The sequence below is a fragment of the Streptomyces sp. NPDC086080 genome, from assembly GCF_044540255.1.
GTDB lineage: Bacteria > Actinomycetota > Actinomycetes > Streptomycetales > Streptomycetaceae > Streptomyces.
On sequence record NZ_JBITRU010000009.1, the window covers coordinates 1 to 56091 of the forward strand.

50 protein-coding genes and 7 pseudogenes (1 of these 57 only partly in view) are annotated in these 56091 nt (G+C 70.2%); 20 read left to right on the forward strand and 37 right to left on the reverse strand.

Translation table 11 applies throughout. The features are described from left to right. Positions 1-129 precede the first annotated feature (129 nt). Entirely contained in the window at positions 130-1173 is a 1044-nt protein-coding gene (locus ACIF9R_RS13550) for a saccharopine dehydrogenase family protein (protein ID WP_399978566.1), read from the reverse strand. A 127-nt stretch (positions 1174-1300) separates the two neighbouring features. Here ACIF9R_RS13550 and ACIF9R_RS13555 point away from each other — a divergent pair, with 127 nt between their 5' ends. Then, positions 1301-2236: a helix-turn-helix domain-containing protein gene (locus ACIF9R_RS13555; RefSeq protein WP_399978569.1), complete on the forward strand. Its 936-nt coding sequence runs from the start codon at positions 1301-1303 to the stop codon at positions 2234-2236. Between the two features lie 439 nt (positions 2237-2675). Here ACIF9R_RS13555 and ACIF9R_RS13560 read toward each other — a convergent pair whose 3' ends face one another. Both ACIF9R_RS13560 and istB read right to left on the reverse strand, forming a co-directional pair. Then, entirely contained in the window at positions 2676-3272 is a 597-nt protein-coding gene (locus ACIF9R_RS13560; protein ID WP_399978571.1) for a hypothetical protein, read from the reverse strand. A gap of 26 nt (positions 3273-3298) precedes the next feature. Then, positions 3299-3946, reverse strand: a pseudogene (istB, locus tag ACIF9R_RS13565) (IS21-like element helper ATPase IstB); the annotation flags it as partial. Between the two features lie 250 nt (positions 3947-4196). On the opposite strand from istB, the gene ACIF9R_RS13570 reads away from it, so the two are divergent. After that, the gene (locus ACIF9R_RS13570) at positions 4197-5006 is read left to right on the forward strand and encodes a transposase (protein WP_399978574.1); all 810 of its coding nucleotides are present in this window, start codon (positions 4197-4199) and stop codon (positions 5004-5006) included. Positions 5007-5205: 199 nt separating this feature from the next. Beyond that, positions 5206-6063, forward strand: coding sequence for a MerR family transcriptional regulator (locus tag ACIF9R_RS13575; RefSeq protein WP_399978577.1), 858 nt, complete (start codon positions 5206-5208; stop codon positions 6061-6063). A 213-nt stretch (positions 6064-6276) separates the two neighbouring features. Here ACIF9R_RS13575 and ACIF9R_RS13580 read toward each other — a convergent pair whose 3' ends face one another. Beyond that, on the reverse strand, positions 6277-6714 hold the full coding sequence (locus tag ACIF9R_RS13580; protein ID WP_399978579.1) for a DUF6336 family protein: 438 nt from the start codon (positions 6712-6714) through the stop codon (positions 6277-6279). A gap of 271 nt (positions 6715-6985) precedes the next feature. Between ACIF9R_RS13580 and ACIF9R_RS13585 the strand changes: the two are divergent. Next, positions 6986-7725: pseudogene (locus tag ACIF9R_RS13585) on the forward strand (class I SAM-dependent methyltransferase). A gap of 373 nt (positions 7726-8098) precedes the next feature. On the opposite strand, the gene ACIF9R_RS13590 reads toward ACIF9R_RS13585, so the two are convergent. Next, complete coding sequence (locus tag ACIF9R_RS13590; protein WP_399978582.1) at positions 8099-8698, reverse strand: TetR family transcriptional regulator; 600 nt, start codon at positions 8696-8698, stop codon at positions 8099-8101. A gap of 169 nt (positions 8699-8867) precedes the next feature. On the opposite strand from ACIF9R_RS13590, the gene ACIF9R_RS13595 reads away from it, so the two are divergent. Then, complete coding sequence (locus tag ACIF9R_RS13595) at positions 8868-10343, forward strand: FAD-dependent monooxygenase (protein ID WP_399978585.1); 1476 nt, start codon at positions 8868-8870, stop codon at positions 10341-10343. Between the two features lie 256 nt (positions 10344-10599). On the opposite strand, the pseudogene ACIF9R_RS13600 reads toward ACIF9R_RS13595, so the two are convergent. Continuing rightward, positions 10600-10710, reverse strand: a pseudogene (locus ACIF9R_RS13600) (IS630 family transposase); the annotation flags it as partial. A gap of 540 nt (positions 10711-11250) precedes the next feature. Between ACIF9R_RS13600 and ACIF9R_RS13605 the strand changes: the two are divergent. After that, on the forward strand, positions 11251-12774 hold the full coding sequence (locus ACIF9R_RS13605) for a glycoside hydrolase family 43 protein (protein WP_399979092.1): 1524 nt from the start codon (positions 11251-11253) through the stop codon (positions 12772-12774). Between the two features lie 391 nt (positions 12775-13165). On the opposite strand, the gene tpg is transcribed toward ACIF9R_RS13605, so the two are convergent. The 4 genes and pseudogenes from tpg to ACIF9R_RS13625 form a co-directional block, all read right to left on the reverse strand. After that, positions 13166-13723: a telomere-protecting terminal protein Tpg gene (gene tpg, locus ACIF9R_RS13610; protein WP_399978588.1), complete on the reverse strand. Its 558-nt coding sequence runs from the start codon at positions 13721-13723 to the stop codon at positions 13166-13168. A gap of 12 nt (positions 13724-13735) precedes the next feature. Continuing rightward, on the reverse strand, positions 13736-15967 hold the full coding sequence (tap, locus tag ACIF9R_RS13615) for a telomere-associated protein Tap (RefSeq protein ID WP_399978591.1): 2232 nt from the start codon (positions 15965-15967) through the stop codon (positions 13736-13738). A gap of 223 nt (positions 15968-16190) precedes the next feature. After that, positions 16191-16566, reverse strand: a pseudogene (locus ACIF9R_RS13620) (DUF6069 family protein). 62 nt (positions 16567-16628) lie between these two features. After that, positions 16629-17060: pseudogene (locus ACIF9R_RS13625) on the reverse strand (TetR family transcriptional regulator); the annotation flags it as partial. 176 nt (positions 17061-17236) lie between these two features. On the opposite strand from ACIF9R_RS13625, the gene ACIF9R_RS13630 reads away from it, so the two are divergent. Next, a complete protein-coding gene (locus ACIF9R_RS13630; RefSeq protein ID WP_399978594.1) occupies positions 17237-18037 on the forward strand; it encodes a sigma 54 modulation/S30EA ribosomal C-terminal domain-containing protein in 801 nt (266 codons plus the stop codon). A gap of 72 nt (positions 18038-18109) precedes the next feature. Here ACIF9R_RS13630 and ACIF9R_RS13635 read toward each other — a convergent pair whose 3' ends face one another. Then, entirely contained in the window at positions 18110-19444 is a 1335-nt protein-coding gene (locus tag ACIF9R_RS13635; RefSeq protein ID WP_399978597.1) for a phosphoribosyltransferase family protein, read from the reverse strand. Between the two features lie 349 nt (positions 19445-19793). On the opposite strand from ACIF9R_RS13635, the gene ACIF9R_RS13640 reads away from it, so the two are divergent. Further along, the gene (locus tag ACIF9R_RS13640) at positions 19794-20897 is read left to right on the forward strand and encodes a hypothetical protein (RefSeq protein ID WP_399978600.1); all 1104 of its coding nucleotides are present in this window, start codon (positions 19794-19796) and stop codon (positions 20895-20897) included. Between the two features lie 369 nt (positions 20898-21266). Here ACIF9R_RS13640 and ACIF9R_RS13645 read toward each other — a convergent pair whose 3' ends face one another. The 10 genes from ACIF9R_RS13645 to ACIF9R_RS13690 all read right to left on the reverse strand — a co-directional run bounded on the left by ACIF9R_RS13645 (position 21267) and on the right by ACIF9R_RS13690 (position 30461). Next, complete coding sequence (locus tag ACIF9R_RS13645; protein ID WP_399978603.1) at positions 21267-21686, reverse strand: avidin/streptavidin family protein; 420 nt, start codon at positions 21684-21686, stop codon at positions 21267-21269. A 221-nt stretch (positions 21687-21907) separates the two neighbouring features. Beyond that, a complete protein-coding gene (locus tag ACIF9R_RS13650; RefSeq protein WP_399978606.1) occupies positions 21908-23332 on the reverse strand; it encodes an RtcB family protein in 1425 nt (474 codons plus the stop codon). Between the two features lie 56 nt (positions 23333-23388). After that, positions 23389-23826, reverse strand: coding sequence for an archease (locus ACIF9R_RS13655; RefSeq protein WP_399978609.1), 438 nt, complete (start codon positions 23824-23826; stop codon positions 23389-23391). A 215-nt stretch (positions 23827-24041) separates the two neighbouring features. Continuing rightward, positions 24042-24500, reverse strand: coding sequence for an Hsp20/alpha crystallin family protein (locus ACIF9R_RS13660; protein ID WP_399978612.1), 459 nt, complete (start codon positions 24498-24500; stop codon positions 24042-24044). 189 nt (positions 24501-24689) lie between these two features. Continuing rightward, positions 24690-25334: a protein-L-isoaspartate(D-aspartate) O-methyltransferase gene (locus ACIF9R_RS13665; protein WP_399978614.1), complete on the reverse strand. Its 645-nt coding sequence runs from the start codon at positions 25332-25334 to the stop codon at positions 24690-24692. Between the two features lie 416 nt (positions 25335-25750). Beyond that, positions 25751-27271 (reverse strand): MFS transporter, encoded by a 1521-nt coding sequence (locus ACIF9R_RS13670; protein ID WP_399978617.1) that lies wholly within the window; start codon positions 27269-27271, stop codon positions 25751-25753. Between the two features lie 139 nt (positions 27272-27410). Further along, the gene (nadE, locus tag ACIF9R_RS13675; RefSeq protein WP_399978619.1) at positions 27411-28241 is read right to left on the reverse strand and encodes an ammonia-dependent NAD(+) synthetase; all 831 of its coding nucleotides are present in this window, start codon (positions 28239-28241) and stop codon (positions 27411-27413) included. A gap of 124 nt (positions 28242-28365) precedes the next feature. Then, positions 28366-28923 carry a pyridoxamine 5'-phosphate oxidase family protein gene (locus tag ACIF9R_RS13680; protein ID WP_399978622.1) on the reverse strand — a complete coding sequence of 186 codons (558 nt, stop codon included), beginning with the start codon at positions 28921-28923 and terminating at the stop codon, positions 28366-28368. Positions 28924-29067: 144 nt separating this feature from the next. Continuing rightward, positions 29068-29850 carry a hypothetical protein gene (locus ACIF9R_RS13685; protein WP_399978625.1) on the reverse strand — a complete coding sequence of 261 codons (783 nt, stop codon included), beginning with the start codon at positions 29848-29850 and terminating at the stop codon, positions 29068-29070. Continuing rightward, positions 29847-30461, reverse strand: coding sequence for an ABC transporter ATP-binding protein (locus ACIF9R_RS13690; protein ID WP_399979094.1), 615 nt, complete (start codon positions 30459-30461; stop codon positions 29847-29849). Before ACIF9R_RS13690 ends, ACIF9R_RS13685 begins: the two co-directional genes overlap by 4 nt. A gap of 487 nt (positions 30462-30948) precedes the next feature. Between ACIF9R_RS13690 and ACIF9R_RS13695 the strand changes: the two genes are divergently transcribed. Then, entirely contained in the window at positions 30949-32124 is a 1176-nt protein-coding gene (locus ACIF9R_RS13695; RefSeq protein WP_399978628.1) for a PP2C family protein-serine/threonine phosphatase, read from the forward strand. 176 nt (positions 32125-32300) lie between these two features. Next, positions 32301-32864: a dihydrofolate reductase family protein gene (locus ACIF9R_RS13700; RefSeq protein ID WP_399978630.1), complete on the forward strand. Its 564-nt coding sequence runs from the start codon at positions 32301-32303 to the stop codon at positions 32862-32864. A gap of 55 nt (positions 32865-32919) precedes the next feature. Here the strand turns inward: ACIF9R_RS13700 and ACIF9R_RS13705 are convergent, their stop codons facing one another. The 3 genes from ACIF9R_RS13705 to ACIF9R_RS13715 form a co-directional block, all read right to left on the reverse strand. Then, complete coding sequence (locus ACIF9R_RS13705; RefSeq protein ID WP_399978633.1) at positions 32920-34461, reverse strand: fused MFS/spermidine synthase; 1542 nt, start codon at positions 34459-34461, stop codon at positions 32920-32922. A 152-nt stretch (positions 34462-34613) separates the two neighbouring features. Next, positions 34614-34901 (reverse strand): ArsR/SmtB family transcription factor, encoded by a 288-nt coding sequence (locus ACIF9R_RS13710; protein ID WP_399978636.1) that lies wholly within the window; start codon positions 34899-34901, stop codon positions 34614-34616. A gap of 131 nt (positions 34902-35032) precedes the next feature. Next, positions 35033-35134, reverse strand: a complete 102-nt coding sequence (locus ACIF9R_RS13715; RefSeq protein ID WP_399979097.1) for a hypothetical protein — start codon at positions 35132-35134, stop codon at positions 35033-35035. A 335-nt stretch (positions 35135-35469) separates the two neighbouring features. On the opposite strand from ACIF9R_RS13715, the gene ACIF9R_RS13720 reads away from it, so the two are divergent. After that, a complete protein-coding gene (locus ACIF9R_RS13720) occupies positions 35470-36081 on the forward strand; it encodes a BTAD domain-containing putative transcriptional regulator (RefSeq protein ID WP_399978639.1) in 612 nt (203 codons plus the stop codon). After that, positions 36029-36229 carry a BTAD domain-containing putative transcriptional regulator gene (locus ACIF9R_RS13725; protein WP_399978642.1) on the forward strand — a complete coding sequence of 67 codons (201 nt, stop codon included), beginning with the start codon at positions 36029-36031 and terminating at the stop codon, positions 36227-36229. Before ACIF9R_RS13720 ends, ACIF9R_RS13725 begins: the two co-directional genes overlap by 53 nt. A gap of 50 nt (positions 36230-36279) precedes the next feature. On the opposite strand, the gene ACIF9R_RS13730 is transcribed toward ACIF9R_RS13725, so the two are convergent. Both ACIF9R_RS13730 and ACIF9R_RS13735 read right to left on the reverse strand, forming a co-directional pair. Continuing rightward, complete coding sequence (locus tag ACIF9R_RS13730) at positions 36280-36582, reverse strand: peptidoglycan-binding protein (protein WP_399978645.1); 303 nt, start codon at positions 36580-36582, stop codon at positions 36280-36282. A 332-nt stretch (positions 36583-36914) separates the two neighbouring features. After that, positions 36915-37190: a hypothetical protein gene (locus ACIF9R_RS13735; protein WP_399978647.1), complete on the reverse strand. Its 276-nt coding sequence runs from the start codon at positions 37188-37190 to the stop codon at positions 36915-36917. A gap of 788 nt (positions 37191-37978) precedes the next feature. Here ACIF9R_RS13735 and ACIF9R_RS13740 point away from each other — a divergent pair. After that, entirely contained in the window at positions 37979-39094 is a 1116-nt protein-coding gene (locus ACIF9R_RS13740) for a hypothetical protein (protein WP_399978650.1), read from the forward strand. A 5-nt stretch (positions 39095-39099) separates the two neighbouring features. On the opposite strand, the gene ACIF9R_RS13745 is transcribed toward ACIF9R_RS13740, so the two are convergent. After that, positions 39100-40554 (reverse strand): hypothetical protein, encoded by a 1455-nt coding sequence (locus ACIF9R_RS13745; RefSeq protein ID WP_399978653.1) that lies wholly within the window; start codon positions 40552-40554, stop codon positions 39100-39102. A gap of 190 nt (positions 40555-40744) precedes the next feature. Here ACIF9R_RS13745 and ACIF9R_RS13750 point away from each other — a divergent pair, with 190 nt between their 5' ends. The 3 genes from ACIF9R_RS13750 (at position 40745) to ACIF9R_RS13760 (ending at position 43465) form a co-directional block, all read left to right on the forward strand. Beyond that, positions 40745-41593 (forward strand): DUF427 domain-containing protein, encoded by an 849-nt coding sequence (locus tag ACIF9R_RS13750; RefSeq protein ID WP_399978656.1) that lies wholly within the window; start codon positions 40745-40747, stop codon positions 41591-41593. Positions 41594-41698: 105 nt separating this feature from the next. Next, the gene (locus tag ACIF9R_RS13755; RefSeq protein WP_399978658.1) at positions 41699-42907 is read left to right on the forward strand and encodes a DUF2235 domain-containing protein; all 1209 of its coding nucleotides are present in this window, start codon (positions 41699-41701) and stop codon (positions 42905-42907) included. 57 nt (positions 42908-42964) lie between these two features. After that, positions 42965-43465, forward strand: coding sequence for an N-acetyltransferase (locus tag ACIF9R_RS13760; RefSeq protein WP_399978660.1), 501 nt, complete (start codon positions 42965-42967; stop codon positions 43463-43465). Between the two features lie 123 nt (positions 43466-43588). On the opposite strand, the gene ACIF9R_RS13765 is transcribed toward ACIF9R_RS13760, so the two are convergent. The 3 genes from ACIF9R_RS13765 to ACIF9R_RS13775 all read right to left on the reverse strand — a co-directional run bounded on the left by ACIF9R_RS13765 (position 43589) and on the right by ACIF9R_RS13775 (position 46456). Further along, positions 43589-44062 (reverse strand): SRPBCC family protein, encoded by a 474-nt coding sequence (locus ACIF9R_RS13765; protein WP_399978663.1) that lies wholly within the window; start codon positions 44060-44062, stop codon positions 43589-43591. A gap of 193 nt (positions 44063-44255) precedes the next feature. After that, positions 44256-45344, reverse strand: coding sequence for a sulfite oxidase (locus tag ACIF9R_RS13770; RefSeq protein WP_399978666.1), 1089 nt, complete (start codon positions 45342-45344; stop codon positions 44256-44258). 140 nt (positions 45345-45484) lie between these two features. Further along, on the reverse strand, positions 45485-46456 hold the full coding sequence (locus ACIF9R_RS13775; protein WP_399978668.1) for a helix-turn-helix transcriptional regulator: 972 nt from the start codon (positions 46454-46456) through the stop codon (positions 45485-45487). 134 nt (positions 46457-46590) lie between these two features. Here ACIF9R_RS13775 and ACIF9R_RS13780 point away from each other — a divergent pair, with 134 nt between their 5' ends. After that, positions 46591-46986, forward strand: a complete 396-nt coding sequence (locus ACIF9R_RS13780) for a RidA family protein (protein WP_399979100.1) — start codon at positions 46591-46593, stop codon at positions 46984-46986. A gap of 117 nt (positions 46987-47103) precedes the next feature. On the opposite strand, the gene ACIF9R_RS13785 is transcribed toward ACIF9R_RS13780, so the two are convergent. The 3 genes from ACIF9R_RS13785 to ACIF9R_RS13795 are packed head-to-tail and all read right to left on the reverse strand — an operon-like array spanning position 47104 to position 48083. Continuing rightward, entirely contained in the window at positions 47104-47454 is a 351-nt protein-coding gene (locus ACIF9R_RS13785; RefSeq protein WP_399978671.1) for a DUF2254 family protein, read from the reverse strand. A gap of 58 nt (positions 47455-47512) precedes the next feature. Then, complete coding sequence (locus tag ACIF9R_RS13790) at positions 47513-47812, reverse strand: hypothetical protein (RefSeq protein WP_399978674.1); 300 nt, start codon at positions 47810-47812, stop codon at positions 47513-47515. A 37-nt stretch (positions 47813-47849) separates the two neighbouring features. Beyond that, complete coding sequence (locus ACIF9R_RS13795) at positions 47850-48083, reverse strand: hypothetical protein (RefSeq protein ID WP_399978676.1); 234 nt, start codon at positions 48081-48083, stop codon at positions 47850-47852. A gap of 437 nt (positions 48084-48520) precedes the next feature. On the opposite strand from ACIF9R_RS13795, the pseudogene ACIF9R_RS13800 reads away from it, so the two are divergent. Continuing rightward, a pseudogene (locus ACIF9R_RS13800) lies at positions 48521-48643 on the forward strand (IS6 family transposase); the annotation flags it as partial. Positions 48644-48686: 43 nt separating this feature from the next. Here the strand turns inward: ACIF9R_RS13800 and ACIF9R_RS13805 are convergent. Together ACIF9R_RS13805 and ACIF9R_RS13810 are read right to left on the reverse strand one after the other, a co-directional pair. After that, positions 48687-49055, reverse strand: a complete 369-nt coding sequence (locus ACIF9R_RS13805) for a transglycosylase family protein (protein ID WP_399978679.1) — start codon at positions 49053-49055, stop codon at positions 48687-48689. 198 nt (positions 49056-49253) lie between these two features. Continuing rightward, on the reverse strand, positions 49254-50537 hold the full coding sequence (locus ACIF9R_RS13810) for an MFS transporter (RefSeq protein WP_399978682.1): 1284 nt from the start codon (positions 50535-50537) through the stop codon (positions 49254-49256). A gap of 136 nt (positions 50538-50673) precedes the next feature. Here ACIF9R_RS13810 and ACIF9R_RS13815 point away from each other — a divergent pair, with 136 nt between their 5' ends. Further along, positions 50674-51609: a LysR family transcriptional regulator gene (locus ACIF9R_RS13815; RefSeq protein WP_399978684.1), complete on the forward strand. Its 936-nt coding sequence runs from the start codon at positions 50674-50676 to the stop codon at positions 51607-51609. A gap of 19 nt (positions 51610-51628) precedes the next feature. Here the strand turns inward: ACIF9R_RS13815 and ACIF9R_RS13820 are convergent. Then, positions 51629-52032: pseudogene (locus tag ACIF9R_RS13820) on the reverse strand (YbhB/YbcL family Raf kinase inhibitor-like protein). A gap of 287 nt (positions 52033-52319) precedes the next feature. Here ACIF9R_RS13820 and ACIF9R_RS13825 point away from each other — a divergent pair. Next, a complete protein-coding gene (locus ACIF9R_RS13825; protein WP_399978687.1) occupies positions 52320-52994 on the forward strand; it encodes a GntR family transcriptional regulator in 675 nt (224 codons plus the stop codon). 121 nt (positions 52995-53115) lie between these two features. On the opposite strand, the gene ACIF9R_RS13830 is transcribed toward ACIF9R_RS13825, so the two are convergent. Then, positions 53116-56091, reverse strand: the 3' portion of a protein-coding gene (locus tag ACIF9R_RS13830; protein WP_399978690.1) for a phosphocholine-specific phospholipase C. The gene runs 462 nt beyond the window's last position; the window shows 2976 of its 3438 coding nt (coding positions 463-3438); its start codon lies beyond the right edge, outside the window; its stop codon occupies positions 53116-53118.

Below are 56091 nucleotides of genomic sequence, written 5' to 3' on the forward strand. Positions count from 1 at the left end.
GCGACACGCGGTCCACGGCCTCGATCAGGTGACCTGTCGTCGCATTCATCAGATGACTCCTTCGGGAAGGATCACACCTAATTCATGACACTCCCGGCACGTGCCCGACGGCAGGGCGGTTGGGCTGGGTCAGGCGTTCTGCTTCTGCGGGTGCAGGTGGAGTGTGATGTTCGGGTCGAGCGCGTGGAGGAAGTCGGGGGCGTCGAAGATCTCACCGGCGGAGACGACGCCGACGGCCTTGGTGCGGCCAGTCAGGACGCGCTCGAGGGCCTCGGTGACGAGAGGTGCGGTGACGGCGTAGATGTCCTGGCCACTGGCCGTGACCCGGCGTTCGGTTCCGCCGGAGCGGACGACGACGTCGACGAGGAAGGTCTGATTCGAGCGTCCGTGCTCGTCGGCGGCGGTCGGGGGCGGCGTGTGAGGGGCGGCGACGTCTCGGGCTGCCTCGGCGCTCATGTAGGTCGTCACATCGGGGATGGAGAGGTGCTGGGGGACGGTGACGACGTCCGCCATCGTGAACTCCCCGATCACCGGCCGGGGTCCCATCGGTTCCGGAAAGGTCCACTCCAGGGTGGGCGCGGCATCGGTGCGGCGTTCCCACTGTCCGCCGCTGTAGCGCAGGCGGTGGTCGCCGCGCCGCTCGCGGGAGACCGCGCCCGAGAGCCGGGTACCGGTAGTGGGGTGCCAGTTGCTGAGCGCGTAGGCGATGTGTGCCTCGTCGGCTTCGGTCCAGTCACCCATCGTTGCGGTGGTCAGCAGGTCGCCGAGACCGCCGAAGAAGGCCATGGCCGGGACGATCACCGCTCCCGCGTCCCGGGCCCGCTCGCGGTAGCGGGCGAACGTGTCGAGGTTGGCCTCGAGTTCGGCGGCCACGTCCAGGTAGGGGATCTTCGCGCGGAGCGCGGCCTCGATGACAGGGCCGGTGGTTGATGCGAAGGGGCCGGCGCAGTTGATGACCGCCGCCGTGTCCGCCAGGGCCCGCTCCAGCGAAGCCGGGTCCTCGGCCGACGCCATCCGGGCCTCCAGCCCGCAGTTGTGGGCCATCTTTTCCAAGGTCTGTGTGTTGCGCCCGGACAGCACCGGGGCGAACCCGCGCGCTGCCAGCTCCGCGACCACGAACCGCCCGGTGTGACCGTAGGCGCCGAACACCGTCACCGGCTGACCTGACCCCATGAAACTCTCCCGTGTACTCGAACGCCCGCTGCGAGGCCGATCCGCTGCGGCCCGACATCCACATCCTGTCCCTCCGGCAGCGCCCCGCACGAGCGTCGGAAACGACATGTCACGTACAGTTTCGGACATGCCTGCTGTTGCACTGGCCGTCACCGACGGCATGCTCCACTACGAACTGTCCGTGGCCGTCGAGGTCTTCGGAGCCGACCTGTCCCACGTCGTGGACCCCTGGTACGACTTCTCCCTCTGCGGGAGCGGTCCGGTACACGTCGACCGCTTCCGCCTGGAACCCGACCACGGACTCGGCCACCTCGCGCACGCAGACACGGTGATCGTCCCCGGATGGGCCGACACCGACCTCGACCCGCCCGCCCAGCTGGTCGAGGCGGTGCGTGCGGCCCACGCGGCCGGTGCCCGCGTGGTCTCACTGTGCACGGGCGCCTTCGTCCTGGGCGCGGCAGGACTGCTCGACGGCAGGCGCGCCACCACACACTGGGCCCACACGCGGGAACTGGCCCGGCGCCACCCGGCGGCCACCGTCGATCCGGACGTCCTCTACGTCGACAACGGCGACGTCCTCACCTCCGCGGGCAAAGCCGCCGCCATGGACCTGTGCCTGCACCTGGTCCGCCTCGACCACGGCTCGGCCAACGCCAACAAGATCGCCCGACGCCTGGTCACCCCACCCCACCGCGACGGCGGCCAGGCCCAGTTCATCGCCACCCCCCTCCCCGACCCGGGCAACCACCCCCTGGGCGAGCTCGTCCCCTGGGCACTGGAGCGGCTGGACCAGCCGCTGACCGTGGAAGACCTGGCCCGTCAGGCCCGCATGAGCTCACGACACCTCGGCCGCCACTTCAAGCACCTCACCGGCACCACACCACTGCAATGGCTCCACACCCAGCGCATTCGCCACGCACAGGAACTGCTGGAGACCACCGACGCCACCGTAGACGCCATCGCCGCGGCCACTGGCATGGGCACCGCCACCACCCTGCGCCGCCACTTCCACCGCAGCGTCGGCGTCCCACCCGACACCTACCGCCGCACCTTCCGCCCGTGAAGAACGGTGCTGCGGCTGGTCGCAGCGTTGCCCGACCCTGAAGTTCCGGCCCCGCGGGCGGTCGGCGTCGATGAATACGTGACCCGCGAAGGGCATCACTACGGGGACTGTCCTGGTCGACGTCGACAGCCGGCGTCCGGTGGACCTGTTGCCCGACCGTGAAGCGTCCAGCCCGGCGGCTTGGCTCGCGAAACGGCAGGGGTCGAGGTGGTTTGCCGGATCGGGCCCCGTTCTCCGCCGAAGGTGCCACGGCCGGGGCACCGCAGGCGGTGCAGGTCGCGGACAGGTGGCATCTTTGGCACAACCTGAGCGAGGCCGCAGAGCGGTGCGTCGCAGACCACCGCGGATGCTTGCAGGTCTTGGTGTCCGCGTACTTCTATGAGTGCTCCACCAAGTACGGAGATACGTGCACCGGCAGGAAGGCTGTGAGCCAGTCACGTCATCCCGCGGGCTTGGCGATGGCAGGGCGGTGAACCTCCAGGATGACTGCGGTGCCGGCCACGGTTCGGTCCTCGTGCATGGTGATCTGCTGGCCGGGCTGGACGTGCGTCCAATGAGAGGGAGTGAGGGGCACGAGACGAACCGTGGCTCGGCCGCCGGGCTCCAGAATGGGCATGCTCTCCACCCAGAGGAAGGCGATGCTGACCGCACGTCCACCGGTGGGTGAGAGGTGTCCGATGTCCCACATGGGTCGCAGAACACCGGCGCCGGAGATCGGCGTTGTGCGACGAGCCTCGGTGGCAGGACGGAGCGTCAGATCCGCCCGGATCACGCCGTTGCGGATCTCGGAGCACCGCCAATGGCACCAAGCCGCGCTCCGCTCAAGCCGGAGCTGCTCAGCCGCTTCGGCGAGCTTCTCCCAGAACGCCGGAGGGAGCGAGCGACCGTCCCCGAGCTCCTCCAGCAGGCCCAGGGCGATCTCCCATTCGTCGTGGACGAGGTAGTCCCAGATGTCTCGCACCGTGATGTCGTTCTCGGTGGCGGTCTCTTCCGGGACCAGCAGGGAAGCTGATTCGAGCAGCTCAGGGACGTCCATGCGCTCATTGTCGACCACATGAACTATTAGGCTGCGCTTTCCTGGTCTCGCTCGATGGCTGCGAGCCGGTTCTTGAGGCGGTAGCTGGGGCCGTTGATGGAGATCACGTCGCAGTGGTGCAGGAGGCGGTCGAGGATGGCGGTGGCCAAGACCTCATCGCCGAACACCTGTCCCCATTCGCTGAAGGTCTTGTTCGAGGTCAGGATGATCGAGCCCTTTTCGTAGCGCTTTGAGATCACCTGGAAGACCAGGTTGGCTTCCGCGCGTTCGAGGGGCTGGTAGCCCACCTCGTCGACCACGAGAACAGCTGGCCGCAGGTAGCTGCCGAGCTTGCTGGTCAGCCGCCCGGCGGCCTCGGCGGCCTTGAGGTTGCGGACCATGTCGTCGAGGCTGGTGAAGTAGATCGAGTAGCCGGCCCGGCAGGCGGCGACCGCGAGCGCGACGGCGATATGCGTCTTGCCCACTCCCGGCGGCCCGAGCAGGGCAGCGTTGGCCTTGGCCTCGACGAACGACAACGTGGCGAGGTCCTTGACCTTGCGGGGATCGAGCTCGGGCTGGAACGAGAAGTCGTAGTCGTCCAGTGTCTTGTGGTGCGGCAGCTTCGAGATCCGCAGACCGGTGCGGAAGCGGCGGTCCTCCCGGACGGCGAGTTCTTCGGAGAGGACCAGGTCGATGTGAACCGCCGACTTGTATGGGGTAGCGGGACGCGGTCGGGTTGGCCGCTCGTAGCGTGCCGTAGGACGCCGGGCCGGGTGACTCGTGAACCGTCTGCCGCTCTTCGGTGCTGGCTCTCCCGGGGTATGTCGCCGGTCCGGTGTCCGTCCGCGGTCTGACTCAACAGAGGCGTGTCCCGACCGGTTGGTTCCGGAAGTCGGCGTGTCGGCCGTGGATGCCCTGTCGTCCGACCGTGAGGAACACTGTCCCGTGATACTGCTCGGTGTTGACCCCCACAAGTCCACCCACACCGCCACCGCCGTCGAGCCGGAATCAAACCAGCAGGTCGGGACGATGCGGATCGAGGCGAGCCTGACGGACTACCAGCGGCTGCTGGCCTGGGCCAAGCGGTGGCCGCAGCGGAAGTGGGCTGTGGAGAACGCCAACGGATTGGGCCGGCATCTCGCTCAGTGGCTCATCGCCCGCGGCGAGAGCGTCGTCGACGTGCCTGCCGCAGCGACCAGTCGGGTACGCGAACTCTCCCGCGGTGGACGGCGCAAGAACGACCAGATCGACGCCGCGGCCGCGGCCACCGTCGCCTATCTGCAGGGGGACGGACGGGATGTCGAGCCCGAGGATCACACCACGGCGCTGGCTCTTCTGGACGAACGGCGTGTGAACCTGGCCCAGGCCCGGGTCCGCACGGTTAACCAGCTTCACGCGCTGCTGCGTGATCTGCTGCCCGGCGGCGCCCCGACCCAGCTGTCCGCGGACCTGGCCGCCAAACTGCTGCGGTCCGTCCGTCCCGCTGGCGACGTCGAGACCGTCCGCAAGGACATCGCCTGGGATCTGGTCGCCGAGATCCGGAAACGGGACAAGCAGCTCACGGACAATGCTGCCCGGATGCAGAGCCTTGTGGAGGCATCGGGCAGCGCGCTGATGGACACCCCGGGCATCGGGCCAGTCATGGCCGCCCGGCTGATCGGCCGCACCCGACGGGCAGCCGGCCGCGGCCGGCTTCGGAAACTGCCCGACGGCCGGTTCACCACGCCCCTGTGGCCAGGGATTCTGCCGCCCTGATGGCACTCATTGATAGATTCCCCGCCCTTGCTCTGTCCCCAAGTCTGCTTGTCCGGGACGTTTTCTCTGCCCGTGCAGCGATCCGTACGACCCTTGATGGTGCGGGGGCGCGGGGCGCGCCTACGGCAGCGGGTTTGCATGTGCCGTAGCGGCATGTGGTCCAGTAGGCGGCGAGCACGACATTGAGAGGTTCCCGCGTATGCCCCTTCCTGCGATTCCCCGCCGGGTCAAGATCGGCGATGCCGCCGCGTTCGCCGGGACCACACCCCGCGCCATCCGCCACTACCACGCCATCGGGCTCCTCGCCGAACCGGAACGCGGCAGCGACGACCGCCGCCGCTACGTATACGACGACATGGTCCGCTTGCTGTGGATCCGCAAGATGGCTGATGCGGGTATCCCTCTGGACGACATCCGGGCCGGCTTTGAGGGCGCCACCGGCATCGAGCAGTCCCTGGCCAGGCTGGAGGAATCCCTCGTCTCCAAGGCGGCCGCCATCGAGGCCCAGCGGGCCGCCGTGCACCGCCTCCGCGAGGTGGGCAGCCCTCTGGGCCTGCTCTCACCGCTGGTCAGTGGCCGCCTGCATGATCTGCCGCCCGGGTCCCTGCGCCCGGCCGATCTCGATACCCTTCTGGTCACGGAGCGTATCTTCGGCTCCCTGGGCGCCGCCGCCCAGGCCAACCGGTTCATCGTCCTGGCCACCCACCCCGAGCTGCGGGCCGAGGAGGACCGCCTGGCCGAGGCCGAGGCGGCCTTGGACGACACCATGTCCCCCGACGACCCCCGCATCGAAGACCTGGCTGCCCAGCGGTGTACTCATGAGACGGCCTTGGGAGCCACCATCGACAGATCCGGCCTGGACGAGGCCCTCGACGTCCTCCTGGACCAGGAGGACGAGAACGCCGGCGAGGCGGAGGGCGAGGCGAGGATGAGCCCGATGGAGGCCATCGGCAAGATGCCGTACGACTTCTCCCCGGCCCGCGTCCGGTACGAGGAACGTGTCATCGAACTGCTTCACTCGGCCGATCGGGACGGTGACACCCCACGGACCTGCTGACTGGAATCGGCGCTCTGGGCGGGCCCGACAGGAGCAGCCCTCAATGGTGCAGCATGTACGTAACCACGGTGGCTCCGGCGGCCGTTGGGCACTGTGTGAAGAGAGCCGAAGAGCACGTTGAGGGCGCCTGCCCGCTTGTCTGCCAATGCCGTCTGCCGCTGTCGACGCCGCACCGTCAACCACCTCGCCCGTCTGCTGCGGCGCCATCTGAGGCTATCCGGTCCCGGTGGCGGATACTGCCGCCCGGGAAGATCGCGGTGATCGTCCTGGCCGTACTGCGTACGACCAGTGCCTGGCCGACATGGCCCGGCGGCAACAACATCTTCGAGTCCACCGTCCGCCGTCGGCGAGGACCGGGGCCGCGACGGTCGCCGGCCCCGCCTGGCTTGTGACCGTGTGCCAGTCGCGACAGCGCCGGATGTCTCCCCCGCAGGCCGACCAGAGGACGAGCCCGATGAGGATCCCCACTACAGCGGTGAAAGCGGCGAACAATCCGACGGCACCGAGGAACGTCGTCCGGTCGTGGTGGTCGCCGACGAACAGGGAGGCCACCCCGAGCAGGGACACGGCAGCCAGGCCATACAGGGCCCCACGCACCGCGACGTCCCGGATCCGGAGCAGGGGTCGGGTGATGGCGTCCTCGGTGCGCATACGCGGCACCGTAGCCCAGCCCCATTGCCGCCAGCCGACCGCTTCCCGCAGTGCCGGCTTGACCTTCGACTTACGCAAAGCCCAACGATGGCGCGGTGCCACCCACCGAATCCAGGCGGTCGCTTGCCGATCCAACCCCGCCGTCCGGGCTCAACGGTCCGGTTATCTGGGCGGGGTTGGCGATCAGACGGCTCAGAATGTCGACGAGAGACGAGAACTGACCACACTGCGAGCTCTTTCCAGTGACAGCGGGAAGGGCATACTGCGGGGTGTGGCGACTTACAACAGCATCGGTGCGACCTACGCTGCCACCCGGCGATCGGACCCCCGCATCGCCGCCAGGATCCGTCAAGCCCTCGGTGGTGCCGCCACCGTGATCAATGTGGGGGCCGGCACCGGCTCCTACGAACCGCCGGAAACGGTGTTGGCTGTCGAACCCAGCGCAGTGATGATCGCCCAGCGGCCGGCCGAATCCGCGCGGGCTCTGGAAGCGTCCGCGGAGTCGATCCCTCTTGCTGACGACTCGGCTGATGCGGTGATGGCCCTCCTGACCGTCCACCACTGGAGCGACCTGGAAGCCGGCATCGGGGAACTCCACCGCATCGCCCGGCAACGGATCGTCATCTTCACCTTCGACCCCGGCATCAACCACAGGTTCTGGCTGCTGGACGAGTACCTGCCGGAGGCGGCCGAGTTCGACGAGACACGGGCGGTCGCGATCGACCGCTTGGTCACGCTGCTGGAGGCGCCCGCATCGAGACGGTCCCCGTCCCGTACGACTGCACCGACGGATTCCTCGCCGCTTTCTGGCGCCGGCCCGAGGCCTACCTCGATCCGCAGGTCCGGGCCGGCATCTCGGTGTTCGCCCAGATCAGCGACGACGTCATCCAGCCTGGCTTGGCCCGGCTGTCCGCCGACCTGTCCTCCGGCCGGTGGCACCGGCGCCATGCCGACCTGCTCGACCGGGAGACACTCGATGTCGGCTACCGGCTTCTCGTCGCCGACTTGTAGAACCGCGCCCGTGTCGAGCACCGCATCGTCTCCCAGGCCGTCGTCCTCGCCACTGGCGTCACCCGGGACGTCGGACGCGAGGTCGTCGGTGTCGTCTCGATAGGGTCGGGGAGACGGTCGCCGCCACGACCCGCACCGTCTTCGCCCGGCCCACCGCGGACGGGACGGGGTTCGCAACCGGCTCGACGGCGTGGCCGACATGCTCGACCGCCAGTCCCACCGAGGGGCACCGGTCGTGCCAGGAGCCGGCGCAGCGTCTCATTGGTATTCCCCGAGCACCGGTGTCGTAGGGAGTGATCGCCCAGGAGACGGGCAGCAGGGTGCCGTCATCGCGGACGAACGACCCCCTGAGGATAGGAGTGGTCGGCAAGCCTCAGGGACTCGGCGCAGTCAGGTACCGCTGGATCGTCGGGGCCAGCCATGCCACGATCTCCGCCCGTGCCAGCCCCACCGCCGGCGGCATCCGCAGCACGTACCGCGTGAGCGCCAGCCCCAGCAGCTGCGACGCCATGAGTGCCGCCCGTGCCGGTACCTGCTCGGGGTCGGGGCACACCTGCCGGGCGACCGGCAGCAGTTGGTCCCGCAGGATGCCTTGCATGCGCTCCGCCCCGGCCTGGTTGGTCGCGCCGACCCGCAGCAGGGCGGTGAGGACCTCGTTGTTCTCCCACATGTCGAGGAAGTGCTCGACCAGGATCCGCCCCGCGTCCTGGCGGCGCTCCGCCCCGCTCACGTCCGGCAGTCGCAGGTCGATGGCGACGGCCGCCGCGAAGAGGCCCTCCTTGTTGCCGTAGTACCGCATCACCATCGACGGATCGATGTTCGCGTCCTTGGCGATGGCACGGATGGTGGCTCGCTCGTAGCCGTCGGCCGCGAAGCGCTCGCGGGCCGCCGCGAGGATCGCGCCGCGTGTGGCGTCGGACCGGCGGGAGACACCGGAGCCGGTAACCGTGGAGGTGCTGTCGCCACCGTTCATGCCCACAAGCGTAGGCCAACGGGATCAGGTCAACAAGTGTTCGCCAACATATGTTGGCCAACGGCTGTTGACGTCATCACTGGTCCCTCGATATGTTTATCAACGAGCGTTGGCCAACATTTGTTGGCGAGAGGCGATGGCAGGCAAGCGTCGGCAACAGGAGGCCACCATGAACGGCACCGCCACCCACCGATCCGTGATCGTCGTCGGCTCCGGCCCCACCGGCCTCCTCCTCTCCGGTGACCTCGCCACTGCCGGCGTCCCCGTGACCCTCGTCGAGAAGCGGCCGCGCACGACAAGCAACCTCTCCCGCGCCTTCGGGGTGCACGCCCGCACCCTGGAACAGTTCGACGCCCGCGGCCTCGCCGACGAACTCCTCACCACCGGTGACACCATCACCGGCCTGCGACTCTTCCGCCGCCTCTCCCTCGACTTGAGCACGCTGCCCTCGCATTTCCCGTTCCTGCTCATCACCCCGCAGTACGAGGTCGAGCGGCTCCTGGAGCGGCGGGCCCGGGAAGCCGGGGTCGAGTTCGCGTACGAGAGCGAGGTCGTAGGGCTGCGGCAGGACGACGAGGGAGTCGACCTCGACGTGCGCGGCGCGGACGGGACGGTCGTCACCCGCCGGGCGGCCTATGTCGTCGGCGCCGACGGTCACCGGAGCGCCGTGCGGGAGGCGATCGGCCTGGACTTCCCCGGGGTCTCCGTCATCAAGTCGCTGATCCTGGCCGATGTCCGGCTGGCCGAGAGGCCCGAGGACGTCCTCACCGTCAACGGCCGCGACGACGCCTTCGCGATGATCGCCTCCTTCGGCGACGGCTGGTACCGGGTCATGGGCTGGAACCGCCGCAACGAGGTCTCCGACGACGCCCCGCTCGACCTCGACGAGGTCAAGGAGATCACCCGCCGTGCCCTGGGCGCCGACTACGGCATGCACGACGCGCGCTGGCTCTCCCGTTTCCACAGTGACGAGCGCCAGGCACCCCACTACCGGGTCGGGCGGGTCTTCCTCGCCGGGGACGCCGCGCACATCCACTCCCCGGCCGGCGGGCAGGGCATGAACACCGGCCTCCAGGACGCCGCCAACCTGAGCTGGAAGCTCGCCGCGGTCGTCCACGGCCGGGCGCCCGACGGGCTTCTCGACAGCTACGAGGCCGAACGCCACCCGGTCGGCAGGGCAGTGCTGCGCAGCAGTGGCGGACTGGTCCGGCTGGCCCGCGCGCGGAATCCGCTGCTGCGTGCCGCCCGCGCCCTCGTCTCCGCGGTCGTCGGCATGGCCCCGCCCATCCAGCGCAAGGCCCTGGGACAGATCACCGGGATCGGCTACGCCTACCCCGCCCCCCGCGGCGCCCACCGCCTCACCGGCACCCGCGTCCCGGACGTCGACCTGAAGGACGGACGGCTCTACGAGGCACTGCGCGGTGGCCGCTTCGTGCTGATCACGCCCGGGACATACGAAGGCCCCGGTGTCCGTGAGGGGTGGCTGACGGTGGAGCGCTGGGCGGGTGAGCGCCGGACGACCGTCCTGGTACGGCCCGACGGATACGTGGCCTGGGCGGCGGAGGGTGCGGACGCGGCGGGGATCGAGGAGGCGGTGGCCCGGTATCTGGGCCAGGGGCCTGTGTCGGACATTCGTCGGCAGTAGGCGGCGACTTTGTCGAGAATCTCATCGGCGGTCTTCGTCCACGGCAAGGAGTCCGGAGTGCTCGTGCCGGCCGGCGAGCCAAGGTACGGATGTTGCGTGCGAGCGCCGGCGGCTTCTCGCTCGGTCCGGCCAAGAACTTCTTTACGTCCACGGCCCGGTGCCTGCGGCAAGGAGCCGATCACTGTGCCGGTGGAGACCTCAAGGGCGGGCGCTGGTGCGGGCCCGGGCCCAGTCGTTGACTTCGGCGCTCGGAAACCCCTGACACCAGCGGCAACACCGGCTGGGTGCGGTCGAGGGCCTGGATCTGGGATGTCTCGTCCACGCACGACGCGAGGGCCTGATCCGGAGGGTCCGGGTAGGGACCGACGGCGTTACGGACCACGTCGGTGAACAGCGGAGGGTCGCCGTTCACCGGAACGACACCGTCCACCCCTCGCGACGCACGTCGGCTTCCGTGTACGACACACCGTGGACCTTGAGTCCGGAAGGAGCGAGCAGCGTGATCGCCCCGCCTCGGTTGCCGAGCGCGAAGCCGCCAACTCGATGGTGCCAGGCGCCTCCTCGGCTCCCGTCTGACCGTGCACTCCGAGCAGGCCGGGAGATCACGATCACGGTGGCCTGCCGGGAGACGGAGGACGTGCGTCAGTTGCCTTCGCGGACGATCTCACCGTGGCCGATCCCCCCGAGGCCCGTGACCGGATCCGCGAACTCGCGGCGCGGCCCTTCACCGCTACCTCTGGTCCGGTTGTCGAGAGTGGACCGGGGCATCGGTCCAGGCGCGGACTCGTCGCAGGGTTCTGCTGCTGATCCGCAAAGAAGTTGCGCCTGAACCGCGAGTCGTGATCAAAGCCACCCTAGACTCGCGCCACGGCGCCCGGCAGCTCGAAGGGAAGACGTTTCCGTGCACATGTACGACAACCCCGTGATCAGCGGGTTCCACCCCGATCCGAGCGTGTGCCGGGTCGGTGACGACTACTACCTGGTGTGCTCCAGCTTCGAGTACTTCCCCGGGCTGCCGCTCTTCCACAGCAAGGACCTCGTGCACTGGGAGCAGATCGGCAACGTGCTCGACCGGCCCGGGCAACTGCAGCTGCCCCTCCCCGGCGCCAAGGCGTCCGGAGGCCTCTACGCTCCCACGATCCGCCACCACGACGGCCGCTACTGGGTCATCAACACCAATGTCGGCGGTGGAGGCAACTTCGTCGTGTCGGCCGAGCGGCCCGAGGGGCCGTGGAGCGACCCGGTGTGGATCGACCTGACGGGGATCGACCCCGACCTGGCGTGGGAGGAGGACGGCACCTGCTGGTGCGCCTTCTCCGGCCCCGAAGGGGGCATCAACATGGCCAGGATCGACCCGGTCAGGGGCGAGGTGCTGGAGGGGCCCTTCGCCACCTGGTCGGGCAGCGGCCTCAAGTATCCCGAGGCGCCGCACCTGTACCGCATCGGCGACTGGTGGTACCTGCTGATCGCGGAAGGCGGCACGGAACGCGGCCACAGCGTGTCCATGGCCCGCAGTCGTTCGCCGCGCGGCCCCTGGGAGGGCGCACCCGCCAACCCTCTGCTGTCACACAGCGGTACGTCCCGCTCCGTCCAGAACACCGGCCACGGCGACCTGGTGCAGGCTCCCGACGGCAGCTGGTGGATGGTGCTGCTCGGCGTCCGCCCCCGCGGCTTCACGCCCGACGTGCACGTACTCGGTCGCGAGACGTTCCTGACGCCCGTGGAGTGGGACGAGGACGGCTGGCCCGTCGTCGCGCCCGTTCCCGAGAGCCACGCGGCCCCGGTCGGTGCCTGGCATTCCGTTCCGGCCCCGCCCGCCCGCGACGACTTCGACGGACCCGCTCTCGCGCCGCACTGGATTTCGCCGTTCGTCCGTCCGGAGTGCTCCTGGTCGCTCACCGAGCGCCCCGGCCGGCTGGTCCTCAACGCCACCGGCCCCACCCTCGACCGCCCCGGGTACACCTTCGTCGGTCGCCGCCAGCAGCACCACGACTGCCGCGTCACCGCCCTGATCGACCCGGGTACGGGACGCGGTGGTCTCTGCGTACGCCTGGACGAGGCCCACCACTACGAACTGGAGGCCGGGGACGGGGAGGTCGGCGTCGTCGCCCGGATCGGGCCGCTGCGTCAGACCGTGGCCCGCCGGCCGGTCCCGGCCGGACCTCTGCCCCTCACCGTCACGATCCGGACGTCAGGCCTCGTGCCCGCGTCGCCCGAACTCACCGACGGCGGCGCCACGGGACCCGACACCATCGCCTTCTGGCTCGACGATCCCGACGCTCCGGACGCCCGGCCGCTCGCCGAACTGGACGGTCGCTACCTTTCCACCGAGGTCGCCTGCGGCTTCACCGGCCGTGTGATCGGCATGTACGCCGTTGAGGGCGCGGTCGCCTTCGACTGGTTCGAGTACGCCCCGGCGCCGTTGGTGTGACGCTCGGTGTGCGGACGGGTGCCGCACACCGAGTGGCGCCCGCCCGCAGCCGGCTCGGCCCCGGCTGCGGTGCCTCCCCGGTCTCCGGAGGGCCTCCTCGCCGGTCGAGTGAACCCGTCCCCCATGCCCCCGGCCAGCCGGATCGCGCCCCATACTGTCCCTGGTGGCACCGTCGGTACGAGCCTGCCCACCGTGTCCGGCCAGCCGCGCGCCGACGAAGTCGGCGTCTCCCCCACGGGAATCCGCCCAGGCCCACTGTCGGGCGGTTACCGCACCCCCGCCCCGCTGATCGCCGAAGAACCCTCGAACTCGTCGCGTACGCCCAAGACGTCGGCCATCGCTGCCAGTACGCCTCGTTTGGACCTGACAGGCCCGAATCCTGCGGTGGCTCCTACAGTTCGAATTCCACGTGCTCGACGTCGGTGAAGCGGACCTCTTCCAGGCTCCCGGCGCGGCGGCCGCTGTCCTGGAAGTACACGTCCTTGAGTGCTTCGGCGGCGATCTGCTGGAGTTGCCGGTCGTTGGCGCCGGCTTCCTGGGCGTCGAAGAGCCGGGCCGCATGCTGCGGGGGCAGGGCGACGGTCAGGTGCCGGATACGGGCGTCGTCGGTGGAGCCGATGGGGGCGGTGTAGCCGATGCGGGCGCGGGTGTCGATGACGATGCCGTCCGTGGTCGCCGCCCTCTGGCGGGCCCTGGCCCGGATCTGGGGCTGCCATCGTTTCTTCACCTCACGATCCAGGCGGGCGGCGAGTTCCGGGCGAGGTTTCTTGATCTGGTCCTTCACGTAGCGTTCAACGGTGCGCTGGGAGATGCGCAGCATCTGGGCGACCGGCCTGGTGCCCTTGAGCTGCTTGACCAGGTAACGCATCTGCGCGGGGGCGCTCTTGGGGGCTGGGCGGGTGAAGGTCTGTTGTACGGCGGCGTCCAGGCCGTCACCGAACAGGGTCATCGTCGGCTCTTCCTACTCTCCGCTGTCGATGTCGGTGACGGTGCCGTCCTTGATGTAGCGGGCGAGGTTGAGTTCGGGGGCGTCGAACCGCTCGCGGACCTCCTCGCCCCACAGGACGCTCTGGGTGCCTTCGTGCTTGACCAGGCCGGGGTTGATGCCGAGCTTGAAGCCACCGGGCAGCGGCTTGCCGTCCCGGTAGGGCAGGAAGTCGAGCGGCGAGCGCCCGTCGGCGGCGTAGACGACGCAGTCGGACAGGATCGCGACCGGGTACTGGCCGGTGAACGCCGCATGCCTGACGATCTTGCGGTGGAGGTTGATCCGGGTACGGGAGATGACGGCGGCGCGGATGTCCGGCCGCCACGTCGGACGGGACAGGGCCCGCCACGGCTGCCCGGGCCGCCAGCCTTCGCCGCGCGGGCGTTCGCGCAGTTTGCCCAGGCCGCCCTTGACCGTCGCCTTGATGGCCGAGACGACGATCGCCAGTTCGGGGTCGCGTTGCCGGTAGCCGTCCATCGCCGTCAGGAAGTCGGCCGGTGTCATATCGGTGTGGACGCCGAGGTCGGCCATCGTGGCCAGGTATGCGTCGCGCAGCCGCTGGTACCAGCCGTCCAGATAGCGGCCGCTGTCGTAACGGACGTACGCCTCGACCGGGCGGACGTCGTAGCCGAGCTCCACCGCGTAGGCGACGGTGGGCGTGGCGTACCAGGCGGGGCCCTCGGGGTGTTCCCCCTTGGGTGTGAACGGGCTGGGCAGCAGGCCGGCGTCCAGCTCCGTCCACTTGTCCTTGCCGGTCTTCACCCTGGAGAGGTCGACGTGGGAGAGGTCGACCAGCCACGAACCGGGCAGCTTCGCATCGAAGACCGGCGCCTTGACGTGCGTCGGCTCGCCCAGGCCGACGACGACGCCGTTGGCGCCGGCGGCGAAGGCCATGTTCACGTCGATGCCGACCAGGTGGCGGCGCATGCATTCGTCGTCGGTGAGCGGGCGTGCCCAGTCGTACGCCTCCTCGAAGAGCTTCTCCGCGGGGCCGCGGACGTGGAAGCGCGGCAGGTCCGCCAGGAGAGGGTGCCCGTCGGGGGCCTCGCACGGCGCGCAGTCCACCGGGTCCTTGCCCAGCGAGCCGGGGTTGTGCACGGAGTGCCGCTTACCCGCCGCGTCGGGTTCGGAGGCGCGGGTCGGCGGGTGCAGCGCGGTCATCAACTCAAGGCCGGTCACCGCGGTGGAGCCGCGCGGCGTCATGACACGGGAGGCGTACACGCCCAGGACCCGGGCGAGTTCCGGCGGCGGAAACTGTCCGGCCTCGCCCCAGTGGCGGGCGTCCAAAGCGTGCCAGGACGGGATGCACAACTGCACGCAGTTGCGTTCGGCGCCCTGCGCGGGGCGGTAGATGCGCGCCCATGGCCCGAACCCGCGCTTCGTCAGCTTCCACTCCGCGCGCGCCAGTTGCCTGACGGCCTTGTGGCCCTCCGGGATCCGCCCGGCGAGCCGCTCCTCATCCGTGAGGGTGATGGGGAGACCGTACCGTTCCAGCGCGGCCTCGGTGAGCACCAGCAGCGGGTCGGCGTCCTTCCCCGGGCCGGACAGTCTCGGCTGCCCGAGTCCGGCCTCCTTCAGCGTCCAGTCGACCAGGGCCGCAAGGCTCTTGGCGGGCACGTCCAGGACCAGGCCGCCGGTGCAGTGCGCCAGCACCTGCCCGGCCGCGTCCACGTCGACGACTGCCAGCGGACCATTTTCGAAACGCGCGCCGGTAGCGCCCGCCGGGGGTTCGGCCGGGGCTGCTTTCCGCTCGACCGGGCGGCGCGACGCCGGCGTGCTCCTGACAGTGCGCGCCGGGCGCGGCGCGCCCGGCCCTGCGGGAGCGGAGGAGGTGAGGGCAGGGACGGCTCGGGTGTCATCGTGGGCAGCGGTGACCGCGGCCTCGGGAGCCGGACTTGTGGCCGAAGCCCGTTCCGCGGGCGCGGGCGAGGCGGCAGCGGCGGGCGGGGCGGCAGCGGCGGGCGGGGGGTAGAGCTCCGCGAGCTTGCCCAGCAGACGCGCGTACGCCTCACGCTCCGGGCCGCGCGGCTCGACCGGCTTCCTCACCGACTCCCACCCGGACACCGTCGCCCGGCGCACCTTCAGCGCGGCGGCCACCTCTTCCAGCGTCAGCCCATGGGCCTGACGCAACCGCTTGCGCTCCTGCACCGGCGGCAGCGGGGCACGCGACGCGACCAACGCGTCCACCGCATCGAACAACTCCGACATACAGCCTCCCCACGTGCACCCTACCCCGTTGACCGTACTCGTCCCGCACATTCACCGTACGCATCGCGCACTGCGCATGTGGGAAGGCGTTGATGCTGATGGGTTGTTCCGTATGCCGTCCTCACGGCCCCGGGATCCGTGCGGCTCGCCTCGCTCGACAGCTGCGCCAGCACGGGTTGGTCTCAACGGCGTGTCCTGACACGACGCGCCGGGCAGGGCCGCCTCATACGGCGCGACCCCTTGGCTGCTCGGTGTCGCTCCCGCCGGCGACTCCGGCTCCTGCGCCGGGATGCCGGCCGCCCAGCACCGGGATCAGCGCCGCCGCCACCGACAAGTGCATCAGAGCGAGGCAGGCCCGGGTGGCGGCGTCCATGCCGTCGCCGGTCAACGGCAGCAAGGACACGGCCAGTACGGCGCCGGCCACCCCGGTCCAGACGGCGCGGGCACGCCGCCCCGAACGGCTCCAGGGCGGCCAGCAGTGCCCAGCCGCAGAGCGACGCGAGCAGTGCGACGAACGCCACGGGTACGGCGCCGATGTCGAGCGTCTGCTCCCCGTCGGCGATCCGCAGCCGGTGCCCCAGCAGGGGGTCCGCGACCAGTCACACCAGGACGGGAGCGACCACGGCCACAACCGTGGCCCTCAAGCGCCGTCGCCAGACCCTCACTCGCCCCCCGAGAGCGCCCCGTGCAGGAAGACGTCCACCAGTTCCTGCGCGGTCAGGCCCGGCTCGTCCCCGGTGCGCGGCTGGGTGAAGAGCAGCCCGAAGAAGAGAGCCGCGATCTGCTCCGGCGGTCGGCGCAGCGTGGCCCTGTCCGGCTCCAGCAGCTCCGCGAGGGCCGCGCGGATAAGGGCCGTCGACTCGTCGCGGCCCGCGCCGCGCACCGGACCGGGGTGCTTGCCGCCGCGACGCCCCAGCGAGCCGACGATCGCGCCCATCCTGGACAGGTGCGCCTGGAGCGCCTCGGCCGCCTCCGCGAGCCGGCCGGGCAGCGGCTGGGACACGTCGATCGCGTCGAGCTCGCGGACCGCGTGCTCGGGAGAGAGCGCCTCGGCCACGCAGGCCCGCAACAGCTCGTCCGGCGTGCACCAGACCGTTCGCGACCTACGGACCCTCGGACCGAGCGCCGGGCCCGTCGCCGCATGGCTGCTTCGGCGTGTCCCGCTCAGGGCATGGAGGTTGATCGGCCAGGGACGGGCGCGCCGGCCGTGCGTGCCGGCCCGATGAGCGCAATTGTGGAGGGGAGGCACAACGGCGCAAGGAGGCTGCCATGAAGCGATCGGCACCACAGCAGGCTCCCGAGATCCAGGTGGAGGCCCAGGGACAGATGCCGCCGGGAGTCATCGAGTACGCGCGGGAGAAGGTACGGGCGCTGACCGGCCGGACGCGGGAACCGGTCCTCTTCGCCCGCGTCAAGCTGACCCACATGGCCAACCCCGCCCTGGAGCGGCCGGCGATCGCCCAGGCCAATCTGGACGTCAACGGGCGTCCGGCCCGGGCGCACGTGGCCGCCACGACAGTCATCGAGGCCGTCGACCTGCTGCAGAACCGGCTGGCGGCGGCGCTGGAGCGCCTGGAACAGCACTGGGAGGCCCGGCGGGGCAAGACCCCCCTGCCGGGCCCGCACGAGTGGCGTCACGGCATGGAGCCCACCCACCGTCCCGACTACTTCCCGCGGCCGCCCGAGGAGCGGCAGGTCGTACGGCACAAGTCCTACTCGCTGGCCCGGGAGTCGCCCGACGAGGCGGCCTTCGAACTGGAGACGATGGATTACGGCTTCCACCTCTTCACCGACATCGGCACCGGCGAGGACAGCGTGCTGTACCGGTCGGGCCCGACGGGCTACCGCCTCGCCCAGGTGCACCCACACCCCGAACCGGTCGGCCCGACGGCCGTGCCGCTGACCTTGAGCGAGCTTCCCGCTCCCCGGATGACGGAAGCCGGGGCGAAGGAGCGGCTGGATCTCACGGGGTACCCGTTCGTGTTCTTCGCCGATGCCGCCACCGGGCGGGGAAACGTCCTGTACCACCGTTACGACGGCCATTACGGGTTGATCTCCCCCGTCCAGTAGCTTGCCCGTCACCTGAGGACCGCGCCCGGGCGGGGAAGCCCGGCGCGGGGGCCGACGATGTGCCCCCCGCGCTCAGAATCGGGCTGCCCCGTGGTGTGCCGGGGCCATGTGGTCGGTGAACCAGTCCCGGGCGAGGCGGGTGACCTGTTCCAGGGTTCCGGGTTCCTCGAAGAGGTGGGTGGCGCCGGGGACGACCGCGAGCTCGTTCTCGCAGCGCAGCCGGGACTGTGCGTCGCGGTTGAGACCGAGTACGAGTCGGTCGTGGCCGCCGACGATGAGCAGGGTGGGGGCGGTCACGGCCGGCAGTCGTGGTCCGGCGAGGTCGGGCCTGCCGCCGCGGGAGACGACCGCGGCGATCCGCGCGTCGGGTTCGGCGGCGGCCCAGAGCGCGGCGGCCGCGCCGGTGCTGGCACCGAAGTAGCCGACGGCCGGCCCCTGGGCCTCAGGCTGCCCGCGCAGCCAGCCGGTGGCGTCCGTGAGCCGTCGGGCGAGGAGTTCGGTGTCGAAGACATTGGCCCGGTCCCTCTCCTCCTCCTCGGTGAGAAGGTCGAACAGCAGGGTGCCGAGCCCCGCGCGGTTCAGGCCGGCCGCGACGACCCGATTGCGCGGGCTGTGCCGGCTGCTGCCGCTGCCGTGGGCGAACACCACGATCCCGAGCGCGCCCTCGGGCACTGTCAGCTGTCCCCGCAGCGTCAGCGGGCCCGCCTGTACGTCCGCCTCCCGGTCCTCGGGCGCGGTCCGCCCGGGCGGAGCCCGGCGGGCGCTCACCGGGCGGGCGAACTCCTCCTCCAGGCAGGCGACGACCTCGTCGTCGTCGGTCTGGGAGAAGTCGGCGTAGAACTGCCCGATGGCGTAGAAGCTCCACGGCGTGTGCGGGCAGATCAGCTCGTCGGCGTCCGCACCCAGGCGCGTGGCCCAGTCGTGCGGGGCCACGGGAACCGCGAGCACGACCCGCGCCGCCCCGTGAGCGCGAGCGATCCGACAGGCCGCGCGCGCCGTCGAACCGGTGGCGACCCCGTCGTCGACAATCAGTGCCGTGCGGCCCGCGAGGACTGCCGGCTCCCGTCCGCCCCGGTAGCGCCGTGCACGGCTTTCGAGCACCTCCCGCTCGCGTGCCTCGATCTCGGCCAGCTGGTGCGGGGTGACACGCGCGGCTCGCACCACCTCGTCGTTGATCACGCGGACGCCGCCTTCGCCGATGGCCCCCATGCCCAGCTCCGGCTGGAACGGCACGCCCAGTTTGCGCACCAGGCAGATGTCCAGCGGCACGCTCAGCGCCTTCGCGACCTCCGCGGCGACCGGGACCCCTCCGCGAGGCAGCCCCAGCACCACGACATCGGGACCCTTGAGAGGCATCAGCAGGGAAGCCAGCCGTCGGCCGGCGTCCCGACGATCCAGAAACAGCACGGCCCAACCTCCTCGCCCCTGGGGGACACGGCGGGCGATGCCGTGTGCATGCGCGCCGTACTCCCATCCTCACCCCAGCGGAGAACGAATGCGCACCGCTGTGGGAGGCACTCCTGGTCCCGGGTGTGCCATCCCGCGTGTGGACGGTCCAGGGGATCACGGCGTCACCGCTGCGGGACCAGCTCGGTGCCGGACGCCCCGCCGCTCGTGCAGTGGGTGTGCGCGGCTCGAGGGGCAGGCGCATCCTGGAGGGGGGAACAGCCGCGGCACGCCGACCCGAACGTGTCCTGATACGGCGGCATCCCGGACGAGGTGGCACGTGGCGACGACAGCCCACTCGGGAGTGACCATGAAGCTTTCCTTCCTCGGCCCCCTCTACAAACAGCCCGGTCCTTTCGCGTCCGTCTACCTGGACACGTCCCGCGACGCCGCCATCGAAGATCCCGATGCCGCCGTGCGACTGCGCTGGCGGCATCTTCGGGACGCGCTCATGTCCGAGGGAGCGGACCGGGAGTCCATCACCGCGGTGGCCGGCACGGTGGGCAGCGACACGGACGTACCCGGCACCCATGGCCAGGCCGTGTTCACGGCCCACGGACGCCTGGCCCTGCTGGACGAGCTGCCCGCACCGCCCGCACGGGACACCGCGCACTTCGGAACCCTGCCGGACACCATGCCGCTGATCGTCCAGCACACGCCCGGGATCCCGTACCTGGCGGTGCACGTGCATTACGGCGGCCGTCACTCGACGGACGCCGCCGGCACCGTACGCATCGAGGCCGAGGCAGGCACCTGGCCGCTGACCAAGGTCACGCCGGGCCACCGGCTGGAGGAGGAGATCCCCGTGGCCGACTGGCCCCGCGCTGCCGGAGAGGTCGGCCGGGAGCTGGAAGGTCACGCACGGCGCATCGACGTCGAGACGACGGTCGTCGCCGGAGATGTCTGGGCCCGCGGCATCCTCGTCAACCGGCTGCCGGCCTCACTGCGCGGGCAGGTCACCACGGTGAAGGGTGCCGGCGTGTCCGAGCCCGGGCGGGCGCTCCTGGAGAGGCGGCTCGAAAGCCTCTTCACAGGGCGCATGGCCGCGCACGACCGGGCATTGCTGGACGCCTTTCTCGCCGAGAGGGCCCGCGACGGGGCGTTCGCGGAAGGACTTGCGCCCGTCGTGTCGGCGCTGCAACGCGGCCGGGTCAAGGCCCTGTTCCTCAACGACCACCCCGAGTCGCCGTTCCGCCTGTGGACCGGCCCGGAGCCCGGTCAACTCGCCCTCGCCGAACAGGAACTGCGCGCCTACGGCGTCCAGGACGTTCATGAGGAACGCGCCGACGCGGCTCTGGCCCGCACCCTGGTCGGCACGGGGGCCGAGCTGGTCGTGGTGCCCGAGCGGGAGTTGCGGCTGGTCGAGGGTGTGGGCGTGCTGCTGCGCTACGCCGACCCGGCATCCCGTGCGTGAACCGGCTTTCGGGAAGCGGCGGAACGGCGGTGCTCGCTGCACTCCGGTCCTCATGAATGTCTCGCGAGCCGGTCGGGCCGGGCCCGGTACCGGGCTTGCGATGCGGGTCGCTGAGGGATCTTGAACGGTTGAAGGCCTGGGTGGGTCCGAGGTTCAGCACCCGGTCAACAGCACCGGCGCGCCGGGCTGCGGCGTGCCAGACCTGCAACCCAGGGCCGCCGGTGGTTCCCGGACGCTCTTCGCCGCTTCCGAGACCGGACAACCGGTCGGGCGCGGGTGAACGCCGGGGTCGCCACGGCGTGATGTGTCGCCTGCCGGCGTCCCCGAGCGTGACGCCGTGCCAAGGGATCCGCTCACACTGATCGGCCTTTAGGACGGCATCGGGTGCGAGACCGGTCGGCCGCTGTGAAGAGCACGATGGGCGTCCTCGCTGGTCGGCTTCTGCCGAGTGAACACGTCCTGCCCGACCACGGTGGACTCCCACGCCTCCGCCGTAGCGGAGCGGGTCAGCAGCCAGGTGGTGAAGATGCGGTCCGGGTCGGAAAAGAACTGGCCGCTCCAACTCGTGACGGAGCCCACGTTGCCGTGCTCGTTGCGCCAGGCGACCGTCCAACCGACAGCGATGCCGTGTCCTGGGCTCGTCGGCCCGTCATGGCGTCCGGTCACGAGGTACGTCCCCGGCGTGTGCCCTACAGCGGAGACGTATCGTCCGGTGAGGGTGCCCTCCGGGTCCGACTCGAGGTTCATCTGCGAACCGAACTCGTTGTACCACTGTCCGTCAATGGGCATGATCTTCTCCTTGCCTGCTCTCGCCCGCGACATCGCAATCGGCATCGGTCACTTAATACACTGATTTGTGGTGGTCGGCGCGGTGACGCCGGCCGGTTGAAGCCGTCGGCGCAGCCCTCGGGCGGGGCGGCCAGGGGGCGCAAGGAAAGCACGGTCACGGAGTCGCCTCGTGGGTGGCCTACATCAAAGGTCATCCCGCACCGGGGCGGTTCCCGTCCGTCCTAGCCCTTGAGGACGCCGAGCGGCACCAGGCGGGCGACAAGGCGGCCCAGGTCGTTGTGTTCGCTCGCCCGGACGACGGCGTCGACGTCCTTGTACGCCTCGGGCGCTTCCTCGATCACGCTGCGCCAGGAGGCGGGGCGCACCGCGACCCCCGCACCGACCAGCTCGTCGCGCAGCTGCCGGACGGACATCTCACGGTGGGCGCGGTGCCGGCTCCAGACCCGGCCCGCGCCGTGGCAGCAGGAGTCGAACGCCCGGTTGCCGCTGCTTCCGGTCATGACGTACGAGGCGGTGCCCATCGTGCCGGGCACGAACACCGGCTGGCCGAAGCGGCGCAGAGCGTCCGGCAGGTCGGCGTGGCCCGGTGGCAGGGCCCGGGTGGCGCCCTTCCGGTGGACGCACAGCAGCGCCCGGGCGCTGTCATGGGGGTGAGTCTCCAGTTTGGCCAGGTTGTGCGATACGTCGTAGAGCAGATCCAGGCCCGAGCCGGCAACCCGCTGGAATACCAGGCGGGCTTCGTCGGCCAGCATCTGGCGGTTGGCCCGTGCGTAGTTCGCGGCCGCGGCCATCGCTCCCAGGTAGGCGCGGCCCTCGGGCGAGTCGACGGGTGCGCAGGCGAGTTGCGGGTCCGGTACGTCGATTCCGTGGCGCCGCATCACGGACTCCATGGTCCGCACGTGGTCGGCGCAGATCTGGTGGCCCAGACCGCGTGAGCCGCAGTGGATCATGACGCACACCAGGCCGGGACGCAGCCCGAACGCCCGCGCGCACGCCTCGTCATAGACCGCGTCGACCGCCTGGATCTCCAGGAAGTGGTTGGCCGACCCCAGGCTGCCGACCTGCCCGGCGCCGCGCTCCAGCGCGCGCTCGCCGACCTGGGTGGCATCGGCGTCGCCGACGGCTCCGCCGTCCTCGCACCGCTCCAGGTCACGCGGTACCCCGCGGCCCTGCTCGACCGCGTACCGGGCACCGCCACGCAGGACCTCGTGCAGTTGCTCCCGGCCCGCCAGGGGCCACAGGCCCCCACGCCCGAGCCCGCGCGGCATGAGCCGGTCCAGCCGTTCCATCAGTACCGGCAGCTTCGGCAGCAGGGCGGCGCGGTCCACGTGTGCGGTGAGCAGACGCACCCCGCACGAGATGTCGAAACCGACACCGCCCGGTGAGACGATGCCGCCGCGGGCGACGTCGGTGGCGGCCACGCCGCCGATCGGGAAGCCGTAGCCCCAGTGGATGTCGGGCATGGCGTACGAGGCGCGGACGATACCCGGCAGGGTGGCCACGTTGGCCACCTGCTGCAGGGCCTGGTCGCCGGGCTCGTCCGGCAGCAGTCCCCGTGGGGCGAGGACGATGCCGGGCACCCGCATGGCGCCGCTCTGTTCGATGCGGGATCGCCAGGGTCCGTCCGCCACCAGCCGGATGTCCATGTCGGTTCGGCCTCCCTGTGTGTGTGCGGTTCTGGCGAGGACCGTCGCGACAGGCGTCATACGTCCAGCGTCACCCGGCAAGCCCACCCGCGCGGGTCCTGGGCCAGCCGCAGGCCGTGCAGCGCGACGGCCTTGGGGACGGCCCCGGTCTGCGTGGCCGTCGAGTCGTCGGCCATCCTGAATCGCACGCGCACCCCGTCGGCCTCCGGCATCACCGCGACGTCAACGGGGAGTTCGTGTGCCGCGTCCATGCGGTAGATGACTTCCTCGAGCACGGCGACCAGGAGCCGGCCGTCGTCGTCGGCGGACACCACGCACTCCCGGGCGGCGCCGGTGACGCCCGGGGGATGTTCGGCGAAACCGCCAACCGTGCCCCGCACCGCCTCGGCGATGCACTCCTCGCGTGTCGGCGCCCACGCCTCGACACGCAGATCACCGGTGTGCGGAAGGATCCGATGGCCTCGCGGCGACTGCCCGGGTTTGGCATGGGTCATGGTCGTCCTGGGATTCCTGCCGATCGGCCGGGCCTGCGTTCCACCACGGCCGATCACGGCGGGTACGGTGTTGCCGCAGGGTGCAAGGGCGCGCGGCAGGTCCTGCAACCCCGTCCTCGTACCCCTTTTCAACGGGTCACCCCGGGGGGCGCACGAGTGCGGAGCGAGGGTCCGAGCAGTCCGCACTCCTCGATCGTGACTCGAGTGGTGGTGGTTCAGCCCTCGATCTCGATGTGATGGGGCTTGGCCGCCTGAGCCTTGGGGACGGCGACGGTGAGGATGCCGTCGGCAAGGGTGGCGTGCACGTCCTCGACCCTCACCTCGGTGGGCAGCAGCGCCCGGTACTCGAAGCGTCCGGTGCGGCGCGTGGCGCGGCGCAGCACGCCCTCACGTTCCTGTTCCTTCAGTTCCCCGGTGATGTGCAGTTCCCGTCCGCTGACCTCGATGTTGATGTCCTCGCGCTTGATGCCGGGCAGCTCGCACTCGACCGTGTAGGCCTCGTCGGTCTCGCTCAGGTCGGCCAACGGCGCCCAGGCCATGGGCTCCGTCCAGGACGGTGCGGCGGACTCCAGGAACCGGTTCATCCGCTGGAAGAATTCGTCGAACTCGGCGGCGATCGGAGGGTAGGCCCGCTCCAGCAGATGGCCGGGCCGGTGTCGTACGGGCAGAGTCATGAGGCTCACCTCCGCGGATGTGAACTCGAAAAGCCGTGTGACGTGACTCTCTCGCTCTCCATCATGAGCGGAGACCGCCCGGTCTGCGACTCGCCCTGGCTCGCAGAAGCATCCACGGGAGCCATGAGCCGGCCTGTCCCTCGGACGGCCGGCTGCCTGTCCACATACGTCGGCTCCTTGGCGCAGGGCTCAGGAGGGGAAGCCGTACCGTCCTTGCAGACGGACGAAATGCGCGGGCGCAAGGATTCGCCGGCGCTCCAGGCCCGCCGCAGTGCGCAGAAAGGACACGACCTGCTCCCGGCCTCCCGGCCCGATGGGCTGTACGAGGCGGCCGCCGAGGCGCAGTTGTCCGGCCAGCGGCGCAGGAACCTCCGGGAACGCGGCGGACACGATGACCGCGTCGTACGGAGCACGGTCCGGGGCACCGCCACTGCCGTCCCCGATGTGCAGCTCGACATTGCGAATCCCCTGCCGGGCGAGACTGCGCCGTGCCGCCCGCCCGGTCTCCGGCCACATCTCGATGGTGACCACATCGGCGGCCAGCCGGGCGAGGAGCGCGGTCTGGAAGCCGAGGCCGGTGCCGATCTCAAGGACGTGCTCGTCCCCGCCCAGGTCAAGGCCCTCGATCATCATCGCCGAGAGCGAGGGCTGCGTGGTCACCTGTCCATGTCCGATGGGAAGGGGCACGTCGTGGTAGGCGTGCGCTTGATGGGCCGCGGGGACGAATGCCGCTCGGGGCGTCGCCCGCACCGCCTGGAGCAGTCGCTCGTCCCTGACGCCGGCTGCTCGAACGGCCCTCACGAGGTCCTCGGGTGTATGGGCGGCTTCGGTCATGTCCGCTGCCTTCCGGGCGATGACCAGGGGGTGAGGGTGCCGTCGGGCTCACGGTCGGTGCACACGTGGTTCAGCCGATCCAGGGTCATCGGTCGCCCGCAGCCGTGGGGAGCACAGGCGTGGCGGAGCCTTCGGACCGAGGTGCTGCTGCGGTCCGAAGGCTCGAGGGCAAAACAGTCCCCGGTAGTGCTGCACGTGTCCTGGGGCTTCAGTCGTCACTGCCGCCTCGGTATCGCGCCGGCTTGCCGGGGGCCTGAACCACATCCTGTCCGAGTTCGCTCCGCCGGCTAGACGTCCTCGCCGGCTTTGTGACTCTTTCGGTGTTGCGGTCTATGCACCATTATGCCAGATATACACCGAGAAGCAATAGATTTTGCGGCAGACCGGGTACGGAGGCGTCACAGGTCCGCGGTCGGTCAGCCCTGCCGGGCGTGCACCGGGCTGTTCGCGACCTCCTGGGGACACTTCTGGTGTGGCCCGCGCGTGCGCCGGTCGCGCCACCAGTCGAGCGACGCCAGGGCAAGCGACGCCAGCATCGTCGTGAGGGCGGCGCTCAGCGCGACGACGAGGGCGACCCGGTAGTCGTCGCCGCTGCCGAGTACGAGATAGAACAGGCCCGGCAGGGCGGCCGTACCCACCGCGGCACCGAGCCGTTGTCCGGTCTGCAGGGCGCCGCCCGCCGCGCCCGCCATCCGCACGGGTACGTCCCGAAGCGTCATGGTGATGTTGGGCGACACCACGAAGCCGCCGCCGATCCCGCCGATGAACAGGACGGGGGCGGCGATCCAGGGAGCGATGTCCAATGGCGCGAAACGCAGCAGCAGAGCGGTTCCGCCCAGACCGACGATCACGCCCACGAGACCGCCCACCGTGAGCAGACGGCCGAACCGGTCCACCAGCCGGCCCGCCACCACGGCCGCACCCGCCGAACCCACCGCGAACGGAGTGACGGCGAGGCCCGACCGGAGTGGCGAGAAGCCGAGCCCGTGCTGGTAGAAGAAGGCGAACACGAGCCAGACCCCGCTGAAGCCGAGGAAGTAGAGCGTGCCGACCCCCGCGCCGACGGCATAGCCGCGCACCGTGGTGAAGAGGCGCGGGTCCAGCAGTGGTCTGGTTCCCCGCGCGACGAGGCGACGCTGCCGACGGACGAAGACACCGAGGACCAGGACACCGGCCATGAACATCCACCACAAGCGGCCCAGCCCGCCGGACTCCGCCCGCACCAGCGGATACATGAACGCGAAGACGCCGAGTCCGAGGAGCAGCACCCCGGGCACGTCCACGTACCCCCGGCCGGAAGACCGTCCGGTTCGTGGCAGCAGGCGGCGTCCGAGCAGGACGGCGAGGATGCCGATGGGGACGTTGACGTAGAAGACCCAGCGCCAGCCCTCCTGACCACCGGCCAGCGCCAGGATCGAACCGCCGATGAGAGGGCCGGAGGCGGACGAGATGCCGACCGTCGCACCGAAGTAGCCGAAGGCACGGCCGCGTTCGGCGCCTCGGAACAGTTGCTGGATGAACGCGGAATTCTGCGGCGCCATGAAACCTGCCGCCAGCCCCTGGGCGAGACGGGCCACGACCAGCAGCGTGATGTCGGGTGCGGCCCCGCAGACCGCACTGAAGATCACGAAACCGCAGAGGGCGAGCAGGAAGATGCGGCGCCGGTCCAGTGCGTCACCGAGTCGGCCGGCGGTGACGAGAGCAAGGGCGAAGGTCAGGGTGTAGCCGGACACCACCCACTGCACCTGCGCGGGGGAGGCATGCAGGTCGTTCTGGATGGTGGGCAACGCGACGGCCACGATCGTGACGTCCAGCAGGCTCATGAAACCGGCCACCAGGGTGACCCAGAGGGCCCGCCATCGATGCGGATCCGGCTGGTACTCGTCCTCGCCGGCACCGGGGTCCCGGTCGCCCGCCCCTGACGCGGATGTTGTCACCTGGAGTCCTCTCGCCGACCCGGTCCGGGCGAACAGATTCCCCGGCGGGGGCACGCGCACACCCGACGGGCGGCCCGCGTGAGCCGGCCACCCGCGCGAACGGCGCCGGGCGGCTCCCGGCCCGAGGCACACTCACTTCTCACGGACCGCTGGGGAGGCGGCGCTTGTGGTCGGTCAGGCGATAGCGGCGCACGATGGTGTCGAAGTCCCGCTGGTCCACGGCCTTGCCCTCGAGGAAGTCGTCGATGGCGTCGTAGGTGACTCCGAGGGCGTCTTCGTCGGCTCTGCCCGCGTCGAGGCTTTCCAGGTCGGCCGTGGGAATCTTCCGCACCAGGGCGGTGGGTGCGCCGAGGGCGTCCCCGAGGGCGCGTACGCGTCGCTTGGTCAGGCCGGCCAATGGGACCAGGTCCGCGGCGCCGTCGCCGAACTTGGTGAAGAAGCCGGTGGCCGCCTCGGCGGCCTGGTCGGTGCCGACGACCAGGCCGTCGTGCGCGCCGGCCACCGCGTACTGGGCGATCATGCGCTGGCGTGCCTTGATGTTGCCGTGCACGAAGTCCTGGTGGCGGACGTCGCGGAAGCTCACCCCGGCGGCCCGCAGGGCCTCGAGCGCGGCGTCGACCGCGGGCTTTATGTCCACGGTCAGTACATGGTCGGGCCGGATGAAGGAGAGCGCGAGCTGGGCGTCGTGCTCGTCGGCCTGGATCCCGTACGGCAGCCGCATGGCGTGGAACCGCGCCTCGTGGCCGACGGTCCGCGCCCGCTCCACGGCGAGCTGGCAGAGCCGGCCCGCGACGGTGGAGTCGACGCCGCCGCTGATGCCGAGCACCAGGCAGTGCAGGCCGGTCGAGGTGAGCCGCTCGGTGAGGAAGGCCACCCGGCGCTCGAGCTCCTGTTCGACGTCAAAACTGTTGTCGACACCCAGTTGCCGGGCGATCTCCTGCTGCAGGGCGATGGACGCCGACTCGCTCAAGTCGCTGCTCCCCGATCCGTCTTCCGCTGCGCTGTCGGGACACGGTTACCCGCGAGGTGTCCGGCGAACCCGCGCGTTCACTCGGGGGACACGCCCCATCGGGCTCACGCGCGACGCGCCCCGCTCAGAACACCCAGCGGGTATGCGTGTAGACCCCGTTGTCCCGCCCGAAGCCGTACGCGGTGACCGGCTCCACCGCGTACACCACCGCGTCCCCCTTGCGGAACGCGTCCCCGATACCGTGAAAGGTCCCCTGGGGTGAGGTGATGTGACGCCCGTACTTCGCCTCGTACGCCGTGATCACCTCCTCCAGCGCCGCTGGATCGGCGACCGGCGCGGCTTTGCCCTCGACCACGAGATCGAGCCCCGCGGTGAGCGAGTTCCCACCGGTGGTCAGGGCGCAGTGGGCATCATGAGCGAGGTTCCTCGCCTTCTGCTCGCCCGGCCCGGTGGAGAAGTGGAGTCTGTCGTCGTGCCAGGCGGTGATCACGGGTGTGACGTGCAGACGCCCGTCGGGCCGCACGGTGGACAGCCAGAAGATCTCCGCCGTCCGCAAGTGCCGTAGGGCCTGGTCCCACTCGACGGCGGTGACGTCCTCGGCACCGGGACGGGGATTGAGCGCGGAGCTGTAGCGGGCGTCGAGCTCGGTCGTGGGTTGTTTCCCGGATCCCTGTGGCGCCATGTCGATTCTCCTTCCTGGCGTTCTCCTGAACATCGGCAGAACACCCCGAAACCATTACGGCATCCATGCGGGGGTCCTGCCGCCCCGCGAGACCGAGCGGCCGTGAGCGCTCTCTCACCCGTCACCCGGTCCGGCTGCCCGGCCTCAGCCCTTGCCCGTCATGGCGGGAGCGCGACGGCTGTGGGGAGCGGCGCGGGTGCGCAGGGCGAAGGCGGCGAGTGCGGTGACGGTCAGGGCGGTCAGCCAGACCGCGCTGTGGATCAGAGGGCTCAGGATGATGCTCCGGGTGAATCCCGCGGCCAGGCTGGTCTGGAGGGAGCCGTAGCTCGGAAGCAGTTCGACCAGGGGTTTGTCCGCGGTGGTGCTGGCGACCGGACTCTGCGGCGCGAGGTCGATGATGCTGGTCATGATGATCGTGACGAGTCCTTCGACCTCGCCGCGGAGAAAGAGGGCCAGACACATTCCCAGGGCCCCGTAGACCAGGCAGTCGGCCAGGACCGCGAGACCGAGGAGGAAGGGCTGGAGCGGAGTCCAGTACAGCAGCATCCAGGCGGTGGCGTAGGAGCTGACCAGCACTGATGCGACCGTGAGCGTGGTGAGCTTGGCACCGATGAGGGCGGTCCGGGGATAGCCGGCCGCGGTGAGGCGCCGGTCGAAGGCCCTGGTCCGGCGTGCGGCGCTGAACATCAGGAATCCGACGAGAAGGGACACGGCGTTCAGGGAGCCGCTGATCATCGTGATCTCGTCTCCGCCGGCGCGCAGCCAGGTTCCGGTGGCGCGCAGCCGGAAGGGGAACGTCTTCGGCGTGGTGAGGGTCTTCGCGACGGTGATCCACACCGGGATGAAGACGATCAGGAGCACGGCGGCCAACCGGTTCTTCGCCATGGCCAGCAGCGCGTAACGGCTGGCGACCAGATAGGCACTCATGTGACGTCCGTGGTGGGTGAGGTACCGAGGACGCCGTCGTGCAGATGGTGCAGAACGTCCAGGCGTCTGGTGTCGTGGGCGAGGTGAGAGACGATGATCACGGTGCGGCCGCGGGCTTTCAGCTCCTGGGCCAGGTCCCAGAACCGAAGGTACGTTTCCCAGTCGAAGCCCTGGTACGGCTCGTCGAGCAGCACGACGTCCGGGTCGTGCATCAGGGCGAGGACCAGGTTCAGCTTCTGCAGGGTGCCACCGCTCAGGGCTTTCACCGGCGTGTCCAGGTAGCCGGCCGCGGAGAGGGCGTCGATCAACCGGAGCGCGCGGCCGGGATTCGGCAGACGGTAGGCGACCTGGAAGAGGCGCAGATGCTGACGCACAGTCAGTTCCTCGTCCAGCACCGGGTGCTGCGGACAGTATCCCCGCGTGCCCATCAGATCGACCTGCCCGCCGTCCGGACGCAGGTCGCCGCTGAGGACGCGCAGCAACGTGGTCTTCCCGGAACCGTTCTCCCCCACGATGCCCACCAGTTGCCCTGCCCGTGCCTCGAAGCTGACCCCGCGCAGGACCTGCCGGGAACCGAAGCCCTTGCGGACCGCCGTGACGCGCAGCACCACCGCCGGTTGCCGGCTCACGTCCGGGCCCAAAGAGCCGTACCCGCGTACCGTGCGTCCCTTGGGTCTCGGCGGGAGCCGGAGGTCCGGTGCCGAGGCGGGGCGCCTGCGTGGAACCCGGGTCTGCCGGCCCTCTGTGGCAGGGCCGCATCGAGTCCGGCGGCTCGAGCGGGTGCCCGTTCGGCGAGCGGACCCCGCAGGGGCGCCGTGCCCTCGCCCCGCTCCGCGGACAGCGAGGTGGGACTGGCCATGAGGCGCTCCTTGAGTGCGGTGGAATGCACGGGTTCGACCAGCCAACGACGCACGAGCCCGAGGAGACACGTCGCGCATGCCTCCGGCGTGGGCTCCGCTTCGTACCACTGGCACACAGAACGCGGCTGAGTTCTCCTCCGAGCGATCTGGCTCAGCGCGCTGACCAGGCAAGACGGGCACTTTGGGTGATGCATCGACATCTTGGGGAAAACGATGCGGCAGCCGACGGGAGGTTGTTGTGAACGGTGGAGATGTGGAACTGGGCGAGTTGCTCGCCGCCGCGGAGACGGCGCCGCCCGGCGAGTCCGTCGATGTGGTGGCGCGTGATCTGCAGAAGCGGTTCGGTGCGGAGCGTGTGTCGTTTCTGTTCGTCGACCTCGTCGGTCAGCGGCTGGTTCGGCTTCCCTCGGCCGACGCCGACCTCGCGGAGTTCGACGGCCCGATCGACCTGCAGGGCAGCGTCTACGATCGCGTGCTGCGGAACCAGCGCCAGCACGTGGAACCGGACAGCCAGGGCGGACGGCGCGTCATCACGCCGGTGACGAACCGAGGCGATTGCATCGGCCTGCTGGAAGTGACCCTGCAGTCCGCCGACGACACCGTGCTGCGGCAGGTCCGTGACGCGGCGCACGCGCTGGCCTACATCATCGTCACGGACCGCCGCTTCACCGACCTCTACCACCTGGGCCGGCGCACCACCCGGACCAGTCTGGCCGCGGAGATCCAGCACCAACTGCTCCCCTCGGCCCCCTGCTGTGAGGCGGACCAGTTCACCCTCGCCGCCGGGCTGATTCCGGCCGACGACATCGGCGGCGACACCTACGACTACACCCTCGACCGCGACACCCTGCATCTGTCCATCACCGACGCCATGGGCCACGACACGAACTCGGCGTTGCTGGCCACCCTGCTGATCGGCGCGCTGCGACAAGCCCGCCGCAGCGGCTGTGACGCCCTCCAGCAAGCCGGCGAAGCCCACCGGGCCCTGCTGCGCAACAGCCGGGGCCTTGCCACCGGACAGCTGCTGTGCGTCGACCTCGAAACCGGCTCCTGCGAACTGGTCAACGCCGGCCACCCCCGGCCGCTGCGCATGCGTGACCACACCGTCGAAGAGGTCGAACTCGCCGTCAACCTGCCGTTCGGCGTGGCGGCACCGATCCCGTACCGGCTGCAGGAACTGCAACTGCGGCCAGGGGACCGCCTGGTCCTGCTCACCGACGGGATGCAGGAGCGCGGTGCCTCGGCTGTCGACCTGGCGACACTCGTCCGCGACACCCGCCCGCTGCATCCGAGGGAGGCCGTCCGACGGCTGACGACCGCAGTGCTCGATGCCTGCCACGGCAACCTCAGGGACGACGCCACGGTCCTGATACTGGACTGGCACGGCAGACGTCGCAGACCGGCGGAGTCGTGACTGCATGGACGCCCTGAAGGGCCGGGCACGGACGGAGCGCGAGGACGGACCGGAACTCGACCCCGTTCGCCGGTCGGGTCGTGCACGGCCCGCCACACGGTCTCGGCTGTGCGAGCCGTGGGCCCCGGGGCGTTGTTCGGCCGTACGGTCGTACCTGTTCCTGAGGAGGGCCTGTGATGCGCAGTGTGACCTATTCGATGAGCATGTCGCTCGACGGCTACATCGTCGGACCGGACGGCCGCTTCGACTGGACGGCGCCCGACGAGGAGGTCTTCCGCTTCTGGATCGACGAGATTAGGCAGGTCGGCGTCCACCTGATGGGACGACGGCTGTACGAAACGATGCTGTACTGGGAGACCGCCGACCAGGACCGATCGCTCGACGACTCCGAACTCGAGTGGGCCGCGCTCTGGAAGCCGCTGCCCAAGGTGGTGTTCTCCACCACCCTGTCGGCGGTGCAGGGCCACGCCCGCTTGGCCTCCGGCAGCGTGGCGGAGGAGATCGAGCGGTTGCGGGCCGAGCCGGGGCAGGGCGAGATCGCGATCGGCGGCGCGACCCTCGCGGCCGAGGCGGCCGCATCGGGGCTGATCGACGAATACCGGGCCATTGTGCACCCGGTGCTGGTCGGCGGCGGCATCCCGTTCTTTCCCCGGCACGGGCGCCGGGTGGATCTCGAACTCGTCGAGACCCGCACCTTCGGCTCGAAGTTCGTCTACCTCCACCACCGTGTGGCGCGTTAGGGGAGCCGGCCCGTCGTCCGGCGTCCGAGGCGTGGCTCCGCGGGCAGGCCCTCGGTCATCCGCTCCGTCGGCTGTGGGGCTGGAGGAGTTGGTCGACGGGTGCGTAGTCGTCGGTGAGCAGGGGCGCGTCGCCGATCCAGGACGTGAGGCGGTCGCCGGTGGTGACCTTCCAGCCGGTCTGCCGGGCGTCCAGCGCTTCCTGGATCGCGCGTAGGTCGACGGTCCGGTCGGAGGCGACCAGTACCAGGTTGCCGCCCTCGGGGGTGGCGGTCGGGTCGAGGCCGATATCGGTGGGCTCGCCCAGGAGGTGGACGTGCTCGAAGGTCTGCCTGAGCGTGGCCGCTTCGGCACGGGCGAAGGCCAGATCACCGTGGTCGATGAGGTTGGCGACGTACAGGCCGTCCTCGTTGAGCACCCGCCGTATGTCGGTCATCGCTTCCACCGTGGTGAGGTGCCAGGGGACGCTGACGCCCCCGAAGGCATCGCCGACGACGACATCACGACTGCCGGTGTCCAAACGTCGCAAACCCAGCCTGCCGTCCTCGGCGCGTACGTCGATACCGGATCCCGGCCCCGGTCCGAGTCGGTCGCGATCGATGCGCACGATCCCGCTGTCGATCTCCGACACCAGACTGCGCGTTCCGGGCCGTGTGGCCGCGAGGTAGCGGGGAATGGTGAGGCCGCCGCCACCGAGATGCCCGACCGACAGTGGCTCGCCCTCGGGAAAGGCGGCATCCAGTACCGACACGATGGCACGCACGTACGTGAATTCCAGATGGGTCGGGTCGCTGATGTCGACGTAGGAATGCCGCACTCCGTCCAGGACGAGGGTGCGGCCGCTCTCCCGGTCGGGGTCGGCGACGACCTGTGCGCAGTGGTACCTGGTCTCCGTGCCACAGCCGCCGGGTGCGACGGCGGTGGCGAGGCCGCCCGCCACTACCACGAGCGTAAGGGCGGGGGTGCCGCTCCAGCCGCGCGTGCGCCACTCCACCAGCGCCGAGCCCACCACCAGCAGTGTTCCGAGGGCGATCAGGATGCTGCTGACCGGCAGCCGCGAGACAAGGACGAAGCCTGTGAAGACAGTGCCGAAGATGGCTCCGACGGTGCCGACTCCGGACAGCCTGCCGACCACCGTTCCGGTCTCGGCAAGGCTGGTGAGACGCAGCTTGGTCACGATCGGCGTCACCGCGGACAGCAGTGCGCCCGGCACCAGGATGGTCAATGACGCGATCAGCAGGAGCAGGCCCGGTGCCCATTCCGCAGTGCCGCGGAGCACGGCAGGGGTCAGCGCGACGACCGCTCCCGACATCCCGAGGGAGGGGCCCAGAAGCCGGGCCGGGTCGACCTGATCCGCGATGCGCCCGCCCAGCCAGGAGCCGACGGCGATCGCCGTGAGGGCGATGCTGATCACCATCGTGCTGGTCTCGAGGGTGAGGCCGAGGTAGGGAGCCAGCAGCCGCAGAGCGACGATCTCGACCACCAGCACCGCGGCCGAGGATCCGAACACGAGCACGGCGGCGCCACGGGAACCCACGCCGTGACTACGAGGTGCGCCCTCGTCAACGGGCGAGGAAGACAATTCGGTCACGGGCGCCATCCTCGCACGGGACTCGTCGATGGAGCGACGCCGAGAGAACTCATCGCGCCTGGACTGCCTGAAATTCGCCGAGTGGTTGGTGAGTTGCACCGATCCGTGAGGGCCGGAACGCCGACGGGGCGTCGAGCGGCACTGCGGAATGGGCAGCGGCTTCAGCTCCCGGGCGGGTCGGGCAGAGGCCACCTTTCGGCGATCTGCCGCAGGGGGGCCGTGTTCAGGTCGTGGAACTTGTAGCGGCCCTCCCGCCTCGTCTCCACCAGCCCCGCGGCCTCCAGTACTGCGAGATGCTGGGAGACTCCCTGTCGGGAGATGCCGAGTTGATGTCTCACGGCCAACCGCGAGCAGATCTCGAACAGGGTCTGCCCGGACTTCTCGGCGAGCTCGTCGAGGATGACGCGGCGAGTGGGGTCGGCCAACGCTCTGAACAGGTCTTCGGCCACGGCCCCACTATAGGCAAGTGTCGACTTGCCTGCCCATTCGAGCCGCGGCAGGGTGCTCGTGCCACGTGCTGACAGGTCGACCGGCCCGCCCGGGGGCGCCGGCACGCACCCATGGCACGACTCGCCGCCGATCAGTCGATGAGGGTACTGCGGTGCGCCACCGCCCCCTCGGCGGGCGACCAGCTGATGTGCCCGTGCTGGAACCGGTTGGAGCGGCTGTTTCCGGTACCGATCTCGGTCGTCCAGCTGACACCGAAGGGTTCCCAGGCTGTTCGCGACTCGCCAGGACATGTCGGCCTCCTCGCGGCTCGGGACTCCTTTCGACGCTAGAGAGCCCGCGTCAGCGCGGCGTCCTCCCGCCGTCACCGGTCCGGGGTGACGCTGTCGACGGCGGAATTGCAGAGCCTGAACCAGCGGCCGAAACTGAAATCGAGAGCCTCCTCGGACGATGCGCCACGTGCGCACTCGGGGGTCGCACGCACCAGGGGAATCAGGAGCAGTGACGCGCCGGGGCGAGGCCGGACAGCCTTCACTGTGCGCTCACGCAACACCGTGAGGGGCGGTCAGGGTGTCTCCTCCTCAGTTGTGGTTGCTCGGCCGGTTCCGGCTGGAACTCGCCGACGAATCCGTCGATCTGGGCCACAACGGCCAGCGCCTCCTTGCCTTCGTGGGTCTGCGGAAGCAGGTCTCGCGCACGGTCCTCGCGGGCACGTTGTGGCCGTATGTCACCGAGGAGCACGCCCGGGGCAGTCTGCGCACCACTTTGTGGAAGCTGCCGCACGGGGATCCGCCGCTCATCGGGTGCCGCGGAGACGCGCTGCTCGTCTCACCGTCCCTGCGGCTGGATGTTCACACCCTGACGCAGGCGGCACTCGATCTCGTGGAAGGCCGCCTGCCACCGACTCCGGCCGATCCGCCCCTGGGGCTGCTGGCCGGGGACGACCTGCTGCCGGGGTGGGACGAGGAATGGGTTCTGGTGGAGCGTGAACGCCTGCGGCAGTTGAGGCTGCACGCACTCGACGCGCTGTCCGAGGCGCTGATACGGCAGGGCAGACCCGCCCTGGCCCTGGAGGCCGCATGGGCGAGCGTGCGGGCGGAGCCCTTGGGAGAGCGCACACCGGGCCGTCGTGTCGGCGCATCTCGCGGAGAGCAACCTCTGCGAGGCCCTGCGCCACTATGACGCGTACTGCCGGTTGCTGAACGATGAACTGGGTGTCGGACCGTCTCCTCGGCTCGTCCGGATGATTCCTGCACGGTCGGCCGGAGCGGACCGTGCCGGAGCGGACCGGGCCGGGGAGCCCGACGGTCTTCGCAGGCGCCTCGGCTGAATTCGGCGCAGTGACTCGAGCCGTGTCGCCTTCCGCGACGACCGGTTCCGTCAAGAGGTCAGGGTTCCGGATTCACTGAGCGAAAACCCCAGAACCATGGGGACTTCCAGCCTGTCCCAGCTGAGCCGGCCGGGGATGCCGTCGGCGGAGCTTCCCTCGAGACCCAGCTTCCGCTGCCAGGCCGTGTACGACCTCACGTCGCCCGCTCCCCACACGTCGGTATCGGTGCTCGACGTGTAGCGGTCGCAGTCTTCGGCGACGAGCCTGCCGTGCATCGCCGCGATGACGGGCGACGTGCGTCCCGCCCGGAAGAACGACGCGCCGGGAAAGGGCTCGAACCGGGGCTCGTTCACGGCCGGTTCGGCCGTCCGGGGCACGAAGGCCGGCCAGGATCCGGGATCGACGTGGTCGTTCTCCGGGACATGAGCGTGCGCGTACCACCCGCCCTGCGTCCTCCACGTGGCAGCCGGGCAGGTATGGCGGGACAGGGATGTCGGGCGGCCCCCCGCCACTTCACGTGGCAAAGCCCTGTCCGACGTCGCCGGTGGTACGCGCACCAACCGGGCGGGCAAGGTCGTCATCCAGATCGAGGCGCTCTTCTTCCCTCACTGCCGTGTCGACGGCAAGGTGTACGCGAGGCTGGTCGACACACCGTGCACGGGCTGGTCCGACCTTCACGCGTGGGTCAGTTCCTGGGGCGTACCGGACGTATGGCCCATGGGAAGAACTGGGCGAAGGCCCCCGTGAAGGGATCCCAGAGGATGTGCGGTGCCCGTCCTTTCCCGCCGCCGGTGAAGAAGCCGCGGAGATTGCCGAAGGGAACCAGATCGGCGGGAGCTTCGGCGGTGGCCTGCCGGTCCGCGGTGATGTGCGCGATCGCCCGTGGCGGGAAGCCGGGGTCGCACGGCGCATGGTCTCCCACGTCCGCCTTGAGGGCTTGAGGCATCCATGGATGGGGCATGGTGAAGTCCTTTCCTCTTCGCACCACACACGGTCATCGGGTGCGACAGGATGAGGGAGGAACACGCGTCGGCCGGATGACGGGCCGGCGTGGCGGTCCCCCTTCCTACGATGCGTCCGGTGCGGGTTCCGCGGCAAACGGCGCTTTTCCGGGCTCCAACTCCGAGAACTGGGCTCAGTGTTGACGCGCGGTCCTCCCGCTCCCGGTCCGGCACCGTCGGCGGGGTCGGTTCCGGCAACGGCCTGGCCGGCGGACGTCCCGGTCATGGTCCCGTCTTCCCGTTGCGGGATGCTCCGGGCAGGTGAAGAGTGGATGTATACCGGATCTTCATCCAGTCACTCCTCATGTCCCGGAGCCGCTTCCGCGTCCGCGGACGGAGTCCGGTTCGAACGAGACATCACGGTGCCAACGTATCCGGAATCATCATGGCCAGAATCTCGCGGCGACACATCTTCCATGCGGCAGGCGCATCTCTTCTGGCTGCGGCGCTGGCGTTGCCGGCGGGCACGACGATCGCCGCGGCGGATCCTCTGAGCCCCGATGAGGGCACTCCCGGAGCACTGGCCCGGACCACGGAGCCTCCGCCCTCTCCTCCCCCGACGACCGATTCGACGGACCCCGATCCGCCCCCCGACGCACCGCCGGACACCGGCCCCTCGCCCGATTCCGACGACCCGCCGGGACCTACGACCTCGCCCCCTTCCACACCGAGCGAACCCGACACCACCCAGCCGGCAGACCCCGGTGACACGGAGGGACAGACGTCCGACCCCCCGCCGGAGCAGACGGTGAAGATCGACGAGGCCACATCGACTCTCAACGAGCAGAAGGATCAGGTCCCCGAAGAACTCGCGCCGGCCGTGGAGACGCTGATCTCCGTCGTCGCCAGGGTCGACGATCCGAGGACACTGGCTCAGGACAGGCAGGGGGTCGTCGAGAGCGCGGAGCATCTGTCCACCGCGCTGGCAGCCATCAGCGACCCGAGCACACCGCCCGAGCTGCGGAAAGAGCTGACCGCGATCGTGAAGCAGGTGACCTCGGCACTCGAGGTGGTCAGCGATCCCGGGGTGGCACCCGAAGAGCGGTCCATGCTCATCCTGGTGATCAAACGGACCACGTCCACCCTGGACATGATCTGCGAACCCAAGACGCCACCGGAGGTGCGGGATCCGATGATCGCGACGGTGATGGACGCGAATCATCTCGCGGAGAGCAGCCAGCGCCATCTGGTGGCCGACTCGACTCACGCGAGCCAGATCCCTCCGGCAAGCTCGGACACACCGCAGAACACGCCGGAAGCGCTGCAAGGGGTGGGCGCCTCCATGGAGGTGGCACGGGACCCGAGGACTCCGCCGAAGGACCGCGAGGAACTCGCGCGCGTCACACAGCAGGTGAGCGCGCTGATGAAGAAGATCAACGACCCCGGGACGTCCCAGCAGGAGCGGTCGGAGGCAGGGAAGGAGCTGGAAGAGAAGACCTCGCGCATGAAGAACGAACAGGAGGAAGCCGCGGCCGCCCAGGAGCGCCCGAGGGAGTCTCTCGGCAAGGCCGCCGCGTTCTGCACCAGCGCCGTCTTCGAGTCCACCCGGGAATCCGACCTCATGGAGGGGCTGAAGAAGCTGGTTCCCGCTCAGTGGGAGGAAGAAGGGGTCAAGGACTTCTGGAAGGCCGAGGAGAAGAGCGACGACATGCTCGACGTGCTCGCCCAGCTGCGGAGCAACGAGCACGCCCATGGCCCGTTCGAGGTCGTGCCGCTCATCACCGCACTCGCCGAACTCGTGCCGCGCGACAAGCTGTTCGGGACTCTGGGAGGCTCCGCGCTGTACTGCGAGCAGACCGCCAAGTACCTCGACGAGGAGTCCGGGGTCACGGTGGGCACCTGGCTCACGAAGACCGGAGAGTGATCGGATCAGAGCCCGGCCGACCGCAGCAGTTCGGCCAAGGAGATCTCCGAATCGGCCCGGGCCCTCGCGGCTCCGTACCTTTCCAGCTCTCTCCTTTCCTCCGCGTAGTCACCGAGTCCGCGGAAGTTGAACGGGACGGATGAGATGGAGGAGATGAACTGACCTCCGGGGGACCAGACCACCGTCACATAGCGTGGTTTGCGTGTCACGTTGATGAGGTTGTTGTTGTGCCGCACTCTTCCGCGATGAACCAACTGACCGCCGCATGCCAACGGCTCACAATAGTACGTGCTGTCGTGTTCGTTCCATGAACGGTGAGGGGATCTGAACTCCTCCACATCGAGCTTTCCGCGGTCCTTTCTCATGTACGAGATCTGCAATTCGACACGCACCGTGTCATATCCGGCGTTCCGGGGAAGCTGAAAGATGCGCTTCACCCTGTATTCCTGCCCCACGTCGAGTGAGTTTCCGGGGTCGTGGAACCTGCCGCTGCTTATGGTGGTGTAAGTGAGTTCGTCGACATAGCGCTCGGCCTCGCCCTCGCGCGCCCCTCGCTTCTCCACACTCTCCTTCCACTCCTCCGTCAGGTCCTCTCTTCCCCGGGAGTACACGGCGGTCCTGCCGCGGACCGTGTAGATGTCGTTGAGGATGTACACCGGGATACCTCCGGTGTTCTTCATGTGCAGCGTCAGCGGTACGTGCACATAGGGAAGATTGTTGTCCTCCCACGCCTTGCCGAATTCCGCCTCCAGGGTGAAGTGCATGGGAGCGGCCGATGGCTGGTACATCGTGGAGTAGGCGAGGCTGATGGCCGTCAGGAGTGCCGTGGCGACCACTCCTGCCGCGAACTTCTTGGGCTGCGGTATTCCTCTCCATGATTTTTCGCGCACCAGCAGGAACATCGCCCACACGGACCAGGCCAGCGCGGGCACATAGACGAGCAGGTCTCGTGTGTACTCCCTCTCCTCGCTCCAGAGGAGAAACAGGAGGCTGTCCGTAGCCAGCACGATGAACACCCCCAGCAGGACGATCGCACCGGAGGCTTTGAAGTTCCGCCTGCTCCAGTAGTCGACGGCCGCCACCGCCGCGACACCCAGCACCAGGCCCGAGAGAACGAACAGAACGCCCGTCATCCGTTGCGCAAAGGTCAGGGCGCCCGAGGCATCGGGCCATCCGATGCCTGTGTTGAAGAGCATGGAAATGAGCAGGCCGGCCGTCATGAGTGTCATGATCGAGCGGCGTTTCCAGGCACGGTCCGGCCAGTTCCCGCTGTCACCCCCGCGCCAGCAGATGGCTGCCGGATCGTCCAGATCCATGTTCTCCGGATAGCCGTGGCGGACGAGAATCTTGCGCAGTTCGGCCGGTGACCAGGCACTGCCGACGGTCTCGCCACCGATCGTGACGCCACGCAGACCACGACTGTCCGGCGGCTCCACGACGACCCAGGGACGGAGGCTCATGACCACAGACTCGGATCCGAGCCGGCATCGTGCACGCGGGGCTACCCCGTTTGCCGTGCGAGCCTGCCCCGGCCGGTCTCATGCTTGGTAACGTGCGGGCGGTCAGCGGCATCTTTGGACCTGGCAGGCGTGGCCGATGCCCCGAAAACGCCGGAGCGCCCGTGGATCCAGCGAATCGAGGTGGCAGCCGATGGCGGGAGAGAGTGTCCTGCACCCGAGCCTGATCGTCCCCGTCGGGCATGTCGAACCCGTGCCGCGGCGCCTGCGGGGGATGGTGGCGGGGCGGGTCGTCTTCGACACCCGTCGTGCCGTCTATGTGTGGGAGTGGCGTGCGTACCCTCAGTTCAGCATCCCGCTGGAGGATCTGGTCGAGGGTGTCCTGAGCGACGACGACCACGCCGAGGAGTTCGGTGCGGGACGCGCGCGACGCCACTCATTGCGGGTGGGCGACACGCTCCGCGAAGGGGCCGCCTGGATCTGGGAGGACGGTGTGCCGGAAGGTCTGCGGGGCACAGTCCGCTTCGAGTGGGACTCACTGGACTCGTGGTTCGAGGAGGACGAACCCGTTTTCGTCCACCCCAGGAGCCCTTACTCACGGATCGACGCGCTGCGCTCCTCCAGCAGTGTGCGCGTGGACGTGGACGGCCTGACGCTGGCCGACGCCCCGCACTGTGTGAAATTGTTCGAGACCGGTCTGCCGACCCGTTACTACCTCGATCGGATGTACGTCGACTGGCCGCTGCTGCGCCGCACGGAGAACGTCACGCGCTGCGCCTACAAGGGGACGACGAGCGGCTACTGGTCCTTCGACAGTGAGATCGCCACCCACGAGAACATCCTCTGGGGCTACGACTTCCCGACGGTCCAGGCCACGGCCGTCGCAGGCATGGTGGCGTTCTACAACGAGCACGTCGACCTGTACGTCGACGGCGAGCTGCTGCGGCGGCCGACCGGCACGCCGGGTGTGCCGACCCTCCGGCCCGGCACACCCGCCCGAGGACGGCCCGGCCCCCCTCCGGGTGCGGATCCTGGCCCGTGACGCCTGCGCTGTCGCTCCGCTCTCCCGTGGCGTGCTCCCTCGGACGGTGGGACGCTGGAAATGGTGCTGTGGGCCGCTTCCCGCTTCTCGCCAGGAGGGATGGTCATGGCCAAGCGTCTGGTCGTCTGCTGCGACGGCACATGGAATTTCGCGGATCAGCCGAGCAAGACCAACGTCGCCAAGGTCGCCTTGTCCGTGCGCCCCGGGTCCGTTGCCGGGAGGGAACAACGGGTCTACTACCACAGCGGTGTCGGTACCCATCGACGGGACCGACTACGCGGCGGGGCCTTCGGCGCCGGTCTCTCGCGCAACGTCATGGACGCCTACCGGTTCCTCGTGGAGACGTACGAGCCCGGCGACGAGTTGTTCCTCTTCGGCTTCAGCCGCGGTGCGTTCACCGCCCGCAGCCTGGCCGGGCTGGTACGCAACAGTGGCATCCTGCGCAGGGACCACGCCGACCGGATCCCGGAGGCATGGGCCCTGTACCGTGACCGGATCGAGCAGCCGAACGGCGCGGCCGCGACATTGTTCCGCCGCTCGTACGCGCGGGAGACGGAGATCGCGTTCATCGGTGTGTGGGACACGGTCGGTGCCCTGGGCATCCCGGTTCCGGACACGGCGTGGATGCGACCGGCGGTGGCCCGGTTCAACCGCCGCTGGGCCTTCCACAACACCGAGTTGAGCAGTTGGACCAGGGCGGCCTTCCATGTTCTGGCCACGGACGAGCAGCGCTCGGCGTTCCGGCCGGCCCTGTGGCATCAGCTTCCCGGCTCCGCCGCGCAGGGTCAGGAGCTGAAGCAGGTGTGGTTCGCGGGTGTCCACTGCGATGCCGGCGGCGGTTACCGGGAGACGGGGCTGTCCGACATCACCCTGCTGTGGATGGTCGACCAAGCCCGCCGGCACGGGCTGGAGTTCGACAAGGATGTGCTGAGCACGGAGGGTCCGGGGGTGATGAGGGCTCAGGAGAGCGTGGACTTCCGTGTACGGCCCGACGCTTCGGGCGACCTCCACGTCTCACGGACGGGCATGTACCGGCTGACCAGGCCCTGGCACCGGCCGCTGGGGGAAGCGGTGGACAGCAACGGTGAACCCGACGGCAACGAGTTCCTGGCCGTGCCCGCCAAGGAGCGCTTCGACCGGGACCCGGGGTACCGGCCGGCGGAACTGGAGCGCTACCTGGCCAGGCAGGACCGGATCCGGCTGGAGCCCGTCCTGCTGCCGGACCTTTCCGCGGGCCTTCCTCCCCTGCCGCCGGCTCCGTCCGGCACGGAAGCGGCGGCCGGCAGGCACGAACAGCGCCACCGCACCACCTGAGGCGACGACGGCCTTACTGCTTTGCGCTGCCTCTTTGCGCGTGGTTGGCTCACGCTCATGACCTGGCTACCCGAAGACTTTTCCCATCCCCTCCACGCCGAGATTCCCGGCGGTGGAGGCCATCGACTGCGCCCGATCAGCGGTGCCGACGCACCCCTGGACTATCCGGCGGTGATGGGGTCCCGGGAGCGGCTGTGGTCGATCTACGGCGCGGCATGGGGCTGGCCGTCTGCCACGATGTCATACGAGGCGAACCGCGCCGATCTGGAGCGGCACGCCGCGGAGGTCGAGGCTCACGAGTCGTTCAACTACACGATCGAGAGCGAGGACCGCACGGCGTTGCGCGGTTGCGTCTACATCGACCCGCCGGAGAAGCAGGGAGCGGACGCCGAGATCTCGTGGTGGGTGGTCGACGACCAGGTGGGCAGCGAGCTGGAACGGGCGTTGGACGCCTTCGTACCGGTCTGGATCGCCGCGGACTGGCCCTTCGAGCGGCCGCGCTTCATCGGCCGGGACCTGACCTGGGACGAGTGGCTGAAGCTGCCCGATCGTCCGTGAGGGATGCCGGTCCGCGGCTCAGCAGCACGCGGCACGGGCTCCCCGTGCACTGTGCACGTGAGGGAGCCCGTGCCGACCTGATGCGCGCTGTGTGCGCCACGGCCGTATCGGCGTGCCGAGCCGTCAGTGATCGGTGCCCGGGTTCTCCGGCCGGATGCGTCCGCGCCAGCCGCCCGTACTGCCGCCGCTCTCCACATAGTCCTTGAAACGGCCCAGGTCGCCCTTGACCCGCCGGCCGATCAGGCCCAGGGCGTCGGCGCCCTTCTCCGCGACACCGGTCGGCTCGACCTCCATGGTGAGCTCCACACGGGTGTGCGTGTCGTCCAGCGGCTCGAACCGGACCGAACCACGCTGCCGGGTGTCGCCGCTGACGGTCCGCCAGGTGACCCGGTCGTCCACGAGCTGGTCAACGATCTCCGTGTCGAACTCGCGCCGTACACCGCCGATGCTGGTGGTCCAGTGGTTGTGCCGCTCGTCGAGCTGCCTGACCTCTTCGACGCCTTCCATGAAGCGCGGGAAGTCCTCGAACTGCGTCCACTGGTCGAACGCCCTGCGGAGCGGGACGTCCACGTCGACCGTGTCCTTGACCGTGCTCATTGATTCCTCCTGGTCCGTTCTTCGCGGGGGGGCGGACACGCGCAGCGTGCCGACGCCCTGTACCTGTCCAGGACCGCGGGTACCCGGAAAACCCGGTGTGAAAAGATCGTCGCTCGCCCGGGGCTCCCGTGAGGGCGGACGAGGGGTCGGCGCGCCGCGTGGCCCAGCCGCCCGGCCGACGGCCGGAGACCCGTCAGCGGCGGTGCAGGCGGACGCGGGCCCAGGAGTTGTTGGCGTAGCCCTTGGGGTTCCACAAGGGGCCTGGGGATTCCGGCATGGACGCACCGGCGGAGTCCCATGCCCGGGCGACGACCTCCACCTCGCCGGCGGGCAGGTTCACGGTGGCGCGCCAGTGCCGCCACGCCCATGGCCCGTCGGCCCCGTACACGTCGGCGCGGGTCCAGGTGCGGGCTCCGTCCGGCGACACCTCGACCCGGGCGACGGCACGTCCCTCTCCGGCCAGTGCGTAGCCGATGATCTCCACCGGGCCCCGCGGCAGGCGGGCGCCGTCGTCCGGGGACAGGATGTCGCAGTTCAGTCCGGTCGGGCCGAGCTCGGTGCCGTCTCCGGGAGCGGCCCGGTCCGCGTGGAAGCCGGCGGGCAGCAGACGATAGGCGGAGGTCTGGAAGTATCCGTCCGAGGGTGTGCTCCTCGCGGTGACCCGGGTGAGCCATTTGACGCTGCGGGCACCGATCCAGCCGGGCACCACAGCACGCAGCGGGGCTCCGTGGACGCGGGGCAGCGGCACGTCGTTCATGGTCCAGGCCAGCAGGACCTCCGGCGCGAGCGCTTTGCCGAGAGGGATGGATCCCGCATAGGGCTGTGGCGGATCCGCCGACGCGGAGACGTCCGGGGCGTGGAAGGCGATGTGCGCGGTCCGCGGCTCGGCGCCGGCCCGGGCCAGGACGTCGGCCAGCCGCGCGCCGCGGAAGCGGGCGGTCGAGATGGCGCCCGGGCCCCACGGCGTCTCGCCGGGAATGTCACGGACGGCGATCAGGCCCGCCCGCCGGTTGCCCGCACACTGCAGGGTGACCGTCACCTCGACCTCGTCGAAGCTCTCCCGCAGCTCCTCCAGCGACATCCGCAAGGGCGTCCCCACCAGACCGTCCACCTCCAGCTTCCATTGCGCCGGGTCGAGGTCGGGGACAGGGCCGTGGTTACGGCTGTAGAAGGCGTCGACGGGTGTGGTCGGAGCGCCGGCCAGCGCGGCCGGGGACGGTTCGGCGTTGAACGGCTGCCGTGCGTGCACCAGCATGTCGTCCCGCTTGCCCCAGATGCCCATACTTTGCCATTGTCCGCCTGTCTCCGGCAGACCGCCCGCCCGCCCACGCCGTCGTCGGGCGGACAGGGGCGTGAGCCCCACGGCCCGGTGGACACGGAGAGGGCCGCGCCGCTCCGCGCGGCGGCGACCCCGGTGAGACCTCAGGGTGGGTGCTGGTAGCGGGCGGCCATCGCGGTGGCGTGGTCTCGCAGCGCGTCGCGCAGCGACTCCGGGGTCAGGGCTTCCGCGTCCGTGCCGAGCTGCCACAGTGCCCACTCGGCATGTCGTAGATCCTGGAACGACGCCTCCAGCCGCAGCCAGCCGTCCGCGTCGGGTTCCGCGCCACGGACGGCCACCGCGCAGCTCAGCAGGTCCTCCCGCCGGTCCGGGTGCACCCGTACCAGCACGGCGATATGGCCGCTGGACAGGAACTCCGCGCAGCGTTCCCGCCAGACCCGGTCCAGATCGACGCGGTTCGGCCGCTGTGCCGGTTCGGGAAGTTCCTCGGCGGCCAACACCCGCGACAGCCGATAGGTACGGTCCGCACCGGATCTCCTGGCCAGCAAGTAGCCCCTGTCGCGTACGGTGACCAGGCCGATCGGGTCCACCGTGCGCCACCGTGGGCTCTGGTCCGGGGCCGCGTAATGGATGCGCAGTCTGTGTCCGGTGAGCACCGCGCGCCGGATCTCCCGCATGGTCGCGTCGGGTACCTCCTCAGTGACCGGCCGACGTGAGAGCAGGTCGGTCCGCGGCTCCACGAGAATGCGCTGCGCCGCGTCACTCGCGGTGGCCCGATGGCTTTCGGGCAGTGCGTCGGCCACCTTGCGCATGGCCGAAGCGAGCGCCGAACCGAGACCGAACACGTGCTCACCACGCTTTGCCCCGGCCGTCAGCACGGCGAGGACCTCGTCGTGATTCAGACCGGTGAGCTCCGTCCGGAAACCCGGCAACAACCCGAACCCGCCGTGCCGGCCGCGTTCGGCGTAGACGGGGACACCGGCTGCCGAGAGCGCCTCGATGTCACGCAGCACGGTACGGGTGGACACCTCCAGCTCCCGGGCGAGCGTGTCCGCGGTCAGCCGACCACGCTGACGCAGGAGCAGCACCAGTGAAATCAGTCGATCGGCGCGCATACGAGGAAGCTATCGAATACATGACCAACGATGTCATGTTTTTTTGGAAGGCTCGTCAGCACCGACGTCGGCGATGACGGCTGCCGCCGACGAACATACGTATTCCCTCAGCATGGAATGGAGTTGCCGTGACAGTGCAAAGATCGGCAGTCAACCCGGTGACGTGGTCGCTGGACATGGGATTCAACCAGGGTGAGCTCGTCTCCGGGCACACCCGGACCCTGTACTGCTCCGGGCAGACCGCGATGGACGCCGACGGCAAGCCCCTGCACGACCGTGACATGGCCGGCCAGTTGGCCCTGAGCCTCGACAACCTCGAGGCCGTACTCGACGAGGCCGGCATGTCCCTCGCGAACCTCGTCCGGCTCAACGTCTACACCACGGACGTCGATCTGCTGTTCCCGCACTACGCTGTGCTGGCCTCACGCCTGGGCACCGCCGGAGTGGCACCGGCCACCACGATGCTCGGGGTGACACGGCTTGCCGTCCCCGGGCAAATGGTCGAACTCGAGGGCACCGCGGTCGCGTGATACGCCCGCGTCCTGTGCTGCTCGTGCCGTTCGCAGCGGTCCGGGCAGCAGCTGGACGGATGCCGTGGTGGTGGGACGGAACGCCGGCCGGCGCGCCGGCCCCGTACGACGTACGGGTCACCCCGCCGACACGCCGCCCAGCGGCTGACCTCCCCCGATGCCCTGCCGATCTCCCGTACGTGCCAGAGCGCGGCGGAGAGGATCGGGGAACTCTCCCTCCACAGCCGCTTCCAGCAGCACGAGTTCGCACCGCACGGCGTCGCGCCGCTCGTGAGACACGGATTCCAGCAGCCCTTCGAGCAGAGCGCGCAGACGCCGGTACACCTGCAGCGATTCCGCTCCGTACTCCCGGATTTCCGTGACGCCGAGCTCCAGATACTCCTCCCAACTGCGCCCCGGCAGGACGAGCCGTGGCTCGCCGTCCTCGTCACCAGCGTTGCGACGACCGATTGAATCCGTCGAGCACACCTCAAACGACCAAACACGCGCAGCGTAGAAGAAGAGTGTCCAGGATCACGGGGAAACTTCATACAGCGGTATCTCCAAGTTCCTGGCCGATTACCGGGCGGTCTTCGAGGGCAAGCTCGCGCAGCGGCTGGCCCGAGCGGAGAAGGAGGGTGACCTCGTGGCCGGCACCGACACCGCGGCTCTGGCCCGTTTTGTCATGACGCTGAGCCAGGGCTTGGCCGTCCACGATGGCGTCCCGCCGGGTGGTGTAGCCGATCAACGGACCGGACTCGCAGGTCACGCCGGGTACATCGACCGGCTGGGGCACTCCCGGCGCCTGACCGGGCCGCTTCGCGCGCCGCGCCGACGTGGAGATCACCGCGAGCCGGGTACCGGAGGGCGAAGCGCGTGATCGCCTACACCACCTCGCGGGACGCGACCCCGTCCACGCCGCCGCCGGCGCGGAGCGTGAGGATCTGCAGGCCGCGGTGGACGTCGCGTTGCGGGCGGCCGCCATACTTGCCCTCGGCGAACCCGGTTACCCCCGCAGCGGAAACCACCAGGTCGTAGCCTTCGGCACCGGCGTCGTCGGCGGGTTGTCGTTCGCCGCACCGCTGAAGATCTGCGCCCAGCGCGCCGACGGCCGGCACGGCGCATCATCGGATGCCCTCTCAGGCCGCGGCGGACCCGGGACCCGGCGAATTGGCGCCGGGTTCTGCCACGGCGTCTCCTGCTTCAGCACGTCGCATCGGCCGCACCCTCCTCGACCCGCCGAGAGGCTGTGTCGGGTTCTGCCATGACCAGGTGAGCTGCCTCGGCGCAGGCCGGACGACTTGGAAAGCCCGCCAATATGTCAGACCTCTCCTGGGAGATCACCGTTCGGGCTCACCGGCCTGCTCGCGCCGGGCGCCAGTAGTCGCTCAGTGCGGTAGGGGGTCGGCGCTGGCAACGTCTGCGCCGACGAGGACGATCGGCTGCATCCAGGGCATCATCCGACCGTCGAGCTGGTCGTGGCTCGGCACGCGCGACTCAGGACCTCGGGGCACAGGAGGCCACCACCTGAATCCCGGGGGGACGTCATGGCCTCGTGGGGTCGGCGCATGCGTCGGCTGCCCCGACGCAGCGATTGGCGCACCTGGACGAGGTCGTCATCAAGGTCAACGGCGAGCGCAAGTACCTCCGGCGCCCGGTCGACCAGGACGGCAACGCGCTGGACATGGCGCACCAGAAGGACCTGCCGGCCGGCGGACGGTTCAGGCGCAGGACCAGGCCGACATCCCCTGGATGCGGGCCAGGCGTTCGGCCACGGCGATCTGTTCCGCGCGGGTGGCCAGGTCCGCGCGGGGTGCGTACTCGAGTCCCCCGGCCGCGACCCAGCTCGACTGGGAGAACTGCAGTCCGCCGTAGTGGCCGTTGCCCGTGTTGGCCTGCCAGTCGCCGCTGGATTCGCACGCGGCGATGGCGTCCCAGTCGGGTTCCGGGGCGGTCGACGCCGAGGCCGCCACCGCGGTGGTCGTGCCGAGGACGGCGGCCGTGGCGACCAGAACCACCAGGGCGGTGCGGATCCGGCGTGCGGGCGCGCGGTGCCCGGTGCCCGTATGAGCGCTGCTTCTGCGTGTCATAGGGAGACTGTTACTCCACACGAAGGGCTGTTGGCATGCCGGGTGCCGTCTCCTTACGCCGGACGGGGGGAGGCTACGCCCGTCCAGGGCTCGTACCGCACCGGACCGACCGCGCGGCCGGCCCTGCTGGCCTCCCAGTCGGTTAAGCAGGGCGCGCTGCCGGTTGCGGGCCGCGACCGATGCCCGTGTGCGGGACGGTCAGTTCTTCGGGCCGTCGGAACCGACCGGCGTCGGCTCCCTCTGATCGTGTGCCGGGTCCGGCTCGGAGCGGAGGGCCGACGCGCGGGGACGCAGCAGCAGTGAAGGGGTCGCCAGCAGGAGCAGGCCGGCCAGTCCGATGGCCGTGCGTGGGCCGAGCAGGCTGCCGAGCACACCCCACAGGACCGTCAGGAGCGCGGTGGTGGCCCTGGTCGTCACCACCCAGGCTGTCCATGTGCGGGAAACCCGCTCGGTCACGGTGCGCTGGAGGCGGCAGGTGACGCTGACGGGGTTGAAGACCGCGCAGGAGAGGATGAGCCCGAACTCGACGCCGATCACCACCAGCAGTCCCCCGGTGCCCGGCCCCGGGAACACCAGGCCGATGGGCCACAGGGCGCGCACCGACCCGGCGACGACCAGGACTTGACGTTGTCCGAACCGGGTGGCGAGCGGCCGGGCCAGGCGTGAGCCGAGCAGCCCGCCGACCGAGGGGACGGCGAAGGCGAGGCCGTACTGCCATGGTGTGAAGCCGAGTTGGCTCAGCATCAGGACGGCCAGCAGGGGTGAGGTGGCCATCAGCAGGCCGTTGAAGAGGACGGTGTTGAAGAACAGCGGGCGCAGCGTCGGGTCGGCCAGGATGTACCGCCAGCCGTCGAACAGGTCACCGGCCCGCGGGCGTCCGGTCTCCCGGCGCCCGGGCGGCGGCTCCTCCCCGCCCGTCGCGCGGATGCCCGCAGCCGACAGCAGGTGGGTGACCGCATCGGCCGCCACGGTCGCCACCGGACCGAGCAGTGCGATCGTCGCACCGCCCAGCGGCGGTGCGACGATCGTGACCGTCCAGGCCGTGGACTCGAGGCGGGCGTTGGCGACGAGCAGGTCCTCGTCCGGCAGCAGCGTCTTCAGGTAGGCGCCGGAGGCGGCTCGGAAGACGATGTCGGCTGCCGCGACGGCAACCGAGACCAGCAGGAGCTGGAGGTAGGTGAGCGCGCCGAACGCGAACGCGGTGGGGACCGTCAGCAGCACCGCGCACCGCACCAGGTCCGCCGCGATCAGCACCCGCCGCTTGCGGCGGAACTCCACCCATGGGCCGAGCGGCACCGCCACGGCCGCGCCCACCGCGGTGCCCACGCCGGACAGCGCGGCGACCTCGGCCGGTCCGGCGTTCAGCACCTGGACGGCGATCAGGGGGAACGCGCCGTGGGCGAGCCAAGTGCCGAGCGCACTGGTCCCGTACGCCGCCCACAGCCACCCGAACGGCCGCCCGAGCCGGTGTCCGCTCCTCATGTCCGTGCCCCCGTCACTCAGTCTCCCGTACAACCGTTTCGCGATCGGGAGTATCAAAGCGAGCGTCATGACCAGGGATCAAACAACCCTGAGGCCCGCATGCCACAACCAATGGTTGTGGCTCTATGGTGGCGGGGTGGACCTCGACACCGTTCGGACCTTCGTCGCCGCCGCCGACGCGGGACAATTCCAGGAGGCCGCCGCCGAGCTCGCGGTCAGCCAGCAGGCTGTCTCCAAGCGCATCGCCGCGCTGGAACGCGGCCTCGGCGTGCGGCTGTTCACCCGGACCGCCCGCGGCGCCGGGCTCACCATCGACGGGCAGGCGTTCCTGCCCCATGCGCGCGAGTTGCTGCGGGTGGCCGAGCGCGCGGAAGCGTCCGTGCGCCCGGGCCGCCGTCCGCTGCGTGTCGATGTGATCGCCTCACGCATCGCACCGTCGGGCCTGATGCGTGGCTTCCACGGGGCGCACCCCGAGATCGACCTCGACGTGGTGATGCTGTTCGACATCGACACGGCCATCGCCGCCCTCCGGTCCGGATCGCTCGACGCGTCCTTCCGCGCCGTCGCCATGCCCGGTCGGCCGCTCCCCGAGGACATCGAGTCGGTCCGGGTGCTCGACGAGCCGCTCCAGCTCCTCACCGGCCCCGCCCACGCGCTGGCGGGCGCCCGGTCGGTGACGGTCGCCCAGCTCGCCGGGCACCGGATCTGGATGCCCGGCATCGTGCCGGGGACGGAGTGGGCCGCCTACTACGACGACCTCGTCGCCGAGTTCGGCCTCACCATCGAGGCGACCGGACCGAACTTCGGCTCCGACGCGCTGCTCGACACCGTCGCCGACACTCCCGCCCTGGCCACCCTCATGAGCGAGCAGACCCGTCTCGTCTGGCCTGCCGGTCACGACCTGCGGCGTATCCCGGTCGTCGACCCGACCCCCGTCTACCCGCACTCGCTCCTCTGGCACCGTGACAACCCCCACCCCGCGCTGGTCACCCTCCGCGCCCACCTCTCCGCCAAGGTGGCCGGCCACGACACGGCCGGCTCCTGGACGCCCGGCTGGGTGACACCGCGTTGAAGGCGGGACGCAGCGCTCGTCAGGCCGGTGTTTCGGCGGTGGCGGTCAGGACCGCCCGCCCGAGGATGTGGCCGGCCATGGTGAAGCCGAGCACGGCCGGGGTGGCGTCGGCGGGCACGCCGATGGTCTCGGTGTCGAGGGCGTGCACGACGACGAAGTAGCGGTGCGGGCCGTGACCGGCGGGCGGGGCGGCGCCGACGAAGCGGGGGCGCGCATGTCGTTGGGCAGCTGGAAGGCTTCCCGGGGCAGATCGGATCCGGTGTCGTCGCCCGCACCCTCGGGCAGGTCGGTGACGGTGGCGGGGATGTCGGCGACCGCCCAGTGCCAGAACCCGGACCCGGTGGGGGCGTCGGGGTCGTAGACGGTGACGGCGTAGCTCTTGGTGCCGTCCGGGGCTCCGCTCCAGGACAGCTGGGGAGAGATGTCCTTGCCGCCGGGGACTCCGGAGGAGAACTGCTCGGGCGGCCAGGCGCCACCGTCGGCGACGGTGGTGCTCGTGACGGTGAAGGAGGCCGCCTCGGGGAGGCGGGCGAAGGGGTCGTTGGCGCTCATGGCGTCGTTCCTTTCAGGGTGTGTTACCGGGTGTCGGGCATGTGGGCCTGTGGACGGGCCTGCGGCGTCTCGCAGTGGCTCCGGCCGCAACACAATCGACCATACCACTGATAATCGATTATCTAAGGGATCATCTATGGATCGTCTATGGTGAGGTCATGACTCCTACGGCCTCGACCTCGGCTCCCGCCGGTAAGCGGATGCTCTCCGAGCAGGTCCACGCGCTTCTCCGGGACGCGATCATGCGCGGGGACCACTCCCCCGGTGACGCCCTCAAACCGCAGGACCTCGCCAAGGACCAGGGGGTGAGCCTGGCCGTCGTGCGCGAGGCACTGGTGCGGCTGGTCGGCGAGGGCCTCGCCGACCGGCTGCCCAACCGGGGTTTCGCCGTCCCGGCCTTCTCCGACCGGCGCTGGCAGGAGATCACGGAGGCGCGCCGGACCGTCGAACCGGTCGTGCTGCGCCTGTCCGTCGAGCGCGGCGACGTCGACTGGGAGGCGCGCGTACGGGCCACCCACCACCGTCTGACCCGCACCCCGGTGTACGCGCCGGAAGGCGGCGAGTACTACAGCGAAGAGTGGTCCGAAGCCCACCGGTCCTTCCACCGCGCGCTGCTGGAGGGGTGCGGCAATCCCGTACTGCTGGAGACCTTCGACCGGTTGTGGACCGCGAGCGAGCTCGCGCGCCGCTGGTCGTCCCGGCGCACCCCCGGCCGGGACGGGGTCGACGAGCACCGCCGGCTGGAGGAGGCAGCCCTGGCCCGTGACGCGGACACCGCAGCCGCGTTGCTGGCCCGGCACCTCACGCTGACCGCGGCCGGACTGACCGGCTGATCTCTCAGTCGTCTTCGACAAGGACGTGCGCACTCCGCCGGTGCGACCGGCCGCCCGGCCGCGCGGCACGCCGGGCCGCCCGATGTGGCCCGGCGTGCGCGTTCCCGGCCGGTCGGAGGGGTCAGGCGTCGGTGATCGGCGCGGTGTCCAGCCGGATGTTGTCGATCGCCCAGTACCAGTTGTTGCCCGCGTTGAAGAGCCGGAAGGACACCTTCGCCGAACCGGCCCCGGCCGGGACGGGGCAGGAGAGCCGGACGAGACGGTTCTCCTGATCCAGACCCTGGTTGGCGTTGCCGGAGTCCGCGCCGCTGTAGTGGAGCAGCCTGGCCCTGTCGCCGGAGTCGAACTCGACGGTCACCTCGGCCTCCTGGGGACTCTCCTGCCGGTAGTGCGAGTCGAAGGCCAGATGCAGGGTGGAGGTGCTGGCCGGGATGTCCACCGCCGGGCTGGTCAGGGTCGAGTCGAACCGGCCACGGCCCGACGGGCCGCCGGTGTCGTCCCAGTCGTCGGGATCGGCGACGGCGATGACACCGAGGGCTCGCGTGAAGTGGGCGCGGTTCTGCCCGGCGGGGAACCAGAACTGTTTGGACATGAGCGTCCAGCCCTGGAGTTCACGCGTTCCCCTCGGCATGTCCGCCGCGTTGGTGACCGTCCAGCCCTCGGGGGTGGTGCGGGTCCAGCCGAGCAGGCCGGGTCGGCCGAGATCGGCGGCCGGGGCGAGGGCGGGGGCCGCGGACTCGAAGTCCTCCGCGAGGAGGTGGCCCGTCATGACGGGTCCCGTCCTGACGGGCAGCGACGCGGACGCCTCCGTAGCGCCCCCGCTCCGCGTCGCCGTGACGATCGCCCGGAGGGTGGCCGAGACGCGTGCCGCCGTGACGGGCGCGACGACGTCCCACGCCAGGGTCGCGTCCGAGCGCGCCGGAACCGACGTGGGCGCGCTGCCGCGGACCGTGGCCGTCCAGCCCTCGGGGAGGACCGGTGTGAGGGTCAGGCCGGTGAGCGGTGTGCTGCCGGCGTTGGTGACGGTGGCTCTCACGGTGGCGGGTCGGCCCGGGGACAGGACGGCTCCGTCGGTACCGGGTGAGCTCGCCGGACCGGTGAGCGCGACGGTCAGGGCGGGAGCGGCCTCCGTGTGCACGCGCGCGTCGGCGAACCTGAGCAGTCCGGCGCCCCGGGCGTGCGCGGCGACGGCCAGCCGGCCGGCGGTGGCCTCGCGGGAGGGGGTGACGGTGAAGCGCACGTCGGCCGAGGCTCCTGCCGCGAGCGTCGCGGGGGCCGTACCGTGCCGTTCGACCGTCCAGCCGGCGGGGGCCGTCAGGGCGGCGACGAGGTGGTCGAGCCGGTCGCCGCCGCGGTTCCGCAGGGTGACGACGACATCGGCGGGGACGCCCTGGGTGAACGGTGCGCTCCGGGAGGGCAGCGGTTCGGGCAGGCCGATGGCCGCGGCCAGTACGGGGGGTGTGCCGGTCGCGGGGTCGGTGACACCGGGCCTGTCGTGGGCCAGGTGGCCGGTCATGCGGCGCAGGAAGACCGGGTCGTCGCGGTCGACGACCACGATGTCGTACCAGCCGTGGTCCGCCGGGCGCAGCCGCACCGTGCGTGACGAGCCGGGCGCGAGGGTGACGGTGTGCACGCGGTCGCCGTGCCCGCCGGAGTGGACCGACTCGCCGACCAGGAGCCTGCGGGTGGTGGAGGTCGGGTTGGAGCACACGATCCGCACCTGGCCGGTGGCGGGATGCCCGGCCAGGTGGGCCTCGGCGCCGGCGCCGGTGCCGCGCAGCTCCCACAGCGACCAGCCGGGTGCGTGCACCTGGATGTCGTAGCCGTCGTCGCCGTGGTCGACGGTGTGGTCGGCTGTGCCGCGCGCGGGGACGGTCCAGGTGTGCGGGGCGGTGCCGTCGCCAGGGTAGGAGGTGAACCACGCACCGGTGGCTCCGTCGTTGCTCAGGCGGAGGCGGACGCCGGTTCGGGTGACGTCGGCGTGCAAGGACAGCCGGTAGGGGGAGGGGCGGGTCCGGCGGGTGCCGGGTTCCTGCGCGGGGAGCGACTGGTGCGGCGGCGGTACGGGGTTCCACCGGCCGACCGGGGCGGGTACCGGGCCGGGCCGCACGACCTCGGGCTGCCGGTGGCCGTGGTGGAAGTCGAAGGCGGAGGTGAGGTCACCGAACACGCTGCGGCGCCAGGCGCTGATGTGGGGCTCGTGGACGCCGGTCCACCTCTCCAGGAACCGGATGACCGAGGTGTGGTCGAACGCCTGGGAGCTGACGAAACCGCCCACCGTCCAGGGGGAGACGATCGTCATCGGTACGCGCGGACCGGGTCCGACCGGGCTGCCGTCGTACCAGTCGTCGTCGTTGCCGGAGGCCGGCCGCGGCGCGACGGGGGCCGGGACATGGTCGAAGTAGCCGTCGTTCTCGTCGAAGTTGATGAGCAGCACCGTCTTCGACCAGGTGTCCGGGTCGCTCGCGATGGCGTCGAGGAGGTCGTAGACCAGGTTCGCGCTGCCGACCGGGGTGGAGGTGCTGGGGTGTTCGGACAGCGCCGCCGTCGGGACAACCCAGCTGACCTGCGGCAGGGTGCCCTTGCCGATGTCGGACCTGATCCGCTGAACGAGGGTGTCCGGTTCGCCGCGGTGGGCGCCGCGCAGGAACAGCCGGCGCTCCGCCTCCGTCAGCGCGTCGACGCCCTGCTGGAACTGTGCCAGTTCGGCTTCGCGCTGCTCCGGGCTCTTGCGCAGGAGGCTGTCGTAGAACTGTTCGGTGGTGGCGTAACTGCCGGTGACCCTGGAGAGGATCTTCCGGCCGATCTCCTTCCAGGGCCGGAAGTACTCCACCGCGTTGTCGGTGAAGTTGTCCCACTCCTGGTAGATCTGCCAGGACACACCGGCGGCCTCCAGGCGCTCGGGGTACGTCGTCCAGGTGTAGCCGGCGTGGTCGTGGTCGTAGGCGGCGTTGGTGACGGCCCGGCCGCCACCGTCCGGTTCGTAGCCGGTCGTGCCGGTCCACAGGTAGTTGCGGTTGGGGTTGGTCGAACCGTAGACCGAGCAGAAGTAGGAGTCGCAGAGGGTGAAGCGGTCGGCGAGTTCGTACTGGAGCGG

What these genes read in the sequence shown, in the direction of transcription:
- ACIF9R_RS13550 (WP_399978566.1), bottom strand. Translation starts at nt 1,173, where the DNA reads ATGGGGTCAGGTCAGCCGGTGACGGTGTTCGGCGCCTACGGTCACACC.
- ACIF9R_RS13555 (WP_399978569.1), top strand. Translation starts at nt 1,301, where the DNA reads ATGCCTGCTGTTGCACTGGCCGTCACCGACGGCATGCTCCACTACGAA.
- ACIF9R_RS13560 (WP_399978571.1), bottom strand. Translation starts at nt 3,272, where the DNA reads ATGGACGTCCCTGAGCTGCTCGAATCAGCTTCCCTGCTGGTCCCGGAA.
- ACIF9R_RS13575 (WP_399978577.1), top strand. Translation starts at nt 5,206, where the DNA reads ATGCCCCTTCCTGCGATTCCCCGCCGGGTCAAGATCGGCGATGCCGCC.
- ACIF9R_RS13580 (WP_399978579.1), bottom strand. Translation starts at nt 6,714, where the DNA reads ATGCGCACCGAGGACGCCATCACCCGACCCCTGCTCCGGATCCGGGAC.
- ACIF9R_RS13590 (WP_399978582.1), bottom strand. Translation starts at nt 8,698, where the DNA reads ATGAACGGTGGCGACAGCACCTCCACGGTTACCGGCTCCGGTGTCTCC.
- ACIF9R_RS13595 (WP_399978585.1), top strand. Translation starts at nt 8,868, where the DNA reads ATGAACGGCACCGCCACCCACCGATCCGTGATCGTCGTCGGCTCCGGC.
- ACIF9R_RS13605 (WP_399979092.1), top strand. Translation starts at nt 11,251, where the DNA reads ATGTACGACAACCCCGTGATCAGCGGGTTCCACCCCGATCCGAGCGTG.
- tpg (WP_399978588.1), bottom strand. Translation starts at nt 13,723, where the DNA reads ATGACCCTGTTCGGTGACGGCCTGGACGCCGCCGTACAACAGACCTTC.
- tap (WP_399978591.1), bottom strand. Translation starts at nt 15,967, where the DNA reads ATGTCGGAGTTGTTCGATGCGGTGGACGCGTTGGTCGCGTCGCGTGCC.
- ACIF9R_RS13630 (WP_399978594.1), top strand. Translation starts at nt 17,237, where the DNA reads ATGAAGCGATCGGCACCACAGCAGGCTCCCGAGATCCAGGTGGAGGCC.
- ACIF9R_RS13640 (WP_399978600.1), top strand. Translation starts at nt 19,794, where the DNA reads ATGAAGCTTTCCTTCCTCGGCCCCCTCTACAAACAGCCCGGTCCTTTC.
- ACIF9R_RS13645 (WP_399978603.1), bottom strand. Translation starts at nt 21,686, where the DNA reads ATGCCCATTGACGGACAGTGGTACAACGAGTTCGGTTCGCAGATGAAC.
- ACIF9R_RS13650 (WP_399978606.1), bottom strand. Translation starts at nt 23,332, where the DNA reads ATGGACATCCGGCTGGTGGCGGACGGACCCTGGCGATCCCGCATCGAA.
- ACIF9R_RS13655 (WP_399978609.1), bottom strand. Translation starts at nt 23,826, where the DNA reads ATGACCCATGCCAAACCCGGGCAGTCGCCGCGAGGCCATCGGATCCTT.
- ACIF9R_RS13660 (WP_399978612.1), bottom strand. Translation starts at nt 24,500, where the DNA reads ATGACTCTGCCCGTACGACACCGGCCCGGCCATCTGCTGGAGCGGGCC.
- ACIF9R_RS13665 (WP_399978614.1), bottom strand. Translation starts at nt 25,334, where the DNA reads ATGACCGAAGCCGCCCATACACCCGAGGACCTCGTGAGGGCCGTTCGA.
- ACIF9R_RS13680 (WP_399978622.1), bottom strand. Translation starts at nt 28,923, where the DNA reads ATGGCGCCACAGGGATCCGGGAAACAACCCACGACCGAGCTCGACGCC.
- ACIF9R_RS13685 (WP_399978625.1), bottom strand. Translation starts at nt 29,850, where the DNA reads ATGAGTGCCTATCTGGTCGCCAGCCGTTACGCGCTGCTGGCCATGGCG.
- ACIF9R_RS13700 (WP_399978630.1), top strand. Translation starts at nt 32,301, where the DNA reads ATGCGCAGTGTGACCTATTCGATGAGCATGTCGCTCGACGGCTACATC.
- ACIF9R_RS13705 (WP_399978633.1), bottom strand. Translation starts at nt 34,461, where the DNA reads ATGGCGCCCGTGACCGAATTGTCTTCCTCGCCCGTTGACGAGGGCGCA.
- ACIF9R_RS13735 (WP_399978647.1), bottom strand. Translation starts at nt 37,190, where the DNA reads ATGCCCCATCCATGGATGCCTCAAGCCCTCAAGGCGGACGTGGGAGAC.
- ACIF9R_RS13745 (WP_399978653.1), bottom strand. Translation starts at nt 40,554, where the DNA reads ATGAGCCTCCGTCCCTGGGTCGTCGTGGAGCCGCCGGACAGTCGTGGT.
- ACIF9R_RS13750 (WP_399978656.1), top strand. Translation starts at nt 40,745, where the DNA reads ATGGCGGGAGAGAGTGTCCTGCACCCGAGCCTGATCGTCCCCGTCGGG.
- ACIF9R_RS13755 (WP_399978658.1), top strand. Translation starts at nt 41,699, where the DNA reads ATGGCCAAGCGTCTGGTCGTCTGCTGCGACGGCACATGGAATTTCGCG.
- ACIF9R_RS13760 (WP_399978660.1), top strand. Translation starts at nt 42,965, where the DNA reads ATGACCTGGCTACCCGAAGACTTTTCCCATCCCCTCCACGCCGAGATT.
- ACIF9R_RS13765 (WP_399978663.1), bottom strand. Translation starts at nt 44,062, where the DNA reads ATGAGCACGGTCAAGGACACGGTCGACGTGGACGTCCCGCTCCGCAGG.
- ACIF9R_RS13770 (WP_399978666.1), bottom strand. Translation starts at nt 45,344, where the DNA reads ATGGGCATCTGGGGCAAGCGGGACGACATGCTGGTGCACGCACGGCAG.
- ACIF9R_RS13775 (WP_399978668.1), bottom strand. Translation starts at nt 46,456, where the DNA reads ATGCGCGCCGATCGACTGATTTCACTGGTGCTGCTCCTGCGTCAGCGT.
- ACIF9R_RS13805 (WP_399978679.1), bottom strand. Translation starts at nt 49,055, where the DNA reads ATGACACGCAGAAGCAGCGCTCATACGGGCACCGGGCACCGCGCGCCC.
- ACIF9R_RS13810 (WP_399978682.1), bottom strand. Translation starts at nt 50,537, where the DNA reads ATGAGGAGCGGACACCGGCTCGGGCGGCCGTTCGGGTGGCTGTGGGCG.
- ACIF9R_RS13825 (WP_399978687.1), top strand. Translation starts at nt 52,320, where the DNA reads ATGACTCCTACGGCCTCGACCTCGGCTCCCGCCGGTAAGCGGATGCTC.